The 56,166-nt window shown below is 61.3% G+C and carries 56 protein-coding genes, 2 tRNA genes and 1 riboswitch (1 of these 59 only partly in view); of the genes, 22 read left to right on the plus strand and 36 right to left on the minus strand.

What is annotated here, in order from left to right:
* Positions 1-231: 231 nt before the first annotated feature.
* The 8 genes from BS629_RS08745 to BS629_RS08780 form a co-directional block, all read right to left on the minus strand.
* On the minus strand, positions 232-609 hold the full coding sequence (locus tag BS629_RS08745; protein WP_018244611.1) for a hypothetical protein: 378 nt from the start codon (positions 607-609) through the stop codon (positions 232-234).
* A 267-nt stretch (positions 610-876) separates the two neighbouring features.
* On the minus strand, positions 877-1,896 hold the full coding sequence (locus BS629_RS08750) for a zinc-binding alcohol dehydrogenase family protein (RefSeq protein WP_018244612.1): 1,020 nt from the start codon (positions 1,894-1,896) through the stop codon (positions 877-879).
* Positions 1,897-1,963: 67 nt separating this feature from the next.
* The gene (locus BS629_RS08755) at positions 1,964-2,938 is read right to left on the minus strand and encodes an ABC transporter permease (RefSeq protein WP_018244613.1); all 975 of its coding nucleotides are present in this window, start codon (positions 2,936-2,938) and stop codon (positions 1,964-1,966) included.
* Between the two features lie 27 nt (positions 2,939-2,965).
* Positions 2,966-4,519 (minus strand): sugar ABC transporter ATP-binding protein, encoded by a 1,554-nt coding sequence (locus BS629_RS08760; protein ID WP_018244614.1) that lies wholly within the window; start codon positions 4,517-4,519, stop codon positions 2,966-2,968.
* A gap of 107 nt (positions 4,520-4,626) precedes the next feature.
* Positions 4,627-5,616 carry an ABC transporter substrate-binding protein gene (locus tag BS629_RS08765; protein ID WP_018244615.1) on the minus strand — a complete coding sequence of 330 codons (990 nt, stop codon included), beginning with the start codon at positions 5,614-5,616 and terminating at the stop codon, positions 4,627-4,629.
* Positions 5,617-5,824: 208 nt separating this feature from the next.
* A complete protein-coding gene (locus BS629_RS08770; RefSeq protein WP_018244616.1) occupies positions 5,825-6,271 on the minus strand; it encodes an RbsD/FucU family protein in 447 nt (148 codons plus the stop codon).
* Positions 6,272-6,280: 9 nt separating this feature from the next.
* Positions 6,281-7,300, minus strand: coding sequence for an aldo/keto reductase (locus tag BS629_RS08775; protein WP_018244617.1), 1,020 nt, complete (start codon positions 7,298-7,300; stop codon positions 6,281-6,283).
* Between the two features lie 143 nt (positions 7,301-7,443).
* Entirely contained in the window at positions 7,444-8,946 is a 1,503-nt protein-coding gene (locus tag BS629_RS08780) for a UxaA family hydrolase (protein WP_018244618.1), read from the minus strand.
* Between the two features lie 227 nt (positions 8,947-9,173).
* Here BS629_RS08780 and BS629_RS08785 point away from each other — a divergent pair, with 227 nt between their 5' ends.
* The 3 genes from BS629_RS08785 to BS629_RS08795 all read left to right on the plus strand — a co-directional run bounded on the left by BS629_RS08785 (position 9,174) and on the right by BS629_RS08795 (position 13,543).
* Positions 9,174-10,073, plus strand: a complete 900-nt coding sequence (locus BS629_RS08785) for a GntR family transcriptional regulator (protein WP_018244619.1) — start codon at positions 9,174-9,176, stop codon at positions 10,071-10,073.
* A gap of 229 nt (positions 10,074-10,302) precedes the next feature.
* Positions 10,303-11,427, plus strand: coding sequence for an MFS transporter (locus tag BS629_RS08790; protein WP_018244620.1), 1,125 nt, complete (start codon positions 10,303-10,305; stop codon positions 11,425-11,427).
* A 118-nt stretch (positions 11,428-11,545) separates the two neighbouring features.
* Complete coding sequence (locus BS629_RS08795) at positions 11,546-13,543, plus strand: ABC transporter ATP-binding protein/permease (RefSeq protein ID WP_018244621.1); 1,998 nt, start codon at positions 11,546-11,548, stop codon at positions 13,541-13,543.
* A gap of 25 nt (positions 13,544-13,568) precedes the next feature.
* Here BS629_RS08795 and BS629_RS08800 read toward each other — a convergent pair whose 3' ends face one another.
* Positions 13,569-14,027, minus strand: a complete 459-nt coding sequence (locus BS629_RS08800) for a MarR family winged helix-turn-helix transcriptional regulator (RefSeq protein WP_018244622.1) — start codon at positions 14,025-14,027, stop codon at positions 13,569-13,571.
* 126 nt (positions 14,028-14,153) lie between these two features.
* Between BS629_RS08800 and BS629_RS08805 the strand changes: the two genes are divergently transcribed.
* Complete coding sequence (locus BS629_RS08805; protein ID WP_018244623.1) at positions 14,154-14,531, plus strand: nuclear transport factor 2 family protein; 378 nt, start codon at positions 14,154-14,156, stop codon at positions 14,529-14,531.
* Between the two features lie 139 nt (positions 14,532-14,670).
* Here BS629_RS08805 and BS629_RS08810 read toward each other — a convergent pair whose 3' ends face one another.
* Complete coding sequence (locus BS629_RS08810; RefSeq protein WP_018244624.1) at positions 14,671-14,922, minus strand: hypothetical protein; 252 nt, start codon at positions 14,920-14,922, stop codon at positions 14,671-14,673.
* Positions 14,923-15,199: 277 nt separating this feature from the next.
* Here BS629_RS08810 and BS629_RS08815 point away from each other — a divergent pair, with 277 nt between their 5' ends.
* Positions 15,200-16,045, plus strand: coding sequence for a class I SAM-dependent methyltransferase (locus BS629_RS08815; RefSeq protein WP_018244625.1), 846 nt, complete (start codon positions 15,200-15,202; stop codon positions 16,043-16,045).
* Positions 16,046-16,143: 98 nt separating this feature from the next.
* On the opposite strand, the gene BS629_RS08820 is transcribed toward BS629_RS08815, so the two are convergent.
* From BS629_RS08820 to BS629_RS08890, 15 genes are all read right to left on the minus strand, one after another.
* Complete coding sequence (locus BS629_RS08820) at positions 16,144-16,719, minus strand: AAA family ATPase (RefSeq protein WP_018244626.1); 576 nt, start codon at positions 16,717-16,719, stop codon at positions 16,144-16,146.
* 63 nt (positions 16,720-16,782) lie between these two features.
* Entirely contained in the window at positions 16,783-17,223 is a 441-nt protein-coding gene (locus BS629_RS08825; RefSeq protein WP_018244627.1) for a hypothetical protein, read from the minus strand.
* Between the two features lie 40 nt (positions 17,224-17,263).
* Positions 17,264-18,754, minus strand: a complete 1,491-nt coding sequence (locus tag BS629_RS08830) for an MDR family MFS transporter (protein ID WP_018244628.1) — start codon at positions 18,752-18,754, stop codon at positions 17,264-17,266.
* A gap of 254 nt (positions 18,755-19,008) precedes the next feature.
* Positions 19,009-19,422, minus strand: a complete 414-nt coding sequence (locus BS629_RS08835; RefSeq protein ID WP_018517355.1) for a hypothetical protein — start codon at positions 19,420-19,422, stop codon at positions 19,009-19,011.
* Between the two features lie 118 nt (positions 19,423-19,540).
* Complete coding sequence (locus tag BS629_RS08840; protein ID WP_018244630.1) at positions 19,541-19,852, minus strand: hypothetical protein; 312 nt, start codon at positions 19,850-19,852, stop codon at positions 19,541-19,543.
* Between the two features lie 34 nt (positions 19,853-19,886).
* Positions 19,887-20,045 (minus strand): cbb3-type cytochrome oxidase assembly protein CcoS, encoded by a 159-nt coding sequence (ccoS, locus tag BS629_RS08845; protein WP_018244631.1) that lies wholly within the window; start codon positions 20,043-20,045, stop codon positions 19,887-19,889.
* The gene (locus BS629_RS08850) at positions 20,046-22,313 is read right to left on the minus strand and encodes a heavy metal translocating P-type ATPase (RefSeq protein ID WP_018244632.1); all 2,268 of its coding nucleotides are present in this window, start codon (positions 22,311-22,313) and stop codon (positions 20,046-20,048) included. It lies immediately after the preceding gene.
* Positions 22,314-22,326: 13 nt separating this feature from the next.
* Positions 22,327-23,151 carry a DUF2189 domain-containing protein gene (locus BS629_RS08855; RefSeq protein ID WP_018244633.1) on the minus strand — a complete coding sequence of 275 codons (825 nt, stop codon included), beginning with the start codon at positions 23,149-23,151 and terminating at the stop codon, positions 22,327-22,329.
* Positions 23,152-23,346, minus strand: coding sequence for a hypothetical protein (locus BS629_RS08860; RefSeq protein ID WP_018244634.1), 195 nt, complete (start codon positions 23,344-23,346; stop codon positions 23,152-23,154).
* On the minus strand, positions 23,343-24,221 hold the full coding sequence (ccoP, locus tag BS629_RS08865; protein ID WP_018244635.1) for a cytochrome-c oxidase, cbb3-type subunit III: 879 nt from the start codon (positions 24,219-24,221) through the stop codon (positions 23,343-23,345). Before ccoP ends, BS629_RS08860 begins: the two co-directional genes overlap by 4 nt.
* Positions 24,212-24,382 (minus strand): CcoQ/FixQ family Cbb3-type cytochrome c oxidase assembly chaperone, encoded by a 171-nt coding sequence (locus BS629_RS08870; protein ID WP_003546168.1) that lies wholly within the window; start codon positions 24,380-24,382, stop codon positions 24,212-24,214. Before BS629_RS08870 ends, ccoP begins: the two co-directional genes overlap by 10 nt.
* Before the next feature lie 18 nt (positions 24,383-24,400).
* Positions 24,401-25,153 (minus strand): cytochrome-c oxidase, cbb3-type subunit II, encoded by a 753-nt coding sequence (gene ccoO / locus BS629_RS08875; protein WP_018244636.1) that lies wholly within the window; start codon positions 25,151-25,153, stop codon positions 24,401-24,403.
* Positions 25,154-25,156: 3 nt separating this feature from the next.
* The gene (gene ccoN / locus BS629_RS08880) at positions 25,157-26,800 is read right to left on the minus strand and encodes a cytochrome-c oxidase, cbb3-type subunit I (RefSeq protein WP_018244637.1); all 1,644 of its coding nucleotides are present in this window, start codon (positions 26,798-26,800) and stop codon (positions 25,157-25,159) included.
* Between the two features lie 365 nt (positions 26,801-27,165).
* Positions 27,166-27,241 (minus strand) — tRNA-Thr (locus BS629_RS08885).
* 110 nt (positions 27,242-27,351) lie between these two features.
* On the minus strand, positions 27,352-28,311 hold the full coding sequence (locus BS629_RS08890) for an NAD(P)H-dependent flavin oxidoreductase (protein WP_018244638.1): 960 nt from the start codon (positions 28,309-28,311) through the stop codon (positions 27,352-27,354).
* A 288-nt stretch (positions 28,312-28,599) separates the two neighbouring features.
* Between BS629_RS08890 and BS629_RS08895 the strand changes: the two genes are divergently transcribed.
* Entirely contained in the window at positions 28,600-29,787 is a 1,188-nt protein-coding gene (locus tag BS629_RS08895; RefSeq protein WP_018244639.1) for a hypothetical protein, read from the plus strand.
* 111 nt (positions 29,788-29,898) lie between these two features.
* On the opposite strand, the gene ppk2 is transcribed toward BS629_RS08895, so the two are convergent.
* Positions 29,899-30,780, minus strand: coding sequence for a polyphosphate kinase 2 (gene ppk2 / locus BS629_RS08900; RefSeq protein WP_026188606.1), 882 nt, complete (start codon positions 30,778-30,780; stop codon positions 29,899-29,901).
* Between the two features lie 242 nt (positions 30,781-31,022).
* On the opposite strand from ppk2, the gene phoR reads away from it, so the two are divergent.
* From phoR to phoB, 7 genes are all read left to right on the plus strand, one after another.
* Positions 31,023-32,246 (plus strand): phosphate regulon sensor histidine kinase PhoR, encoded by a 1,224-nt coding sequence (gene phoR, locus BS629_RS08905; RefSeq protein WP_018244641.1) that lies wholly within the window; start codon positions 31,023-31,025, stop codon positions 32,244-32,246.
* 676 nt (positions 32,247-32,922) lie between these two features.
* Positions 32,923-33,957 carry a substrate-binding domain-containing protein gene (locus BS629_RS08910; RefSeq protein ID WP_018244642.1) on the plus strand — a complete coding sequence of 345 codons (1,035 nt, stop codon included), beginning with the start codon at positions 32,923-32,925 and terminating at the stop codon, positions 33,955-33,957.
* Between the two features lie 171 nt (positions 33,958-34,128).
* Entirely contained in the window at positions 34,129-35,610 is a 1,482-nt protein-coding gene (gene pstC / locus BS629_RS08915; protein WP_026188607.1) for a phosphate ABC transporter permease subunit PstC, read from the plus strand.
* The gene (gene pstA, locus BS629_RS08920; RefSeq protein ID WP_018244644.1) at positions 35,607-36,929 is read left to right on the plus strand and encodes a phosphate ABC transporter permease PstA; all 1,323 of its coding nucleotides are present in this window, start codon (positions 35,607-35,609) and stop codon (positions 36,927-36,929) included. Before pstC ends, pstA begins: the two co-directional genes overlap by 4 nt.
* A 15-nt stretch (positions 36,930-36,944) precedes the next feature.
* Complete coding sequence (gene pstB, locus BS629_RS08925; protein ID WP_003556197.1) at positions 36,945-37,760, plus strand: phosphate ABC transporter ATP-binding protein PstB; 816 nt, start codon at positions 36,945-36,947, stop codon at positions 37,758-37,760.
* 44 nt (positions 37,761-37,804) lie between these two features.
* Positions 37,805-38,518, plus strand: coding sequence for a phosphate signaling complex protein PhoU (phoU, locus tag BS629_RS08930; protein WP_018244645.1), 714 nt, complete (start codon positions 37,805-37,807; stop codon positions 38,516-38,518).
* Positions 38,519-38,652: 134 nt separating this feature from the next.
* The gene (gene phoB, locus BS629_RS08935) at positions 38,653-39,336 is read left to right on the plus strand and encodes a phosphate regulon transcriptional regulator PhoB (protein WP_003545181.1); all 684 of its coding nucleotides are present in this window, start codon (positions 38,653-38,655) and stop codon (positions 39,334-39,336) included.
* Between the two features lie 301 nt (positions 39,337-39,637).
* Here the strand turns inward: phoB and BS629_RS08940 are convergent, their stop codons facing one another.
* Positions 39,638-40,171, minus strand: a complete 534-nt coding sequence (locus BS629_RS08940) for a GcrA family cell cycle regulator (protein WP_018244646.1) — start codon at positions 40,169-40,171, stop codon at positions 39,638-39,640.
* Between the two features lie 420 nt (positions 40,172-40,591).
* On the opposite strand from BS629_RS08940, the gene BS629_RS08945 reads away from it, so the two are divergent.
* From BS629_RS08945 to BS629_RS08955, 3 genes are all read left to right on the plus strand, one after another.
* Positions 40,592-41,791: an aspartate aminotransferase family protein gene (locus BS629_RS08945; protein ID WP_026188608.1), complete on the plus strand. Its 1,200-nt coding sequence runs from the start codon at positions 40,592-40,594 to the stop codon at positions 41,789-41,791.
* Positions 41,792-41,833: 42 nt separating this feature from the next.
* Entirely contained in the window at positions 41,834-42,748 is a 915-nt protein-coding gene (gene argF, locus BS629_RS08950) for an ornithine carbamoyltransferase (protein ID WP_018244648.1), read from the plus strand.
* A 90-nt stretch (positions 42,749-42,838) separates the two neighbouring features.
* On the plus strand, positions 42,839-43,831 hold the full coding sequence (locus BS629_RS08955; RefSeq protein WP_018244649.1) for an Hsp33 family molecular chaperone: 993 nt from the start codon (positions 42,839-42,841) through the stop codon (positions 43,829-43,831).
* 28 nt (positions 43,832-43,859) lie between these two features.
* Here the strand turns inward: BS629_RS08955 and apaG are convergent, their stop codons facing one another.
* Complete coding sequence (apaG, locus tag BS629_RS08960; protein ID WP_003556205.1) at positions 43,860-44,252, minus strand: Co2+/Mg2+ efflux protein ApaG; 393 nt, start codon at positions 44,250-44,252, stop codon at positions 43,860-43,862.
* 241 nt (positions 44,253-44,493) lie between these two features.
* The gene (locus BS629_RS08965; RefSeq protein WP_018244651.1) at positions 44,494-45,678 is read right to left on the minus strand and encodes an O-succinylhomoserine sulfhydrylase; all 1,185 of its coding nucleotides are present in this window, start codon (positions 45,676-45,678) and stop codon (positions 44,494-44,496) included.
* 42 nt (positions 45,679-45,720) lie between these two features.
* A riboswitch (SAM riboswitch) is annotated at positions 45,721-45,799 on the minus strand.
* 73 nt (positions 45,800-45,872) lie between these two features.
* Here BS629_RS08965 and BS629_RS08970 point away from each other — a divergent pair.
* Together BS629_RS08970 and BS629_RS08975 are read left to right on the plus strand one after the other, a co-directional pair.
* Positions 45,873-46,967 (plus strand): 2'-deoxycytidine 5'-triphosphate deaminase, encoded by a 1,095-nt coding sequence (locus tag BS629_RS08970; protein WP_018244652.1) that lies wholly within the window; start codon positions 45,873-45,875, stop codon positions 46,965-46,967.
* A 59-nt stretch (positions 46,968-47,026) separates the two neighbouring features.
* Positions 47,027-47,100 (plus strand) — tRNA-Gly (locus BS629_RS08975).
* A gap of 26 nt (positions 47,101-47,126) precedes the next feature.
* Here the strand turns inward: BS629_RS08975 and BS629_RS08980 are convergent.
* On the minus strand, positions 47,127-47,405 hold the full coding sequence (locus BS629_RS08980; protein WP_018244653.1) for a hypothetical protein: 279 nt from the start codon (positions 47,403-47,405) through the stop codon (positions 47,127-47,129).
* A gap of 413 nt (positions 47,406-47,818) precedes the next feature.
* Here BS629_RS08980 and BS629_RS08985 point away from each other — a divergent pair, with 413 nt between their 5' ends.
* Positions 47,819-48,199 carry a VOC family protein gene (locus tag BS629_RS08985; protein WP_018244654.1) on the plus strand — a complete coding sequence of 127 codons (381 nt, stop codon included), beginning with the start codon at positions 47,819-47,821 and terminating at the stop codon, positions 48,197-48,199.
* A gap of 57 nt (positions 48,200-48,256) precedes the next feature.
* Here BS629_RS08985 and BS629_RS08990 read toward each other — a convergent pair whose 3' ends face one another.
* The gene (locus tag BS629_RS08990) at positions 48,257-50,251 is read right to left on the minus strand and encodes a methyl-accepting chemotaxis protein (RefSeq protein WP_018244655.1); all 1,995 of its coding nucleotides are present in this window, start codon (positions 50,249-50,251) and stop codon (positions 48,257-48,259) included.
* A 427-nt stretch (positions 50,252-50,678) separates the two neighbouring features.
* Between BS629_RS08990 and BS629_RS08995 the strand changes: the two genes are divergently transcribed.
* Positions 50,679-51,554, plus strand: coding sequence for a transporter substrate-binding domain-containing protein (locus BS629_RS08995; RefSeq protein WP_018244656.1), 876 nt, complete (start codon positions 50,679-50,681; stop codon positions 51,552-51,554).
* 33 nt (positions 51,555-51,587) lie between these two features.
* Here BS629_RS08995 and BS629_RS09000 read toward each other — a convergent pair whose 3' ends face one another.
* The 5 genes from BS629_RS09000 to BS629_RS09020 all read right to left on the minus strand — a co-directional run bounded on the left by BS629_RS09000 (position 51,588) and on the right by BS629_RS09020 (position 54,742).
* On the minus strand, positions 51,588-52,001 hold the full coding sequence (locus BS629_RS09000) for a tellurite resistance TerB family protein (protein WP_077988118.1): 414 nt from the start codon (positions 51,999-52,001) through the stop codon (positions 51,588-51,590).
* Positions 52,002-52,103: 102 nt separating this feature from the next.
* On the minus strand, positions 52,104-52,814 hold the full coding sequence (locus BS629_RS09005) for a thermonuclease family protein (protein WP_018244657.1): 711 nt from the start codon (positions 52,812-52,814) through the stop codon (positions 52,104-52,106).
* Between the two features lie 11 nt (positions 52,815-52,825).
* A complete protein-coding gene (locus BS629_RS09010) occupies positions 52,826-53,488 on the minus strand; it encodes a S24 family peptidase (protein WP_018244658.1) in 663 nt (220 codons plus the stop codon).
* 116 nt (positions 53,489-53,604) lie between these two features.
* Positions 53,605-54,252, minus strand: coding sequence for a response regulator (locus BS629_RS09015; RefSeq protein WP_003545225.1), 648 nt, complete (start codon positions 54,250-54,252; stop codon positions 53,605-53,607).
* Positions 54,253-54,343: 91 nt separating this feature from the next.
* On the minus strand, positions 54,344-54,742 hold the full coding sequence (locus tag BS629_RS09020) for a hypothetical protein (protein ID WP_018244659.1): 399 nt from the start codon (positions 54,740-54,742) through the stop codon (positions 54,344-54,346).
* 118 nt (positions 54,743-54,860) lie between these two features.
* Between BS629_RS09020 and BS629_RS09025 the strand changes: the two genes are divergently transcribed.
* Positions 54,861-55,214, plus strand: coding sequence for a DUF952 domain-containing protein (locus BS629_RS09025; protein WP_026188609.1), 354 nt, complete (start codon positions 54,861-54,863; stop codon positions 55,212-55,214).
* A protein-coding gene (locus BS629_RS09030; RefSeq protein WP_018244661.1) for a quinone-dependent dihydroorotate dehydrogenase crosses the window boundary here: on the plus strand, positions 55,211-56,166 show its 5' portion. The gene runs 133 nt beyond the window's last position; 956 of the gene's 1,089 nt are visible here — the first part of the coding sequence; its start codon is at positions 55,211-55,213; its stop codon lies off the right edge, out of view. Before BS629_RS09025 ends, BS629_RS09030 begins: the two co-directional genes overlap by 4 nt.

A 56,166-nucleotide genomic window follows, 5' to 3' on the forward strand; every position in this document is an offset into this window, starting at 1 on the left:
ACGCTTGCAACAAATCGCTCATAACCACGGTGAATCATCGACGATCATCACCGTCAAGACTAAGTTAGCGCCTATGGGGTCGAGCCCGAGGATGACGGAGTGTGTGGGAAACTACGCAGCAGATACCGCGAACATGACAAGATAGGCGCCTAACGCCGTAGGACTTTTCCAGCGCTGCCTAGCCGCCAATACTGATGACAGCCTTGATCACCCATTCTTCTCATGCGCTTATCACTCGCGATCATGGACGACGCCCATGATCTCACCCCTGCGGGAGACACTCACGAGGAGATCGTCCCCGTCTCGCCATGCTCTGATCAGATATCGTTCACCCACGTCCCTCACATCTCTGACGCGATAACCACGCCGTTCGAGGAGGCGAACCGCATCGTCTGGCCCGAAATTGTCCCGACCTGGGCGCCATCCGCTTCGCTGGTCGTGGTGGCGATTCCATCGCTGCAGAAAATCCGTTTCCGTCTGGTTGTCGTCAGGATCAGCATAGAATTCCGATCCCTGGCCTTCCTGGATGACCACCTGCGCACGGGCAGGCACCACAAGCGGCATTGTCAGCGCAATAGTCATTGCCAAGGAAGCAATTCGCATTTTCATCGCCCGACCCTTTCCATCACTCAATTGATGAACATCTGCCGAGTATCCGGCGGGCCCTACTTATGGACACTTCCGTTTTCGTCTGTGTGCTTTTTGATTGAGAAATGTTGCGCGAAATCGCGGGCGCCGGTCTGAGTCAGAACCGCGTTGTTTCCGGGCTCACCCATTAGAACGTCTTGTGGAAAGACCAAGGTCCAACGGCTCCCGACGAGATTTGCCGGAAGCGTTCAAGGCAATCGCTATGCGACTTCGTACCTTGGGATTGCCCTAAGCACCAACACTGATCACCGCCTTGATCAGCCCATTCTTCTCATGCGCCCAGCGCGCGAGATCGCGCGGTGCATCGGCAAGCGTCGTGCGGTGGGTGATGAGTTTGTCCACCGGCACCAGCCCTTTGGCGATCGAATCCGCCACATGCTCGAAATCGACGCGGGTGGCGTTGCGGCTGCCGATCACCATCATCTCGCGCTTGTGGAATTCGGGATCGGAGAAGCGGATATCGTCCTTGACGACGCTGACCAGCACCAGCGCGCCGCCATGGGCGACGAAGGAGAAGGCCTTTTCCATCGAAGGGCCGTACCCCGTCGCATCGAAGACCACGTCGAAACCGTCGCCATTGGTCTTTTCCCGTACGGCTTCCGCTGTCGCCTCGTTGGCAACGATGCCGGAAATGAAGCCGAAGCGCTCGGATGCCATCTGCAGCCGCTCGGTGCTGGTATCGAGCAGCGTCACCTCATGGCCGGCAATGCGCGAGAAGATCGCCGCCCCGAGCCCGATCGGCCCGGCGCCGATGACGAGCGCCCGCTTTCCCGCACCGGTCATCGAACGGCGCACCGCATGGGCGCCGATCGCCAGAAACTCGGTGGTCGCCGCCGCCTCGAGGCTTACACCTTTGGCGGCATAGAGGTTCTCGGCCGGAACCGAAATCTCCTCGCAGAAGGCGCCATCCGTATGGACACCGAGCACCTTGATATTGGTGCAGCAATTCGGCTTGTCCTGACGGCAGGCGATACATTGCCCGCAGGAGAGATAGGGATTGACGATGACGGGCGTGCCGACCGCCATGGCAACGCCGTCGCCCGCTTCCAGCACCGTCGCCGAGATCTCATGCCCCATCACCCGGGGATATTCGAGGAAGGGATGTTTGCCCTCGAAGATGTGGTAGTCGGTGCCGCAGATGCCGACATGGCTGACGGCAAGCCGCACCCAGCCGGCGGCGGGAGCCGCTGGCGAAGGACGCTCGACGATATCGAGCACGCCGGGCTCCCGGCAAAGAACTGCTTTCATGACGGGTCTCGCATTCCTGAAATGGAAGAAGCCGGCTGGTTCAGGCCGGCTGTCTCTTGCTCGCCTCTTAATTGCTCTTGCGGCGGCGCAGCTGGTCGAAGAACACGATCACGATGATCAAGAGACCGGTGATGATACGCTGCCAGAAGGAGTTGACGTTCAGAAGGTTCGCGCCGTTGTTGATGGTGGCGAGAATGAAGGCGCCGATCAGCGGGCCGTGCACCGAGCCGACCGCGCCGAACAGGCTGGTGCCGCCGATAACGGAGGAGGCGATCGCCTGCAGTTCCCAGCCGTCGGCCTGTGTCGCATTGCCGATCGCGATGCGCGAGGCCAGCAGCACGCCGACGAAGGCGGCGAAGGAGGCCGAGAGGATATAGGCAAGGTAGATCATGCCCTTGACGTTGACGCCGGAAAGGCGCGCCGCCTCGGCATTCGAACCGACCGCGAAGAGATAGCGGCCCCAGCGGCTCAGATGCAGGAAGATGAAGGAGGGGACCGCCACCAGGATGACCATCCAGAACAGGCTCGGAATACTGAGCAGATCGGCGCGGGCGAAATTGCTGAAGCCCTCATTGGTGATGTTGATCGTCGAACCGTTGGTGATCAGCAGGCCGATGCCGCGCAGCGATGTCAGGGTTGCCAGCGTGATGATGAACGGCGGCAGGCCCATATGCACGATGCCGAAGCCATGGAAGGCGCCGATCGCCACACCCATGAGCAGCGTCAGCGCGATCGCACCCCATACCGGTACGCCGGCCTGCAGCAGCCAGGCGATGATCACCGTGCAGAAGCCGACAATGGCGCCGACCGAAAGGTCGATGCCGGCGGTGATGATGACGAAGGTTTGGCCGAGTGCGAGGATCGCCGTCATAGCGCCCTGACGCAGCAGGTTCGAGATGTTGAGCGGCGTCCAGAAGCTCGGGGTGACAACGGCGAGCACGATCCAGAGGAAGATCAGCAGGCCGATCAGCGTCAGGCCGAACAGGATGTTCATTTTCCGGCGCGGCGGCGGTGCGACGATTTCTGTGGGGGTGGCAGTCATGAATTTTCTCCCTCTTATTCTTTTGGCTCAGACGCCGATCGCTTCGCTGAGCACTTGTTCATGCGTCGCCGCGTGGAAATCATGGCTCGCGACGATTTTGCCGGCGCGGAAGACGTGCAGCCGGTCGGCCAGTTCGTAGACCTCGGGCAGGTAGGAGGAGATCAGGATGATGCCCGCGCCGTCCTTCAGAAGCTTGGCGAACAGCCGGTAGATTTCCGCCTTGGTACCGACGTCGACGCCGACGGTCGGCTCGTCAAAGATGAAGAGCCGGGCGCCGTGGCTCAGCCACTTGCCGATGACGATCTTCTGCTGGTTGCCGCCCGACATGCTGGAGGCCGGAACGCGCCGGCTCGGCGTCTTGATGCTGAGATCGCGGATCTGCTTGTCGGCATTGGCCGATTCGCGTGCGTGATTGATGACAGGACCGTGGCTGAGGCGCCCGAACACCGGCAGGTTGATGTTGAGGCCGATCGGCAGGTTGAGGCAAAGCCCCTGGTCGCGCCGGCTTTCGGGCGCGAGCGCAATGCCGAGTTCCATGGCGGTGCGTTCGTTGCGGATATCGACACGTTTGCCCCTCCAGTGGATTTCGCCGGCGCTGATCGGCTGGCGTCCGTAGAGGCCGAGCGCGAATTCGCTGCGGCCGGCGCCGATCAGCCCGTAGAGGCCGACGATCTGTCCTGCCTTGACGCTGAGCGACACATCTTCGAAGCCCGGGCCGGAGAGGCCCTTGACCTCGACGATCGTCTCGCCGATCGCAATCTCTTCCTTGTGGTAGATCTGCTCGATCGAGCGGTTGATCATCAAAGCGATCAGTTCGGCATCGTTTGTCTCGCCGATCAGCCGCGTGCCGACATGCGTGCCGTCGCGCAGCACCGAGACACGGTCGGCCAGCTCGAACACTTCCTCCATACGGTGGCTGATATAGACGATCGTGACGCCTTCGCCCTGCAGGCGGCGGATCAGCTTGAAGAGCTGCGCCGATTCCTGGCGCGTCAGATAGGCCGTGGGTTCGTCGAAGATCAGGAACTGCGTGCCGCGCATCGCCGCGCGCGCCGTCGCCACCAGCTGCTGCTGGCCGATCGTCAGCGAGCTCAACAGCGCACCGGCCGGCAGGCCGAAGCCGAGATCGTCAAGCACGGCCTGCGCCATCTTCTCCATCTGCTTCTTGCGCATCAGGCCGTAGCGGTTGACCTCGTCGCCGAGGAAAAGATTGGCGGCAACCGTCAGGTGCCGGCACAGCACGACTTCCTGGTGGACGGCGTTGATGCCGCGGGCGATCGCCTCGTTCGGCGTCGACAGCCCCACCGGCTGGCCGCACCACAGCACTTCGCCTGCCGTGCGGGTAATGACGCCGGTCAGCAATTTGATAAGGGTGGATTTGCCGGCGCCGTTTTCCCCGACGATGGCGTGGATTTCACCGGCAAGGAAGGTCAGCGTCGCTGGCTTCAGCGCCTGCACATGACCATAATTCTTCTGCAGGCCCTTGAGTTCGAGGATAGGCGATCCGGCGGGAATTCGATTGGCTTCTTTCAGCGTCGCGCTGTCATCATGGCGATGACTGACCTCTTCCAGTCCGATCATGGACCTCTCCTCCTTGTGTCGCCTCTGCTCTCCATCCCGCACAAAACATACCACGGATGGAAAAGGCCGCGCCGGTTTTTGAAGCCGGCGCGGCCTGTCTGTTTTTGTTACTTGATCTTCGGGTTCAGAAGTGCGTCGATCTTCGGATCGGCCATATTCGCCTTGGTGACGAGATTGGCACCGGTATCGACATTTTCCGGAACCTTCTCGCCCTTGGAGACGGCAAGCGCGGTCTTGATGCCGTCATAGCCCATGCGATAGGGGTCCTGAACGACGAGGCCGGCGATCGCGCCATCCTTGAGGAAGCCCACCGTCTTGTCGTCGCTGTCGAAGCCGATGACCTTGATCTTGTCGCCGAGCTTGTTTTCGGCGATCGCCTGGCCAACGCCCTGCGCCAGGATGAGGTTCGAGGCGAAGACGCCGACGAGGTTCGGGTTGGCCGTGATCAGGTCGGTCATCATGTTGAGGCCGGTCGTCGCCTGGCCGTCGCCATACTTGTCGGCGATGACCTTCAGGCCGGGATGCTTGGTCTTGATCTGATCCAGGAAGCCTTCGCGGCGCTGCTCCAGCGAGCCGACGCCGGGAAGATTGGTGAGGATGACGATATCGCCTTCTTCCTTGCCGGTCATCTCCTTGATGGCGGCGGCAAGACCGTCGGCGGCGATGCGGCCGCCCTGGACGTTGTCGGTCGTCAGGAACGACTTGAACGCCTTGGAGTCGGCGCCTGAGTCGATGCCGATGATCGGAACCGACTTGGCGGCTTCATCGATCGGCTTGCCGAGCGCCTTGAATTCGGTCGGCGAAATGACGACGGCGGCCGGCTTGCCGGCAACGGCGTTCTCCAGAATGCTGATCTGGCCGTTGACGTCGGATTCGGCCTGTGCGCCGAGTTCCGGCACGTTGACGCCGAGATCCTTGCCGGCCTTGCGGGCGCCGGCCAGAACGATCTGCCAGTAGAAGGACGTCGTGTCCTTGACGATGATCGGGATCGTCACGTCGGCGGCAAACGACGTTGCCGGCATCGCCGTGGCGATGACTGCGGCACCTGCAAGCGCGGTAAAGGCGCGGCGGGACAGAAGGGATTTCACGATACTCATAAGGGTTCTCCTCTCAGGGTGCGTTCTCCTCCAAATAAATCGGCCGCTGAACGCAGGCGGACGATTTTTATCGATAAAAAACATTTGCCGGGTGAAGCTAGCCGAGGCGCAATCAAATTGCAAGAGCGCCAAACCGGCTTTTTTTCTTTGGCAAACTCCCGCCAAGCAACTGATTTTATTCCAATACCACGATACCCTAAAATAGGGATCAGGCCATGTCGACCTCATCAGGATGGACTACGCCTTTTTTCAAAATCAGGTTGCCGTACAGCCGGAATTCCGTCGTCGCGACGATGTAGGTGGCCTTGCGAGCCATCGCGTAGAAAGCAAAACGCTCTACCGGCACGATGCGGAAATCGCCGGCGTGCTTGGAAACGATCTGCTGGAATTCGGTGCAGACCTCCGGCATCGCATCGGGATCGCCGACCACCTCCATCCGCCACGCCGCTTCCGGCACGAACGTGTCGAGCGGCATATGCGTCAGGATGGCCTCGGCCATCGCAGTGGCGCTGACGCCGTCGGCGCGGATGACCGGCGGACCCATCGAGCCCGAGGGAAAATTGGCGTCTGATATGACGATGTCGTCGCCATGCCCCATGGTCTTCAGCGCATGAAGCAGGTCGGGTCCAAGCAGCGGATGAATACCCTTGAGCATAGTCTCTCCTCAGACTCGGACGGCTTCGGCGCCGAGCGGCGGCGCGACCAGCGTATAGGGTTCGAATTCGGCATAGATCTCGTCGGCAAGCCGCGGCTCGACGATCTCCATATTGCGCGTCAGGCTCGACGGCTTGGCTGTGCCGATCAGCACCGAGGCGACGATCGCCTCGCGTAGCGGAAACTGCAGGGCGGGCGCTGCCAGCGGCACTCCGTGGCTTTTGGCGATCGCTTCCATCGCGCCGACCTTGGCAAGCACATCGTCATCAGCAGGCATATAGTCGAAATGCGAACCCGGCACCGGGCCGGTGGCGAGGATGCCGGAGTTGAAGACGCCGCCGACGACGAGCGACGTACCCTTCTGCCGGCAGAGCGGCAGCAGTTCGGCGACGGCCGAGCGGTCGAGCAGCGTGTAGCGGCCGGCAAGCAGGATGCAGTCGAGATCGGAATGGCGCATGACGTCGAGGCAGACGGGCACTTCGTTGACGCCGAGGCCGAAGGCGGAGATCGCGCCAGACGACTTGAGTTCCTCCAGCGCCTTCACGCCGGAATCGAGAAACTGCTTCTGGTGGACCGCGTTTTTCGCCGCGCCATGTGTGTAGACGCCGAGATCGTGCACATAGAGAATATCGATGCGGTTGAGGCCGAGGCGCGCATAGCTGAATTCGACCGAGCGCATGATGCCGTCATAGGAATAGTCGTAATCGGCGTCGAAGGAGAGCGGGTCGACATAGCTGTAATCAGGCACGGTGCCGGTCGGCACCGGCCGAAGCAGCCGGCCGACCTTGGTGGAAAGCACGTAACTGCCATCCGGCTGGTCGCGCAGGAAGTCGCCGACCCGCCGTTCGGCGAGGCCGAGCCCATACCAGGGCGCCACGTCGAAATAGCGGATGCCGCTGTCCCAGGCCGCCTGCAGCGTATCCATCGCCTGCTCGCGCGGGCAGGCGCGGTAGAGACCGCCGAGAGCGGCGGCACCGAAACTGATTTCGGTCACCTCCAGCTTGGTCTTGCCGATCCGTCTCTTCTTCATCATGCCTCCTCGCGAAGAACTTGAGCTTGGTCTATGGAGCAATCCCAGGAAAAGTGTGAAGCGGTTTTCCGTCCGGGATTGCGTACTTCAAATCAATCGGAAAAGTGTGAAGCGGTTTTCCTGGGATTGCGTCAAAGCAAAGGCTAGAGCGTCGCGCCCAGATGCCAGGGCACGAATTCATTGTCGCCATAGCCGAAGAGCTCGCTCTTGGTCTTCTTGCCTGATGCCGTATCGACGATGAGATCGAAAATTTCGCGGCCCTTGCCGCTGATCGTCGCATCGCCGGTGGCGATCGTGCCGCAATCGATGTCCATGTCCTCTTCCATCGAGGCATAAAGCGCCGAATTGCTGGAAAGCTTCAGCGACGGCGCCGGCCGGCAACCGAAGCAGCTGCCGCGGCCTGTCGTAAAGGCGATCATGTTTGCCCCACCGGCCACCTGGCCGGTCGCCGAGACCGGGTCGTAGCCGGGCGTGTCCATGAAGACGAGGCCGGGGGCCGTGACCCGCTCGGCATAACCATAGACCGCCGTCAGCGGCGAACGCCCGCCCTTGGCGACCGCGCCGAGCGATTTTTCAAGGATGGTCGTCAGCCCGCCGCGCTTGTTGCCGGGCGACGGATTGTTGTCGAGCGAGGCGCCGTGCAGCGCGACGTAATCTTCCCACCAGGCGATCTTGTCATCGAGCTTCTTTGCCACCTCGTCGCTGACGGCGCGGCTGCGCAAAAGGTGCTCCGCACCGTAGATTTCCGAAGTCTCCGACAGGATCGCCGTGCCGCCGGCCGCCGCCAGCAGGTCGGCCGCGACGCCGAGCGCCGGATTGGCGGTGATGCCGGAAAAGCCGTCCGAGCCGCCGCATTGCAGGCCGATGATGATCTCACCGATCGACATCGCCACGCGCCTTTCCTTGCCGACATCGGCGGCTATCTCGCGCAGCATGCCCATGGCGCGCTCGACAGCGCGGCGCGAACCGCCGGCATCCTGGATGTTGAAATGCCGCTTCGAGGCGCCGGCGCCGCTCTGGCCGTACAGCGTCAGCTGGTTGACCTCGCAGCCGAGGCCGATCATCAGCACGCCGCCGAAATTCACATGTCTGGTGTAGCCGGCGAGCGTCCTATGCAGCACGTTCATGCCGTCGCCGGTCGAGCTCATGCCGCAGCCCTGGTCGTGGACGATCGGCACGAAACCGTCGATGCCCTCGTAATGCGGCAGTATCGTCCGGTTCGCCTCGTCGGCGATCGCCCGGCAGACCGTGGTGGAACAGTTCACGCTGGCGATGATGCCGATATAGTTGCGCGTCGCCGCCCGCCCGTCGGCGCGGCGATAGCCCATGAAGGTGCGCGCCTTGTCATCGGTGGTCGCCGTTTCCGGCGCCGAATTGGCGGTCGCCGCCAGCCGGTCGTTTTCGAAATGCAGGTTGTGGCTGTGCACATGGTCGCCGGCCTTGACCTCGGCCGTCGTGCGGCCGATCGCCTGTCCGTATTTGACCACGGGTGATCCGAGCGGAATATCCGCAATCGCCACCTTGTGGCCGGGGTCGATCTTCTCACGGGTCTGAATGCCGGCAACCGTCGAACCCGGCGCAATTGCCGCCGTTGCGACCGCGACATTGTCGCCGGCCGAAAGGATGATCCAAGGCAGTTTGTCCAAGTCTATATCTCCCTGGGAAAGGCTCGCTACATCGGCGAAAGCGCATTGATTTTGTTTTTTATCTACAATAAACATTTTCAAGTCAACGGGAATATTGATCCTGTGGACGAGGGAGGCAATGAGCCGCAGGCGACCGGAATTAAGCTAAAGGTCGTTTGAACAAGCCCCGGTCCGCTCCGTCCTGCTTTGAAGCGGGCGACGGTCACGAGGGCGGAAAGCGGGGTCTGGTGGCAAGGCAGAATACGGTCTTCAAGGAAGCCTACAACAGGTATGCCGCAGCCCTGCGCACGGATACGGCGCTGCCCTCGGAACCGGAGATCGCCGCCCAGCTCGGCGTCAGCCGCTCGACGGCGCGCGCCATCCTGACGCGGCTGAGCGAAGAAGGCATCATCCGCTGGAACAAACGCCAGAAGATCGTGCTGCGCCAGCCGACTGACCACGACCTCTTTCCCTCCGAAGAAACCGATTCCCTGCACGATATTATCGAGCGCAGCTTCATGCAGCGCATCCTTGCCGATGATGCCGCGCCCGGCATGCAGATCAACGAATTGGAGCTTGCCCGCGAGATCGGCACCGGCACGACCAGCGTACGCGAATTCCTGATCCGTTTCTCCCGCTTCGGCCTCATCGAGAAACGCCCGAACAGCCACTGGACGCTCAAAGGGTTCACCCGCGAATTCGCGCTTGAGCTTGCCGATGTGCGCGAGATGTTCGAGCTGCATTCCGCCGCCGAATTCGGCCGGCTTTCCAGGGATAATCAGAGTTGGGCCGATCTTGCCGCCATCCGCGACGAACATCACGCCATGCTTGCCGACATCAACCAGCGCTTCAAGGATTTCTCCGTCCTCGATGAGCGCTTCCATTTGCTGATCCACCGTGCCTCGAAGAACCGCTTCATCGCCGATTTTTACGACGCGATCGCCATCGTCTTCCACTATCACTACCAGTGGAACAAGACCGCCGCCCGCCAGCGCAACGAGCGCGCCATCCACGAGCATCTGGATTATATCGCAGCGCTGGAATCCCGCGACCAGGCGGCAATCGAAACCGCCTGCCGCGCGCATCTGCACTCCGCCCGCCAGACCCTCCTGCAATCCCTGCCGCAGATCGCCACCGAAACCGCCTGAGGTGGCGGGGGCAACGCCAGGAAAGCGTTGTCTTACGGAGCGGATGCCAGCCCTGGCACGTTTCGGCGCGACGGGGACATTTATAAATCCGTCACGATATGTCGGCAAAACCTCTGGGCTGGTCCGGATGCCGCGTCAAAGCTATTGAAATAACCTCCTCGATGCGCATGGTCGACGCATCCACCGTTTGCGATGCGCGATGATCATGAATGGAGAGCAAGTTTCACCGATGGAAAACACCTTTGCCCCTTCCAGCAACATCGAATGGACGCTGGCTGATTTCCTGAGCACCTATCGCTATTGGGCTCTGTTTTTTTCCTCGCTTCTTTTGGCAATCGGCGGACAAGGTTTCAGCACGGTCCTTCCCTTGATCTCGCAAATGACCGGCAGCAGCGCTCAGACGATCGGGATCTTCTATTTCGGCTCCACTCTTGGCTGGGTTGCCGGCGCCTTCCTGGCGTTTATCGTCGCGAGCCGCCATGGTCGGTCGGCTTTGATTTCGCCCATTCTCGTCTGTGCCATTGTCGCCATCAGTTTTCTGCCGGCGCCTGCATTGTGGGGATCGCCGGCGTTTCTGTTTTTGTTTGGTGTGGTGTTCGGCACGGTTCGGGCCGTTTTCCCTCTCGCGATCGCGATATTTCTGGTGGGCGGGCAACCGGGCAAAATCGACTTCGGCTGCGCCCTCACTCTCTTGTCGACGACGATCCTGATCTCAGCCTTTGCTCCGATCGGCGCGTCGTGGTTATACGGCCTCGATCTAGGCGCCGTGCCTGTCGTTTCGGCTTTCCTGGCCTGCCTGCTTCTTGCTGTCATATTGCTGGTGCCGGCCGGAAACCTGGCCTTCGATGAAGCTCCGCGTCCGCGACACACGCCGCTTGCGCCGCGCCGGCGATCCCCTCTCCTGGTCGCTGTCATCCTGTTCACGCCGCCGATCCTGATTCTTCTGATGGCGTTCGGCGTCCATCTGTTTCAAGCGAATGATGCCGACGTCACCTCTTCCCCCGTCACGCTGCTTTTAGCACTTCTGGTCTTCGGCATTGCTGTGGCCGCCTTTATCTATCTGGCCTATTGGGTTTATCGCACCCATGGGGAACTGGCGGGCGCCGCACGGTCGCAGCGCCTGCTGACGCCGCTTGCTGGCATGCTGATCGCCATCCTCGTGCCGCTCGGATTGCCGGTTCTTGTCATGACCCTTGGTGATCTCCTCAATGATCGCGCACGCGACAGAGGCCATGGAAGTTTGATTTCGATTGCCTGGCTCGGGATCTGGAGCTTCATCTTGCCGCCGGTCGCGATCGGAATGATCCAGAACGCGGCAAACGAAAGCTATGGCATGGGCTCAGACGCGGCGTAATAGCGACAGCACGGTCGCGGTCTTCCGGTGATTGCCTGATTTTCTCGACAAGCCCTCTGATGCGATGTTCGCCACCGGCATCATGAAACATTTCGATGTGTAAGCCGTTATCGCGCTTATGGCCGACGCTAAACTCAAACCGAAATCGGTCGATGGCACCGAACCGCACGGTGCCGAGAAGTCGCGCCAGGAGACGGCATCGACTGCAGAAGTCGCGCTGCCGCCAGATGCCATCGACCCCGATCCGGAGTTGACGCCTGAGGAGGCCGAGCAGGCGCGCAGGCGGTATTTGCTGAAGCGTTTCTGGATCAGCGCGCGCCGCTATTGGGGCCGTGGCGGTGACAAGCTCGCCTGGCCATGCACCATCGGGCTATTGACCCTGATCGGCATGAATGTCGGCTTCCAGTACGGAATCAATCTCTGGAACCGCGCGATTTTTGACGCCCTGGAGCAACATAATGCCCGCACCGTGTATTTCCTGAGCGTCGTATTCCTGCCACTGGCGCTCGGAACTGCAGCCCTTGTCACCACACAAGTCGCCCTTCGCATGATGATCCAGCGCCGCTGGCGTTCCTGGCTGACGACCGCAGTCATCGCGCGCTGGCTCGCAAGCGGTCGTTACTATCAGTTGAACCTCATCGGCGGCGACCACAAGAACCCCGAAGCGCGCATCGCGGAGGATTTACGGATTGCCACCGAAGCGCCTGTCGATTTCATCTCTGGCGTCATTGCCGCCTTTCTGTCGGCCTCGACCTTCATCGTGGTGCTCTGGACGATCGGCGGGGCCCTCACTGTGACGATCGCCGGTTGGACCGTCACCATTCCCGGCTTTCTCGTCGTCACTGCGGTCCTCTACGCCGCGATCACCTCCAGTTCGATGACGGTCATCGGCCGCCATTTCGTCCGCGTCTCCGAGGCGAAAAACCAAGCGGAAGCCGAATTTCGCTACACGCTGACGCATGTGAGGGAAAACGGCGAGAGCATCGCCTTGCTCGGCGGCGAGGAGGAGGAGCGGAACGACCTCGGCAAGACCTTCGCCAACGTGCTCAGGCAATGGGCGCTCCTTGCACGCCAGCACATGCGCACAGCCCTTGTGTCGCAGGGATCGAGCCTGTTTGCGCCGGTCGTCCCGGTTCTGCTGTGCGCTCCAAAATTTCTCGAAGGCAGCATGACGCTTGGGCAGGTCATGCAGGCTGCCTCTGCCTTCGCCATCGTTCAGAGCGCGTTCGGATGGCTGGTCGACAATTACCCTCGTCTCGCCGATTGGAACGCCTGTGCCCGGCGTATTGCTTCGCTGATGATGTCGCTCGACGGGCTCGAGCGCGCCGAACAGAGCAACGCGCTCGGACGCATCAAGCGCGGTGAAACGGAAGGCGATGCGATGCTCAGCCTGAACGATCTCTCCGTGTCGCTTGACGATGGCACCGCCGTGGTCAAGGAAACCCAGGTCGTGATCGAACCAGGCGAGCGGGTGCTCGTCGCCGGCGAATCCGGTTCGGGCAAGAGCACGCTGGTGCGCGCCATCGCAGGTCTTTGGCCGTGGGGTGAGGGCAGCGTCAATTTCCACGCCGACAGACGATTGTTCATGCTGCCGCAACGGCCCTATATTCCGTCCGGGACGCTTCGCCGTGCCGTCGCCTATCCCGGTGCCGCCGATAGCTGGACGCCGGATGAGATCAAGGCGGCGCTCGACAAGGTGGGGCTCGACTATCTGAACGACAAGATCGAGGAAGACGCGCCCTGGGACCAGACATTGTCCGGCGGTGAAAAGCAGCGGCTCGCTTTTGCGCGTCTGCTGCTCCACCATCCCGATATCATCGTACTGGATGAAGCAACCTCAGCACTCGATGAGAAGAGCCAGGATAAGATGATGCAAATGGTGATCGATGAATTGCCTGAAGTCACTATCGTCAGCGTCGCGCATCGGGCTGAGCTCGAAGCCTTCCATAGCCGCAAGATCACGCTGGAGCGGCGCGAGGGCGGCGCAAAACTTGTCAGCGACATCGATCTCGTCCCGCGCAAGAGAAAACGGAACTTGCTGTCACGCGTTTTGAAGAACCCCTCCTTGCCGAAAAACAGCACGACCTCGAATAAAGACAGCGCAGTCCCCGAATAGAATTGTCCGTTTGGCCACAAAACCATCAATCGCCTGACGAAGCCTCTGCGTTCGCAATCTGATCCAGATTTTCGATCAGCCGCTTGAGCAGATCGACCAATTGTCCCGCTTCCGCACCCGTGAACCCGGTCAATGCCTCACGATTCCCTTGGAATAGGGTCGTAATTGCCTCCGGCATGCGTTCCTGTGCGGTTCTTGTCAGCACGATGCGGCTGCTGCGACCATCAGCCGGGTCGCGTGTCCGCTCAATCAAGCCATCCCTCTCCATGCGTGCGAGCATCTGCGCCATCGGCGGTTGCTCGATCCTGGCAAAGCGGGCGAGGTCGCGCTGTGTGCTTGCCTTGCCATTTTGCAGCGCGACGAGGACAGGCAACTGACCGACACCGAAGCCGAGCGGTTTAAGCCGTGACTCGCTGAGGCGGGCAAACCCCCGCGCCGCAAGACTGATGAGATGGCCAGGCGTAGAAAGCACGTCTTCATTCATTCGCTCACCTCTTGCCTGCGCTTGACCGCGAGATATATATGTACGTATGTATCTTGACGCGCGGCAGGAGGCAATGCCGTTTCGATGCCGCCCAGAGAAAGTTTCAATCTCCACTGAGGAAACGAAATGTCCAACAATGACGTCGAAATGATCAAGCGCATCTATGCCAGCTTCAACGCCAGAGACATCGACGCTGTCCTGGCCGTCCTTTCCGATGACGTCGCCTGGGCCAATGGCATGGACGGCGGCCACATCAATGGTCGTGAGGCCGTGCGCGACTATTGGGGACGTCAGTGGGCTATGATCAGTCCACACGTCGAGCCGGTCGCATTTGAGGAAACCGAAGAGGGCGCTGTCGCTGTCGAGGTCATCCAATCGGTGTTTGACCTCGATGGCCGGCCGCTGGAGGGGCAGGCCCATGGCCTGAAGGACAAGACCGTGACGCATATTTTCCGCATGGAAGGCGATAAGATCGTTCGCTTCGATATCCAGGATGCCCTGTAAGCCCAGCGTGCTCTGTAAGCTGGTACTCGCTATTCACGGATGACCGCTCCTGTTGCAAAGCGCCATTGTCAGACCCGCCTTTCGCCCGTCGGGCCGCTTGGCTTGTGCGTTCAGTTCGCGCTTAGCCGGCGGTATCGGTTCAGAGCCTGCGAGCTTCCAGACGCCGCTTGTCGCGCTCGACATAGTCGGAGCCCAGCTCTGTCAGACGAAATTGCCGTTTCTGGAATTCCCCGCGGATCAAGATGAAACCTTGCTCTTCGGCTTCGCTCAATGTCTTCAGGCTGGTGCCTTTAGGGGGAGACTGCCAAGCCATGCCATCGGCGCTGTGCAGTAAGACCATGATCTTTATAATTTTGTTTCTCCATGGCTGATGCATGCAGCCGGGCTGCATCGCATCAGCAATCCGCTGGTTCCGTATTCTTGATTTGGCACCATCCAGGAGAAGCCCATTGATTTAAAAGGATTATTTTTGGCTAGTCCGGAGTTTCGCAAAAGCTATCGTATAAAAGCTCCAATAGGCTTGGTCAATTCAATCACTCCGTCCCAACGGGTTTGGTCGCGCCTGGCGATTGGCCCGATGGCGTTTATTTCCATTGAATCCCGACATCAGCGGCGCATAGTGCCGACGTTCCCGGCTTTGCCGGTTGAACGGATGGGGGAGCCGGTGCATGTCAGCAAATCTCGACGATATCCGTAACCAGCAACGTGAGACATGGGACAAGTTTTCGGCCGGCTGGAAGAAATGGGACAGCTTGGTTCTCGGTTGGCTCGCCCCGTTTGGTGACGCCATGCTTCGGCGCGCCAATCTCTCCAACGGCTTTAGCGTGCTTGACATAGCCGCCGGCACTGGCGAACCCGGCCTGACGGCGGCGGCGGCAATCCCCGAGGGTCAGGTTGTCGTCACCGATCTCTCGGAAAATATGCTGACTGCTGCCGCCGAAAATGCGGCCAGACGTGGCCTCAAAAACTTCGAAACTCGCCTATGCGATGCGGGAGCGTTGCCTTTTGCCGATGCCAGTTTCGACGCCGTCCTATGCCGGTTCGGGTTTATGTTCTTCCCGGATATCGCTGCCGCCGCCAGGGAGATGGCGCGCGTCGCAAAGCCCGGGGCGCGGGTCTGTGCCGCAGTCTGGAGCGCGCCTGCCAAAAATCCATGGGCGACCACGATCATGGGCACGATCGCCCGCCACGTGGACATGCCCCCGCCGCCCTCCGGTTCTCCGGGCCTGTTCCGCTGCGCGGGGGAAGGCATGATGGTCGAGACCTTCAAAGAGGCGGGCCTTCTCGACGTCGCCGTGGAAGAGGTGTCGGCGATGATGGTGCACGATGCCCCGGCGAGCTATTGGGACTTCATGACCGAGATCGCCGCGCCTGTTGTCGCCGGACTATCCAGGGCCGACGCGGCAACACGGGAGAAGATCTGTCGTGAGGTCCTGGAGCTCGCTCTCCAATCCGTCAGCGACGGCAAGGTTCACCTTCTCTCAACAGCAACTGTGATCACAGGCACGCGATAGCCTCAAAATCTCGTCGACAACGACGGCGAGCGGGAGCGTGGCGTCGATGACGACACCACACTTCGGAATATCCTCTTTCATTGCATGCAATCGCACAATTAGCTCCCGTTCGGCAGGCAGGTCACAACATGATCCCGTATTGCCGCAGCACTTTCCAAAGGCGACGTGAACGTCACATCTAGGGTTAGCGCGTGCTGGTGCGGGATATCAAGAACCACGGCCTGTTGGCTTCGGTTTCTTGAAGTCTCGACGTCGGTCGTTTTCAAATAGTCGCGCCTTGCGGGGGAGGAAACGCGACGCGCCAATTCTTCTTCGGCACAAAGCAATCTCACCGGAACGAAGACCGCGGCGCGCTGTCTGGCGGCGTCAACAAACTGTTGGTACGTCCGCGTGCTCCGCTCATCGCCTTCGACGCCGGCATGGGTGAAGATGAAATTCGCCGACGGGCCGCTATAGGTGGCGATTGCATCCAGGACGGCCTGCCGGACCCTGCCGGTGTACTCCCAGACACCCTTAGGCAGCGGAGCGGTCTGATCCTCGTCGAGGAGGCGCAAGATCGGGTTGTTGAACCAGTGATTGTCAATGATCTTTGCTGATAGAAGCGAGCCGAGTTCTTTGGCGATTGTCAGCTTCCCGACGCCCGGAAACCCCAAGAGCAAAACGAAAACACCCATCGTCCGACAACTCTCCCAATACAATCCACCGGCAACAACGCAGTGCAGAACATTGTCTGGAATCTACCAGAATTTCCACCATGGACGCTTTGGATCGGGAGGCATCGAAGGCTCGGGCGCGAGTATGGCTTTCATCACGATCATCTCGCCATCATGGTCATAATATTCTCCCTCTTCCCCCTGGACTTTGGCTTCGAGAGATTGGGCGATAAGCCACATTTTCCGACGGATTTCTTGATCAGGATTTTTGACAACGATGTTGTCTCCGCTCCACCAAAGCCATGCGGCGTTTTTTCGATTTTCGCCGCGGGAGTATCCTTTCCACACGCATATGCCCGCCTGTTCCACCCGTAAAACACCCCCGTCGGCGGCGGGAGTTTCGGCAAAACCGTCATGCTGAATTTCGGGATCACTGGCAACGTACTCGAGCCATTCGTCGAGAGCGATCGATGGAGAGGCATCGAACCAATTTGCCTTACGGGTAATGTGAAGATCGTAACCCATCAGAGCCTATTACCTAAGTCGCGCCGAACGGCTGAGCCGCCTAATGCGAAGCCGCCTCGCTTGCGACGGCCGCCCCCTCACGCTTCTGACTATGCCCGACCGGGATCAGCCAGGTGGTGAAGAAGGTCAGCACCGCAACAACGACCACGCCCCAGAAGCTCCAGTGCAGCGCCGCATTGAAGACGGCGCGGATCGCCGGATCGGCGGCGAGCGCCGAGAGCCCGGTCGGCTGGTTCAGTGCGTCATGCAGTCCTGCCGCCGCTTCGCCGCTCGCATAGTGATTGATGCCGGCATTGAGGATGGCGCCGAGCACGGTGGCGCCGAGCGTATTGCCGAGGCTGCGGGCAAAGATGATCGAGGCGGTGGCACTGCCGCGCATCGACCATTCGACGCTGTCCTGCACCAGCACGATGCTGGTGAGGCTGATGAGACCCATGCCGAAGCCCATGAAGAAGGAGCCGGCGCCGGCAACGACCGGCGAACTCTCAGGCGTCAGGAACAGAAGAAAACAGGCGCCGAAGGGAAACAGCAGGCTGCCGACGCGCAGCGTGCGGCGAATGCCGAAGGCCTTGTAGAAGCGGCTGGAAAGCATCACCGCCAAAGGCCAGCCGACGACGAGCATGGTGAGCGTGAAGCCGGCAACAACAGGCGAACGGCCGAGAACGCCCTGCACATAGATCGGCAGGATTGTCGAAAGCCCGATCAGCGCCATGCCGGCAAGCAGTGTTGCCGCATTGCTGGTCGCAATCAGCCGGCGGCTCCAGAGCGGGATTGAAATGATCGGCTCCGGCGCCCGCTTCTCCTGGGCGAGGAAGAGGATGCCCGCGACCACGAAGACGGCAAAAAGCGAAAGCAGGATCCAGGCGCTGGCATCGGTTTCCGTCAACATGACGAGCAGTGCCACGATCGAGATCGAAAACAGCACCGAGCCGAGGTAATCAATCTTTGCCTGCTTGTGCGCCACGTCCTCCTTTAGGAAGATCATGAAGGCGATGATCGAGATGATGCCGATCGGCAGGTTGATCCAGAAGATCCAGGCCCAGGAGATGTTGTCGACGATGATGCCGCCGGCAAGCGGCCCGACGACGGCCGAGGTCGCCCAGACGGTCGCCATCGCACCCTGCACGCGGCCGCGTTCTTCGAGCTTGAAGAGATCGCCGATAACAGTCATCGTCACCGGCTGGATGGCGCCGGCGCCCAGCCCCTGCAGCAGCCGGAACAGCACCAGCGACATCATCGACCAGGCAAGCCCGCAGAGCAAAGAGCCGACGAGGAAGATCAGGATGCCGCCGATCAGCACCGGCTTGCGCCCAAAAATGTCGGAAAGCTTGCCGTAGATAACAGTGGTCGTCGACTGCGCCAGCAGGAAGGCCGAAAACACCCAGCTGTAATAGGAAAAGCCGCCGAGCTGCCCGACGATGCGCGGCATCGCGGTCGCCACGATCGTCGCCTCGATCGCCACCATGAAGGTCGCGAGCATGATGGTGGCGACGATAAGCACGCGGTTCGAGCGTTGCGCTACATTCGACATGACGATCCTCTTCGGGTGCTCCGCAGATGCCGGAAATATCGGCAGGCTGGCTTTGGTGTGGGGCGATGCGCCGCTTGCGGAGTGATACCGTCCTTTTACGTCCTCAAGCCCGGCCGGTAAAGCAGGCCGCGCCCGGTTTCTCATGATGGCATTTGTTTTCGCGTCGAGGGAAGGTGGGTCGAAAACGGAGGCCCCGCGCCATTCCGCCCGGGCCTCCGTTCCATCAGGGGGGAAGGCAACTAATCACCTTATCCTCATTGCGGGCATGCCTCAGTGAGCGAGCCGCTGTCCGCGCTTCCCCCGGTGCAACCCCGCGTCTGCTGCAGGTTGGGATTGACCCCGCCGGGATTGATCGTGCTGCGGCCGCTGTTGAGGTCGACGCCGCCATTGCCGGTCGTGCTGCCGGTGGTGCCGGGATCGATTCCGACAGAACCGGTTCCCGCCGAGCCTGTGCCGACAGACCCGGTGCCCGCTGCACCGCCGCTGACAGACCCAGTGCCAGCCGACCCGGCCCCGGCGGAACCGGCTGCGCCCGAACTCCCTGATCCGCCGATGATCGGCGCCACCGATAGCCGCCCATTGGCATCCGCGCCACCGGCCGTCTGGGCCAGCGCCGAGCCGGCGAGACCGACCGAAAGCAGCGATATCGCGATGAACTTGCAGGACATGATTTTCTCCATGCTGGTTGTCTCAGGGAGAAAACCAGCTGGTCGGCGGCATTGTTCCGGGATGGATTGGGCTGGTTGGCCCTATTGCGCCGGAGGCGGTGACCTCGGCCTGGCCTCTTCAGCCCTGACGATCACTGCGGGCGGGTACCGTTATTCCCCTGGTTACCGCGAAAATCGCTCCAAACATTCCGCCAACGACGATCCCTGCAGAGCCGCCCGCCAACGCTGCAATGAGGCAGTAGACGATCCAGGAGCCAACACTGGATGCATCGGCCTGGAACAAGGTGGATACGACGCCGATTGCTCCGCCAAGGATACCCAAGACAATGGCAACCCCCGTCACAGCCTCCGATGGATCAATGGTAGGGATGCGTGACGCTTGGGCGGCATCATGTTCAACCGGCGGAGACTGGCTATCCGTGTCTTCCATTCGACCCTCCTTCAAAGCATTTACAATCGATCCTTCAGCCGCTGAGAGGCTTGTCGTTCTTTTCGGACAATATCCTTTCTGCTGCGCCATCCAGATCTTCGTACTGACCGGTGCGCAGGGACCAAAGGAAGGCGCCAAGCCCGGCGATGCCCATGAACAGAGCTATGGGTATCAGAAACGACAATGCGCTCATTTATCCCACTCCCGCCAACTTTTTTATCCGCCGCATTTCCCGCTCTGGCGGCGTTCCGTCAATCTCAAGCCTCATCGCATTCGCGACGACCAATATCGACGACGTCGACATCGCTATCGCGGCGATGAGCGGGTTGGCATAACCCAACAGCGCGAGAGGAATGCTGCACGCATTGTAGACGATAGCCAATGCGAAATTTTGGCGGATCAGCACGGCCGCACGACCCGCCGTCGTCAGCGCGACCTTTATTCCGTCCATGTCTCCATTGAGCAGGATGAAATCGGCGGCGCTGCGACCGATGTCGCTTCCTGACGCCGGAACCATGGAAACATGCGCGGTCTTCAGCGCGACCGCGTCGTTTATTCCGTCACCAATCATCATCACCTTGCGTCCGAGACCACGCAACGCATCGATCGCCTCGGCCTTGTCCTTGGGGAGGGCGGCTGCTTTTACGGAGTCGATTCCGACTTCCCGTGCCACTGCAAGAGCCGCTTCGGGGACATCGCCCGTCAGCATTTCGACAGCGATGCCGCGGCTCTTCAAGAACTGCACCGCCATCGCCGACCCGGCTCGAACCTTCTCTCCAAAAACGAAAGAGGCGAGGATTTCTCCCTGTCGCGTCAGGACGATAGTAGAAGCTGCAGCAGTCCGGTCGTCTGCATCGCCGCTCACCGCCCATGCCGCTCGCCCAAGTCGATAAACTTCCCCTCGGAAAGACGCCTCGAGACCGTTGCCTTGTATCTCCCTGACGTCATCGAGCGCGAGAGCCTCCCACTCACGCCGTGAGGCGTAATCCGCGATCGCTCTCGACATCGGATGGCTCGAAAACCGCGACAGTGACACAGCCAGTGAAAATTCCCGTGGTCCGGTCCAGTTCCCGGTCAACAGCGTCGGCTCGTATTGCGTCAGCGTACCGGTCTTGTCGAAAACGACGGTGTCGATTTCCGCCAAACGTTCCAATGCCGATCCGTCCCGTGCCACGATGCCGTGGGTGAACAATCTGCGTGCTGCAACGACCTGAACCATCGGAACCGCCAGTCCCAGCGCACAAGGGCAGGCAATGATCAGGACCGAGATCGAAATTGTCAGGGAGAGGTGGATGTCCTGTGTCACCGCAAACCACGAAAGGAATGTCAGCACCGACAGTCCGTGGATAACCGGAGCATAGAGACGCGCGGCCCTGTCGGCGAGTATCTGGTATTGAGACCGGCCGTCCTCGACGGCTTCCAGCATCCTATGCAGCTCGGCGAGTGTCGAATCTCCTGGTGCGGCGGTGGCTTCGACAGTCAGGGGATGGCCGACGTTCAAATCTCCCGCGCGAACCTGTCCGCCTGGTCCAACCGCTTCCCAGCGGCTCTCTCCCGTCAGCAATGAACGGTCAAGTTCCGACTGGCCGGAGAGAATCGTCCCGTCAGCTGGAATTCTATCGCCGGCTGCAATCAGGGTGCGGGTGCCGGAAACGATGTCGCTCAGTGGAACATATTCGATCCGTCCATCCGCGCGGATCACATTAGCGCCTTTCGGCATCATGTCGGCCAGAGACGCCGCCGCCGATCGCGCCCGCCGTCGCATCAGATGGTCCAGCGTGCGTCCGACGAGCAAAATGAAGATCAATGAGGTACTGGCCTCGAAGTAAGCTTGCCGTCCTTCGGCGAACGTGTCGTATACGCTGAGACCGAACGAGAGCAGGACGCCGATGCTGACCGGCACATCCATGTTTGCCCGACCGTGCACGAGCGCCCGCCACGCCGACCGGTAGAATGTCGCCCCGGAGTAGATCACGGCCGGTAGTGCGAGCGCGGCCGACATCAGGTGGAGCGTCTGACGTGTTGCCGGGTCTGCGCCCGCCCAGACCGATACGGACAGCACCATGATGTTCATCGAGCAAAAGCCGGCAACTGCCAGCGCGCGCAGCAGCCCTGATATCTCACCGTCCGGTTGATCGCGGCCTTCCATCGGCAAGACGGCCGTGTACCCGATCGTTCCGATCAGGGCGGCAAAATCGGGCGGCGAACCATTTTCCGCGTGCCAATGGATGGTCACACGCTTCGCCGTCAGATTGGCGCGCGCCATGTGAACTTCGGGGTGCTTGCCAAGCGTCGATTCCAAAAGCGCCATGCATGCGCCACATCGCATGTCCGGGACGGACAGGGTGATCTGCCTGAGACCACTGCCCAAATCCTTGCTTGCCAACGCAACCTCGTCCACGCCCGGCCTTCTTGGTCCGGGCTCGGGGAGCGACGACGCAATTGACGCGCAGCAGGTCATTGTCCCTTCCTCGCTACCTCATTGCCTTGTAGGCATGCCATGTGGCGTGGCCGAGCAAAGGAAAAACGACGATGAGTCCGACAAGTCCCGTCAGCAGGCTGGCGAGGAAGAGGGCGAGCACGATCGCACCCCAGACCATTGACGGTCCCATGTTGTTCCAGACCATGACAACGCTGACGCCCATCGCTGTGAAGGCGTCTATGCGCTTATCCAGAAGCATCGGAATTGAGAACACCCCGATTGCAAAAGCGAATCCAGCGAACAATGCGCCGACACACAAGCCGACGATCAGCATGCCCCAGCCCGAGGGGGTGGTGACCAATAGCCTTGCTACGCCACCAAGGCCGGGGAACGGATTAACGCCGAAAAAGAGCGCGTAGATAATGACCGCGGCCCTCATCCAGAGCAGCATCACCATGCACAGCAGCATCCCCGTGAAGAACACCTGCCCTCCAGCTCTCGGCCGGACGAATAACATCTGACGAAGCGAGATGCGCTCGCCGTTCGCCAAACTCCTGCTCTTGACATAGAGCCCTGCGGCAAAGAGCGGGGCGACGATCAATATGCCCGCCAATGCAGGAAAGAGAAGATAGTCGCGCTCGAGCCGAAACAGCATCACGGTGGCCGCCAACGCAAGTAAGAACACCACGAACCCGTAGGCCAGACTTGGCCAGGGTTGCCGGATCAAGTCCTGCCAGCCTTGGCCAAGCCAACCGAGAGGAGCGCCGAGGGGCAGATGCCGCTGCCACTTGGGATTCATCGTCTCCTGTATCCCTGATACCTCGCTCCGATATCGGCCGGAAGTGTCGTCCTGCGGCATCTGATCCTCCTCGCGCATTCAGCAAGCTGAAGCGGCGGCCCTGAATTGGTTGGGTTGCTGGCCTTTTTCCTTGATATGCTCGATGCAGGCGGGCTGAGTGGTGATCGCCATGTAAACAAAATGGGCGTTGGCGCCGACAAAGATCGCGCCGGTCAGTCCGATCAGCAGCCACTTGAAAACGCGGGGTATGGGGCTCTTCGCTTCGGGCGTCACGGCTGACCCCCACCCAGCTTGTTCACATAAAGCGCGAGTATCTTTATCTCAGCTGGACTTAGGCGTTCGTCCCAGGTGGGCATATGTCCCTGCCGTCCGCCATGGATCGACTGGACGATCCGTTCGATACCCCCGCCGTAAATCCAGCGGCCGTCGGTCAGGTTCGGCGCACCGACATCCTGTTTGCCTTTGGCATCTTCGCCGTGGCATGCCACACAGCTAGCCATGAACACTTGGCGGCCAGCAGCGATCTGGCTGGCGTCTACGGATTCGGTGGACGTATTGCTCAACGAATAGACATAGGCGGCGACGTCGCTCACCTGTTTTCGGTTGAGCATTTCATCTGTTCCGAACGCAGGCATCTGCGACACGCGGCTTTGCGAGTGCGTCGTATTGACGCCCACCGTCATGGTCTGGACGATTTTTTCTGGTCCTCCACCCCAAAGCCAGTCGTCATCGGTAAGATCGGGGAAGTCTCGTCCGCCCTTGCCGTCCCTTCCATGACAGGCGGCGCAGTTGTCTCCGAACAACTGGTGGCCGCTGGAGGCCACCTTCTCCATCAGCTTTTCGTCGGCACGGATTTCATCAAAGGAACTGGTCTCGATCTTCTCGATCCAGGGCGCGCGCGAAGCATCGGCTTCTATGATCTTTCGCTCTACCGCCTGTTTTTGACTCGTGCCGATCAGGCCCCTCGTATATGTGCTTCCAAGCGGCCAGGTCGGATACAGTATCCACCAGAGAGCGGCGAACAGGTGGGTGATGATCAGGAAGAGCAGAACCCCGCGCGGTACAGGAGTATCGAGCTCCTTGATGCCGTTCCAGATGTGTCCCGTCGTCTTCCTGCCTGTTACGGGATCGACTTCCTCTATCGCCATGGGGTGTCGTCCTTATCGAATATGTCCGTTTCCGCCCGATCGAAGCGCGCCTTGTTGGAAGGCCAGAAGGTGTAGATGATCACCCCGATCGAAAACAAAATGAGATAGAACAGGCCCCAAACCTTGGACAGTTCCAACATGGTTTCGTGGGTAAGATCCATTTCAAATCCCCTGAGGAATCAATTGTTGGGGTTCGGCATCTGCTCCGGTGCCGCAGTGTTCTGGTAGGCAGCCTTTGTGAGCCGGCCAAGCACCTGCAGATAGGCGACCATGGCGTCCATTTCCGTCACGCTGGTTTTTACGCCGTCAAACGCAGAGACCTGCGTGTCTTGCCCATAACGTTCCGTGACGCCTGAGGACTGTTCGCTATCTGGATTGGCTTGGCCGAAGGCATCGGCAGACGCGTTTGCGACCATGTCATCCGTATAAGGCACTCCCACGCTTCTCAGGGCCGCCAGTTGGTCACGCAGATCGCCCAGATCGAGCGGGGTTGTCGCCAGCCATTGATAGGACGGCATATTGGATTCCGGGACGACCTCGCGAGGGTTGATCAAATGGGCCACGTGCCAGAGATCGGAATACTTCCCGCCGATGCGCGCCAGATCGGGACCCGTGCGCTTTGATCCCCACAACATGGGATGGTCGTACTTGGATTCGACCGCAAGAGAATAAGGACCGTACCGCTCGACCTCGTCCCGCAGCGTTCTGATCATCTGGCTGTGGCAGGCGTAACAGCCTTCGCGAACATAGATGTTCCGGCCCGCCGCCTCGAGGGGTGTGTACACTCTCATGTCGGGGGCGTCCTCGACCGTCTCGTGGATCGTGAACAGCGGGGCGATCTCGACGAGCCCGCCGACGCTTCCCGCTACAACGATAGCCAGCATAAACCCGACGGCCGTACGTTCCAGTCTTCCGTGCAGACGTTCGCTCATCTCTCACTCCGCCGGTGCGTTTTCGAGAATGCCCGAAGTCAGGGGCGCATCGTGAACTGCTCCCGCGGCGGGAGCTGTTCGTACGGTCATCCAGATATTGAAGCTCGCCACGATCGCCCCAAGGAGGAAAAGCAGCCCTCCGAAAGCGCGTGCGATGTAGTAGGGATACATCGCCAGCAGACTGTCGACGAATGAATAGACCAAACTGTTGTCGGCGGAATAAGTGCGCCACATCAAGCCTTGGATAATGCCGGAATTCCACATGGCGAAAACGTAGATGAGCGTGCCAGCAAGCGCCAACCAGAAGTGGACTTCGACCAGGGCTGCAGAATACATCCTTTCGCGTTTCCAGATCGATGGAACGAGTGTGTAGAACGCGCCGAACGTTATCATGGCAACCCAGCCCAGCGCACCGGCATGAACGTGGCCGACCGTCCAATCGGTATAATGAGACAGTGAGTTGACGGGTCTGATTGCCATGAAAGACCCTTCGAATGTCGACAGCCCATAGAAGAACGCCGCCATCATGATGAAGCGAAGAGTGGCGTCGTCACGCACGCGATGCCAAGCCCCGTTCAACGTGAGCAACGCGTTCCCGGCCGACGCCCACGACGGAACGAGCAGCATGACCGAGAACGTCATTCCAAGGTTTTGCACCCAGATAGGCAGCGCGGTGTAATGGAGATGGTGGGACCCCGCCCACATGTAGAAGAAGGTGATCCCCCAGAAGCTGAGAATGGACAATCGATAGGAAAAAATCGGCCGCTCGGCGCGGATCGGCAGATAATAGTAGAGCATCCCCAGGAAGCCCGACGTCAGAAAAAACGCCACGGCGTTGTGCCCGTACCACCACTGGACCATCGCATCCTGTACACCGGACCAGACCGTGTAGCTTTTGGCGTGTCCGAACGATACCGGCACTGCCAGGTTGTTGACGATGTGGAGGATCGCCACCACGATGATGAAGGCGAGATAATACCAGTTGGCCACGTAGATGTGGGGTTCCTTGCGCCGCGCCAAGGTGCGTACGAAGAGCGCGAAATAGGCGATCCAAACGATCACGAGCCAGAGGTCGGCATACCATTCCGCTTCCGCGTATTCCTTGGACTGGGTAACGCCCATGAAATACCCGCTGACCGCGATCAGACAGAAAAGGTTGAAGCCGAAGATCACGAACCAGGGCGAGAGTTGATCGGCCAACCTTGCGCGCGATGTTCGCTGAACGACATGGAATGATGTCGCGATCAACGCGTTTCCGCCGAAGCCGAAGATCACCCCTGTCGTATGGGCGGGCCGTATACGGCCGAAGCTCGACCACGCCGTATCGAAATTCAGGCTCGGCCAGGCAAGCTGTGCAGCTGCCCAGACGCCGATGAACATGCCAAAGATCGCCCACGCCAATGTGAAGGCCACGCCGACCTTGATCGGATCGTCATAGTAGCTGGAAAAGCGCGAAGCATCCGGTTCTTCGTCGAAAGCCGAAGTCAGGATGTAGCAGAACAACGCGCCGCAATACACAAGGACGATAGCGCCGTGAATGCCGATGGGATCGAAGCGGCCAGCGGCCGCCATCGCGACACCGACAACCATCAAAGCGATAAGTATAGCTGCCGCGAACCCCCGTTCGCCGGTCGTGAGTTGTCCCATTGTTCCCCATCCCCCCGGCTATGTCGATGATGGTGCGCCACAAAGCGTTGAAAGGCAATCAGTTCTGCGAGCCTGCACACGCGAAGATAGACATAGATCGTCCATCACAATCGCCGTTGGACCGATTTGTGCCTGAAACAGAAGACCGTGTTATTCGCTCATGGAGCGAACGTTCCCGTTGTCATTTGAACGCGGGATGCGCTTCACCACTGGCCAAGGCGCCGCGCGTCTTTTCAGACGCGCCAAGGACGCTGTAACACTTTGAATTGCCGAATAATTTTATCCTTAAATCGATGCCGATTTAAGGAATTATGCAGTGGGATGAAAGCAGGAAAACTGAAGCCTACCTAAGCGCCGAAAGAAAATGGTGCCGCTTGCAGGACTCGAACCTGCGACCCCATCATTACGAATGATGTGCTCTACCACCTGAGCTAAAGCGGCCCCTCGCGGCCGAAGCATGCGGCCCGCGATTTGCATGGCGCTGATACAGCCATTGTTGGAAGATTTCAAGCGCCCTGTCATGGCTTTGGCAAAAAAGAGGGGAGGGCGCCTCAGAGCGCCAGCCGGGCGCGTGCCGCCCTGTATTCGTCCTCCAGCCGGTCGACGAGTTTGGCCACCGGCTCGACCGCCTTGATCGCGCTAATGCCCTGGCCGCTGCCCCATATGTCCTTCCAGGCCTTGGCGCCGCCGACAGCCTGCTCGAAATCCATCTTCGAAACATCGGCAAGCGGCAGGTTGTCCGGGTCCATGCCGGCAGCCAAGATTGAGGGCTTGAGGTAGTTGCCGTGCACGCCGGTGAAATAGTTGGAATAGACGATATCGCTGGCAGCGCCTGCGACGATCGCCTGCTTGTAGGCGTCCGCGGCGCGGGCTTCCTCGGTGGCGATGAAGGGCGAGCCGATATAGGCCATGTCGGCGCCCATCGCTTCTGCGGCAAGGATGGCGCCGCCGGTGGCGATCGCGCCGGCCAGCAGCAGCGGCCCGTCGAACCATTCGCGGATTTCCTGGACGAGCGCAAAAGGCGAAAGCGTGCCGGCATGGCCGCCGGCGCCGGCCGCCACCGCGATCAGCCCGTCAGCCCCCTTGCGGATTGCCGAATGGGCGTGGCGGTTGTTGATGATGTCATGCAGCACGATGCCGCCATAGGAATGCACGGCGGCGTTGACCTCCGGCACGGCGCCGAGCGAGGAGATGACGATCGGCACCTTGTATTTGACGCAGAGCGACAGGTCGTGCTCCAGCCGCTTGTTCGACATGTGGACGATCTGGTTGACGGCAAAGGGGGCGGCCGGCCACTCCGGATGGGCGGCGTCGTGGCGGGCAAGCTCCTCGGTAATCTCCGCCAGCCATTCGTCGAGTTGGCTTTCCGGCCGGGCGTTCAGCGCCGGAAACGCCCCGACGATGCCGGCCTTGCATTGCGCCAGCGTCAGCGTCGGATGCGAGATGATGAACAGCGGCGAGCCGATGACCGGCAGTCTCAATCTGTCCTTGAGGATCGGGGGCAGGGCCATGGTTCGTCGCTTCCATTGACGTTTACGAAAACGTCAATCTCATAACAGAGATGAAAAGGCGATAAAAGAGCGGCTGCCATGCCTTCGTCGATTTCAGCCCGAATATATACGTCCGAGAAAGCTAATAGAATAAGGCCCGCAAGCGGTGAAACCTGCCGATTATCCCCGCCGATCAACGGCGGCCCGCCCTCGCAAGGCTTGCGGTTTGCCGCACTTGACGCTACCGAATTTTGATGGAGAACGGCGGGGATTGCAGTCCGATGCCGAATTCAAGGTGAAGGACTGAATGTGAGCGGATTAGAAACGGCCATCAGAACTGCGCTCGAGAATTCCGATCGCGATAATCCGGAGGTTCGAGCGAGGATCTATCAGTCCGCCCGCCAGGCGCTGGAAGCTGGCCTGCGCAAGCAGGATATCACCGACACCGAGGTCGTCGCCCATCACCGCCATCGCCTGGAAAGCACCATCCACGCCATCGAGGGCGAGGAGCGCGACCGCCTTCACCCACGCCAGAGGCCGCCTGAAGTGCCCGTGCCGCCCGTGGTGGAAATGCCGGCGCCGCCGGTTCACCAAGCCGAAATCGATCAGTTTGACGGTCCCATGGTCTCAGGCGAGACCCGTGCGCCCGACGTGGCCCCAAGCCGCGGCGACGAGTCCAGCCTCGACGACGTGCATGCCGGGAGTGCCGATCATCTGGCTGCCGCCCCCGTCGGCGAGGAACGCCTTACCCGCGGTCAGCGCGCCACCAATATGGATTTCCGTCCGGAGCGGGCGGCAGGCCGCCGCAAGCCGCGAAAATTCTTTTCGAGACTGCTCGTCTGGTGCGTCCTGCTGGCCTTCATCGGCATCGGCGCCTGGTGGGCGCATACATCAGGTCTGCTGATGTCGGCGGCAGAGCGCGACACCAGCGTTGCCAACCCGCCGGCAAGCACCCAGCCCGAGGATTTCACCGGCAATGACGATGGCGACGGCAATGCCGCCTCCCACACTGATCAGCCGGTGACCATCGATCCGCAGAACAGCTTCTCGGCCGATTGGATCCCGCTGTTCAAGCCTGAAGACGCCGACAAGATCCAAAGCGGCCCGCGGGCGCGCACTGAAAAAATCGCCGAGAATGACGGCCCTGCCGTGCGGTTGATTTCCGAGAGCGGTACGGCCGATGGCAACATCTCGATCAGCGTACCCCCCTCGGTGCTGCAGCAGCTTGCCGGCAAATCCTCGACGATCGCGCTGACACTGCAATCCACCACCGACGAGCCGACCCAGATCACCGTCGAATGCAATTTCCAGACGCTCGGCAATTGCGCCCGCCATCGCTTCAACGTCACCCGGGAAAAATCGGATGCGCTGCTGCAGGTGAAGTTCGACCGCTCGCTGGCGCCGAATTCGCCGGGCACGCTGACGATCAACAGCGATCTCGACGGCAAGGCACGCGGCATCAATCTCTTCGCCATCCGCATCCTGCCGGGGCAATGATCTCAGCCCCGGCGGAGCCGGTGGCTCAGCCCCGGCGGAGCCGGTGGCTCAGTCCCGGCGGAGCCGGTGACCCCGGTCCCGATGCAATCGGTGGCCTTATTTCAGAAAGCCCTATTTCAGGAAGCCTGGGCCTGAGCCGATGATCTCTGCGTCGACCGTTCCCAGCGCCTTTTTGTCCTTGCCGTCATAATCCATCTTGTTCAGCATGTGGCGGATCAGCTCGAGGCGCGCCCGCCGCTTGTCATTGGCGCGGATCACCGTCCAAGGCGCGAAATCCGTATGGGTTTCCTTCAGCATCCGGTTGCGCTTGTCGCTGTAATCGCTCCATTTCGTCAGCGCCGCGATGTCCATCGACGACAGTTTCCAGACTTTCAGCGGATCGTGCCTACGGTCATGGAAGCGCTTCAGCTGCATCTCGCGGCCGATATCGAGATAGAATTTGAAGAAGAAGATGCCCTCATGGGCGATGATCTTTTCGAGCTGCGGCGTCTGCTTGAGGAAGTCTTCATATTGCTGCGGCGTGCAGAAACCCATGACCGGCTCGACGCCGGCGCGGTTGTACCAGGAGCGATCGAACAGCACGAATTCGCCGGCCGTTGGAAACTGCGCGACATAACGCTGGAAATACCATTGCCCCTGCTCGCGCTCGGTCGGCTTGGTCAGCGCCACGACGCGCGCAAGGCGAGGGTTCATATGCGCGGAGGAGGCGGAGATCGCGCCGCCCTTGCCGGCAGCGTCCCGTCCCTCAAACAGCGCCATCACCCGCTTGCCGGTCGCCTGCAGCCAGAACTGCACCTTGACGAGTTCGATCTGCAGCTTTTCCAGCTCCTCCAGATAGTCCTCTTCCTTGAGCTTCTTCTTGTAGGGAAAATCGCCGGATTCCAGCGCATGTTCGTCCACCCAGTCCGGCAGAATGGGATCGTCGACATCAAAGGTGCGTTTCTTTCCGCGGATCTCCAACTCCACGGCCCTGTTTTCGACGTCCTCGTCCATATGCTCCTCCTCGGCCTGATCGTTTCTCTCGTGCAGGCGAACATAGTTACCGTTGAAAATCAAATCTTTCGCGGCCGGCCGGTCATTTTTCTTAAGCTTCGGCTGCGGCCTTTCCCATCTCAGAGGGCCAGCCGAAAACTTCTGTCATGAATTGCCGCTATCAGGCAGAGTTCAATATAAAGAAAAACGAATCGACGCCGCGAGGGCACTTGCCAGACGACACTCCATGGAGAAAAAGCCTGTTGGCGCGCATAAGGCGCGAGCGGCCGGTGCTGCTTGCGGCGATCCTCAGCGCGCTCGCCGCGCTTGCCGCCGGCATGAACAAGTGGGTGGTGCTTGTCCTGCTGCTTGTGATGATCCTCGCCGCGCTTTTCAACGAGGCGCCCGTCATCGCGACCGAACCCGCCCCGCCGGTGGAGATCAAGCCGGAGGCGCCGCCAAGCCGCCTGCCGGAGGTTTCCGCCACGCTCTCCGGCCTCGATTTTCCTGTCATGCTGCTGTCGGACGATGCCTCGGTGCTCTTCCAGAACCGCGCTGCCGAAAAGGCCTTCGGCGAGGTGGCGCTCGGCGCCCATATATCGGCCCGCCTGCGCTCGCCGGGTGTGCTCGACATGGTGCGCGAAACCATCGCCACCAACGCGCCGAACCAGATCGAGCATTCCGAGCGGCTGCCCTCCGAGCGCGTCTATATCGTGCGCAGCGCGCCCATTGAATTCGCGGCCGATGACGGCCCGCATGAGCGCTATTTCATCCTCTCCTTCCGTGATATTTCAGAGGTCCGCCGCATCGACCGCATGCGCTCGGATTTCGTCGCCAATGCCAGCCACGAGCTGCGCACGCCGCTTGCCTCGCTGCGCGGCTTCATCGAGACCATCCAGGGGCCGGCAAAGAACGATCTGAAGGCGCAGGCGCGTTTCCTCAATATCATGCTCGATCAGGCGACGCGCATGAGCAGGCTGGTCGACGACCTTTTGTCGCTCTCTCGCCTGGAGCTGAAATCGCACATCGCGCCGGATGAGAAGATCGACCTGGTGCCGTTGCTCGGCCATGTCAGGGATTCACTGGTGCCGCTTGCAAAGGATGTCGGCGTCGACATCAACCTGCATCTGCCCGACGGCAAGGTCGAGGTGTTGGGAGACCGCGACGAGCTTGTCCAGGTGTTCGAAAACCTGATGGAAAATGCCTGCAAATACGGCCAGGAGGGCGAGATCGTCGATGTCTGGCTGAAGAACGGCACCGGCCAGCCGGTCGAGGTCAGCATCGTCGACAAAGGCCCGGGCATTCCCGCCGAGCATGTGCCGCGCCTGACCGAGCGCTTCTATCGCGTCAGCATCGAGGACAGCCGCTCGAAGAAGGGCACCGGCCTCGGCCTTGCCATCGTCAAGCACATCCTCACCCGCCACCGGGCGCGGCTGATCGTCAAGTCGGAGGTCGGCAAGGGCACCGACTTTACCGTCCGTTTCTGACAGATATGTCGCGTGAGGAACGGAGAGGCTGCCGCAAATATCTTTTCTCCTCGGGGAGAAGGTGCCGGCAGGCGGATGAGGGGGCCACACGGCACACCCTCACGTAAAACCTATTCCGCGACACCGTGCCCAGGGCCTTGACGATGGTCGAGACGACGCCTGCACGGGAAAGACCGGCTTCGCTGGGCCCCCCCATCCGCCCTACGGGCACCTTCTCCCCGAGGGGAGAAGAGGGAGTCGAGACGCTGCGGCATGTCCCTTCGCCCCGTCTACGAGGGTCCGAAGGGCGGTGACGGCAGCCGGATGCAAATGAAGCGGAACGACCTTGATGAAAGAGCGCAAGCCGGAAAGCCGCNATGCAAATGAAGCGGAACGACCTTGATGAAAGAGCGCAAGCCGGAAAGCCGCCACTTCGCTATTCGCCACCGATATGCAGCCGATTTTTGCAACGCAAGGTGGATTGACCACCGAACTTTGCTGGCCGCCCGACATGATCGATCGGCCTATTTAAAATATATTATTATAAATCAATTGCTTAACATGTCACAAATGTTTCACGCCTTTGACATAAAAGGACGGTGCTTACAGCGCTAAGAGAGTCTCGCCGATGAAAAAAGGCACTGCGAGGGCCTCTCTAAAGGCCGCACTCACACAAGCCCAATGCCGGGAGATTTACATGAACACCTTCAAGCTCACCGTTGCCGCGCTCGCTGCAACCGCCGCTTTCGCTGGCGCTGCCGTCGCCCGCGACCAGATTCAGGTTGCTGGTTCGTCCACCGTCCTGCCTTACGCAAAGATCGTTGCCGAGTCCTTCGGCGAAACCTTCACCAACTTCAAGACCCCGGTCGTTGAATCCGGCGGCACGGGCGCTGGTCTGAAGGAATTCTGCAAGGGCGTTGGCGAAGACACCATCGACATTGCGAACGCCTCGCGTCCGATCAACAAGAACGAAGCCGAAGCCTGCAAGGCTGCCGGTGTAACCGACATCCAGGAAGTCAAGATCGGCTACGACGGCATCGTCTTCGCAACCGACGCTTCCAATCCTGACGTCGCCTACGTTCCTGCCGACATCTACAAGGCCCTCGCAGCCCAGGTCGTCGTCGACGGCAAGCTCGTCGCCAACCCCTACAAGAAGTGGTCGGAAGTCAACCCGAAGCTTCCGGCTGTTGATATCGCTGCCTACATCCCGGGCGAAAAGCACGGCACCCGCGAAGTCTTCGAACAGAACGTTCTCGCCGCCGGCTGCAAGGCCTCTGGCGCAACCGACGTCATCGCCAAGGAAATCGCCGACAAGGCTGCCCAGGGCAAGGCCTGCGTCGCAGTCCGCAAGGACGGCGCTGCCGTTGACATCGACGGCGACTATCCGGAAACCCTCGCACGCATCGCCGCCAACAAGACCGGCGTCGGCGTATTCGGCCTTTCCTTCTACGAAAACAACGCCGACAAGCTCAAGGTTGCGAGCATGAGCGGTATCGTTCCGTCCACGGAAACGATCGCTAACGGCACCTACCCGGTTTCCCGCCCGCTGTTCTTCTACGTCAAGAAGGCACATCTCGGCGCCGTTCCGGGTCTGAAGGAATACGTCAACTTCTTCGTATCCGACCAGATGATCGGCCCCGACAGCCCGCTCGTCGAATACGGCCTGGTTGCCGCTCCGGATGCCGAACGCGACGCGATCCGCAAGGACGTCGAAGCCGGCAAGTCCATGTAATGACTTTGCCGGCGCGGCGCCTTTCAGCCCGCGCCGGCATTGCCTTATGTCCCTGCGCGCCGGCGGTTCTGGAGCTGCAGGGTTGGAATTCCTTCTCCATGATTGGAAGCTGAAGGCAGGCTGATGAAGCTGCCGGGCTTTTTGGGGGCTATGGGCCTGGGGACGTAACGAATGAGCACATCCATCATACTTTTGTGCCTTGTGGTGATCGGAGCCGCCGCCTATCTGGTCGCGCGCAGCCGGGCCACGGCGCTTGCCGGAGGCCGATCCTCCGCATTGCATTCACGGCCGGCCTATTACGGCGCCTATGCGGCGATCTGGGCGGTTCTTCCTGCCCTCATCGTCCTCTGCCTCTGGCTTTCCATCAGCCCCGGCATCATCCAGTCCTCGGTTCGCGGCGCTGTCCCCGACGACATCAAGGCGCAAGCCTCGGTCGAGCAGGATCTTGGTTATTCGATGGTGGCGACGGTCGCCCGCGGCCTGACAATGCTGACCGCGGATGAAGCTGCGGCGGTCTCCAGCGATCCGGCAGCCCTGCAGGCCAAGCTCCTCGAAAAGGGTGTGCCGCTTGCCGGCCAGCCGCTGCCTTACATGCTCGACGCCGCCAAAAAGCTCAACACCATGAGCATGACGAGCCGCATCGCCATGACGGCTGTTGTCTTCGCTCTCGCCATTGCCGGCGCCTTCTATGCGCTGCGCTCCATCGCTCCGCGCTTCCGCGCCCGCAACCGGGTCGAGCGCGTCATGCTCTGGGGCCTACTGCTCGCCTCCTCGATCGCCATTCTGACGACGATCGGCATCGTGCTCTCCATGCTGTCGGAAGCTGCGCGCTTCTTTGCGGCCGTTCCCGCCATGGACTTCTTCTTCGGCACCGTCTGGGATCCGCGCTTTGCCGGCGCCGGCAGCTCGTCCTTCGGCCAGTTCGGCCTCATCCCGTTGCTGCTCGGCACGATTTATATCGGCCTGGTGGCGATGCTGGTCGCCGTGCCGGTCGGCCTCTTCGCCGCCATCTACATGGCCGAATACGCTTCGCCGAAGGTGCGCGGGGTCGCCAAGCCGCTCCTCGAAGTGCTCGCCGGCATTCCGACGATCGTCTACGGCTTCTTCGCGCTCGTCACCGTCGGCCCGTTCCTGCGCGATTTCTCCGCCCAAATCAGCGGTCTTCTCAGCGGCAACTATAGCAACTTCATCCAGGCGCAGAGCGTTCTGACGGCCGGCATCGTCATGGGCATCATGCTGATCCCCTACGTGTCCTCGCTGTCGGACGACATCATCACCGCCGTGCCGCGTGCCCTGCGTGACGGTTCGCTCGGTCTTGGGGCCACACGCTCCGAAACCATCAAGAAAGTGGTTCTCCCCGCCGCTCTTCCCGGCATCGTCGGCGCATTGCTGATGACGGCTTCGCGCGCCATCGGCGAAACCATGATCGTCGTGCTGGCCGCCGGTGTCGCCGCCCGCATCCAGATCAACCCCTTCGAGCCGATGACGACGGTGACCGTCAAGATCGTCAACCAGCTGACTGGTGACCTTGAGTTCACCTCGCCGCAGACGCTGGTTGCCTTTGCCCTTGGCATCACGCTGTTCTGCATCACGCTTTGCCTCAATATCTACGCGCTCTACATCGTGCGCAAATACCGGGAGCAGTACGAATGACGGATATTGTTTCTCCCACTTCAGGCGTCACCGTTTCCAAGGCGCCAGTGCGCCGCGATATCGGCATCAAGCGCCGCTACGCCGCCGAGCGCCGGTTCCAGGCCTATGGCATCGCCGCCATCACCTTCGGTCTCGTCTTCCTCTTCATCCTGCTGTGGACGGTGATCGGCAAAGGCTACACCGCCTTCCAGCAGACGGCGATTACCCTGCCGATCGAATTCTCCGAGAAGACGATCGACCCGAACAATAAGCGTGCGACCGACCCTTCGGTGCTGATCGCCGCCAACTACCCGGTTCTCCTGCGCGACGCGATCGTCAAGCAGCTGAACGTCAATGCCGCAAGCCGTCCCGATGTGCGCGATGCATCCGCGATGCTCTCCAAGGGGGCGCCGGTTCAGCTGCGCGACATGGTCGTCGCCGATCCGTCGATCATCGGCAAGACGGTCAATGTCACGGTGCTCGCCGACGCCAATGTCGACAGCGCCAACAAGGGCCAGATCGACCTGTCGGTCGACGAGAAGAACCGCAAGGTCAACGACAAGCAGGTTGCCTGGATGAACGAACTGAAGGCGAGCGGCGCTCTCCACAAGCAGTTCAACACCGGCCTCTTCGTCAACGGCAATTCCAGCCGTCCGGAGGCCGCAGGCCTTGGCGTCGCGCTGATCGGCTCGCTCTACCTGATGCTGATCGTGCTCGTGCTCGCCCTGCCGATCGGCGTCGCCGCCTCGATCTATCTCGAGGAGTTCGCGCCGAAGAACAAGCTGACGGATCTGATCGAGGTCAACATCAACAACCTCGCCGCGGTTCCTTCGATCGTCTACGGCCTGCTCGGTCTTTCCGTCTTCATCAACTTCGTCGGCCTGCCGCGCTCGGCTTCGCTGGTCGGTGGCCTGGTGCTGACGCTGATGACCCTGCCGACGATCATCATCGCGACACGTGCGGCTCTGCGCGCCGTGCCGCCGTCGATCCGCGCCGCAGCGCTCGGCCTCGGCGCTTCGAAGATGCAGATGGTGTTCCACCATGTTCTGCCGCTCGCCATGCCCGGCATCCTCACCGGCACGATCATCGGCCTGGCGCATGCGCTCGGCGAAACCGCGCCGCTGCTCTTGATCGGCATGGTCGCCTTCGTCGCCAACGCGCCGACGACACCGCTCGATCCCTCGACGGCTCTGCCCGTGCAGGTCTATATGTGGGCCAACGAGGCCGAACGTGCCTTCGTTGAGCGTACTTCGGGTGCCATCATCGTCCTGCTCCTGTTCCTGATCGTCATGAACATGGGCGCCATCCTCTTGCGTCGTCGCTTCGAGCGCCGCTGGTAAACGGAGTTAAACATCATGAATATGTTGACGGAAGCTGCAGTTGAAAAGGCGCTGGATCACAAGATGAGCAACGTCCCGTATAAGATGATCGGAAAGGATGTCTCGGTTTACTACGGCGAAAAGCGCGCGCTTTTCGATGTGAACCTGAACATCCGCGAAAACACCGTAACCGCCCTGATCGGCCCGTCTGGCTGTGGCAAGTCGACCTTCCTGCGCAGCCTCAACCGCATGAACGACACGATCGACGGCTGCCGCGTCACCGGCAAGATCACCCTCGACACCGACGATATCTATGATCCCGATATCGACGTCGTCGAACTTCGCGCCCGCGTCGGCATGGTCTTTCAGAAGCCGAACCCGTTCCCGAAGACGATCTATGAAAACGTCTCCTACGGCCCGCGCATCCATGGCCTTGCCAAGTCGAAGGCCGATCTCGACCAGATCGTCGAGACCAGCCTGCAGCGCGCCGGTCTCTGGAACGAAGTCAAGGACCGCGTGCACGAATCCGGCACCGGCCTGTCGGGCGGTCAGCAGCAGCGCCTCTGCATTGCCCGTGCCGTTGCCGTCAGCCCTGAAGTCATCCTGATGGACGAGCCCTGCTCGGCGCTCGACCCGATCGCCACCGCCAAGGTCGAGGAGCTGATCCACGAGCTGCGCGAGAACTACACGATCGTCATCGTCACCCACTCCATGCAGCAGGCCGCGCGCGTTTCGCAGCGCACCGCCATGTTCCACCTCGGCAATCTCGTCGAGGAGAACGACACCGACAAGATGTTCACCAATCCCGACGATCCGCGCACCCAGGACTACATCATGGGTCGCTTCGGCTGATTTTGGCGACACCAAGCCTTCCCGTTATTCGAGGATAAAGCCCCATGGCATCGACACATATTTTTTCTGCTTATGATGATGATTTGAAGTTCCTGTCCAGGCGGATTTCCGAAATGGGCGGCCTGGCCGAGCAGATGGTCAGCGAAGCCGTGCGCGCCCTCGTCAATGGCGATACCGCGCTGGCGCAGAAGGTCATCTCCGACGACGTGATCCTCGATCACGCCGAACGCGAAATCGGCGACAAGGCGATTGTCACCATCGCCCGCCGTCAGCCGATGGCTTCGGACCTGCGCGAAATCATGGGTTCGATCCGCATCGCCGCCGATCTCGAACGTGTCGGCGACCTCGGCAAGAACACCGCCAAGCGCGTCATCGCCGTCCAGAGCACCGGCGTTCCCCGCAAGCTCGCTCGCGGCCTCGAGCATCTGTCCGAGTTGGCGCTCGTTCAGCTCAAGGAAGTGCTCGACGTCTACACCAATCGTTCCGCCGACAAGGCGAATGCGATCCGCGAACGCGACAACGAGATCGACGCGATGTACACCTCGCTGTTCCGCGAGCTCCTGACCTACATGATGGAAGATCCGCGCAACATCACCAGCTGCACGCATCTTCTCTTCTGCGCCAAGAACATCGAGCGCATCGGCGACCACGCCACCAACATCGCCGAGACGATCTATTACATGACGACAGGCGCGCAGCCGGAAGGCGACCGTCCGAAGGACGACAGCGCCAACACCGTCGGCGCGGTCACCGAATAACCGCCCACACCCCGCCACTTGCGTGCGCGCCCGTCCGGGCGCGCAAGAGGTCGCAGCCAATTTCTGAATTTGCGCAGGATGCATTGCTTAAATCACCCCCGGTTTAAGGATCATGCGCGAGGAGACCGACACGCATGATCCCGAGAGTTGCAGTTGTTGAAGACGAGGAAGCCCTCAGCGTGCTTCTTCGCTACAATCTCGAAGCGGAAGGCTTCGAGGTCGATACCATCCTTCGTGGCGACGAAGCCGAAATGCGGCTTCAGGAGCGCACGCCCGATCTGCTCATCCTCGATTGGATGCTGCCTGGCGTCTCCGGCATCGAGCTCTGCCGGCGCCTGCGCATGCGGCCGGAAACCGAGCGCCTGCCGATCATCATGCTGACGGCGCGCGGCGAAGAGAGCGAGCGTGTTCGCGGATTGTCGACGGGCGCCGACGATTATGTCGTCAAGCCCTTCTCGACCCCCGAGCTCGTTGCCCGCGTCAAGGCGATGCTGCGCCGCGCCCGTCCCGAGGTGCTGTCGACGGTGCTGAAATGCGGCGATATCGAACTCGACCGCGAGACCCATCGCGTCCATCGCAAGACCCGCGAAGTCCGCCTCGGCCCCACCGAATTCCGCCTGCTGGAATTCCTGATGTCGTCGCCGGGCCGGGTCTTCTCCCGCTCGCAGCTTCTCGACGGCGTCTGGGGCCACGATATCTATGTCGACGAGCGCACCGTCGACGTCCATGTCGGCCGCCTGCGCAAGGCGCTGAATTTTTCCAACATGCAGGACGTCATCCGCACCGTCCGCGGCGCCGGTTATTCGATGGAAGCCTGAGGGCTTCCGTTCTGGTTGCTGACAAAGTCGCTCGTCCTGACGTCTGCCCCTCACCCTCACCCTCTCCCCGTAAACGGGGCGAGGGGACGTGCCCCGCGAGAGTCTGGTGGGGAACCGAGAAGGGGTGCGGCATATCCCCTTCGCCCCGCGGGCGGGGGTCCGAAGGACGGGTCGAGACCCATGGCGCTCGACCCCGGTGGTGCCGGCAGCCGGATGAGGGGCAGCCATCGGCACGAACCAAAATTGCATAAAAAAACGGGCCACTCGGCCCGTTTCTGCATTCTAACGATGGTCAGACCGCTCAGCTGGCCCGCGCTGCCGCCCGGCGCCGTTCGTTGACCGGCTGGTAGGCAAGCTTCTGGTGATAGCTGCAATAGGGCGAATTGTCGGGGGATTCGCAGCCGCAGAAATGGAAGTCGTCCTTCAGCGGATCGCCGACCGGCCACTTGCAGGTGCGTTCGGTCAGTTCCGTCAGGCCGAGGCGTCGGGAAATCGGCACGACCACGTTGCCTCTCGGCACGTATTCCATTTCCTCGATCGTTTCGATCTCGATCTCTTCCTTCAGCATGGTCGCGCCCTGCTGGCGGGTAACGGTGCGCGTGGCGACCCGTGAGGTGTAGTTCGGTGCGCGCGGCGCCGATGTATTGCGCTTCGGCGTTCGTGCGGCGGTGTTGGTGCCGCCGGCCTTGGCACGGCCTGGAAGGCTCAGCCGGTGCACTTTGCCGATGACCGCATTTCTGCTGACTCCGCCAAGCTGCGCAGCGATCTGGCTGGCGCTTAGTCCTTCGGCCCAAAGTTTCTTGAGTTTCTCGACCCGCTCGTCTGTCCAGTTCATGCCCTGTCTCCACCTTTTGCGTTGGTGATGGCAGAATCCCTCACCGTTGTCCCGGGAGCTCCGAAACAAGAAACGCTTGATCAATTTTGGTGACTAGTTCCGCCGCATGCAGTCTAGTAATTGATCTTTAACCTAGTGTGAGGCTGACTCCGTGACAAGAGTCGCATGAATCCGGATGAATCGAATTCGTAGTTTTCCCCAACTTGCTGCCTCTGCGTGGCATTTCTGCAATAATGCCTGTTGAAGACTGAAAATGCCGCTGTACACCCTTGCTGCATACGCTAAGGGCGCAGTTTTGTTGACATTGCAGCGCGAAAAGGAAATAGTGCCCCTCGCCGCCGCAAGGCGGCATTTTTGATTTTTCGGGCCTGGTTTCCTTAGCCGGAGTCATTGCCCGGCAACTTTGATGGAGATCGCGCCATGGCTGAAGCCGCGCCGCTTTATGACACCTATTCTCGTGCCCCGCTGCGGTTCGAGCGAGGCGAGGGCGTGTGGCTGATCACCGAAAGCGGCGAGCGATATCTCGATTTCGGCGCTGGCGTTGCCGTCACCTCAGTCGGCCACAGCAATCCGCATGTTGTGGGCGCACTGAAGGAGCAGGCCGACAAGGTCTGGCACCTGTCGAACATCTATGAGATCCCCGGTCAGGAACGTCTGGCAAAACGGCTGACGGACGCCACCTTCGCCGACAAGGTGTTCTTCACCAATTCGGGTGCCGAGGCGCTCGAATGCGCGATCAAGACGGCGCGCCGCTATCAGTTTTCCAAGGGCCGTCCCGAGCGCTTCCATATCATCACCTTCGAAGGCGCCTTCCACGGACGGACGCTGGCGACGATCGCCGCCGGTGGCCAGGAGAAATATCTCGAAGGCTTCGGCCCCAAGGCGCCGGGTTTCGATCAGGTGGCTTTCGGCGACATCGAAGCGGTCCGCGCCGCTATCACCGATGCCACGGCTGGGATTCTCATCGAGCCGGTGCAGGGCGAGGGCGGCGTCCGTCCTGCCACCACCGAATTCATGAAGGCGCTCCGCCAGCTCTGCGACGACAACGGCCTGCTGTTGATCCTCGACGAGGTCCAGACCGGCGTCGGCCGCACCGGCAAGCTCTTCGCCCATGAATGGGCGGGCGTCACCCCCGACATCATGGCTGTCGCCAAGGGCATCGGCGGCGGTTTCCCGCTCGGCGCCTGCCTTGCCACTTCAGAGGCCGCCTCCGGCATGAAGGCCGGCACGCATGGCTCGACCTATGGCGGCAATCCGCTCGCCATGGCCGTCGGCAGTGCCGTGCTCGACATCATCCTTGCCGATGGCTTCCTCCAGCATGTGCGCGACGTCGCACTGGTCTTCCGCCAGGGCCTCGCCTCGCTGAAGGATCGTTATCCCGATGTGATCGAAGATATCAGAGGCGAGGGGCTGTTGCTCGGCATCAAGGCTGCCGTTCCCTCCGCCGAACTGCTGCAGGCGATCCGCGCCGCCCATCTGCTCGGTGTGCCCGCCGGCGACAACGTCATCCGCCTTCTTCCGCCCCTCGTGGTCACCGCCGAGGAAGCCCGCGAGGGCCTTGCCCGCATCGAGCGCGCCGCCGAAAGCATTCGCGCCTCCAAGGTCAAGAAGACGGCTTGAAGAGATTGCCGCCTTCGGGCGCAGCACAGGTAAGAAGACGATATGAGCCCTAAACATTTCCTCGATCTTTCGGCGGTCACATCAGCCGATCTCAGAACCATCATGAACGATGCGCTCGCCCGCAAGCAGGCCTTCAAGGCCGGCAAGGGCGACAAGCCGCTCGCCGGCAAGATGCTGGCGATGATCTTCGAGAAGCCGTCGACGCGCACCCGCGTCTCCTTCGACGTCGGCATGCGCCAGCTCGGCGGCGAAACGCTGTTCCTGTCCGGCACCGAGATGCAGCTCGGCCGCGCCGAGACGATCGGCGACACCGCCAAGGTGCTGTCGCGCTATGTCGATGCGATCATGATCCGCACCACCGAACATTCGCGGCTGGTCGAGCTTGCCGAGCATGCGACCGTGCCTGTGATCAATGCGCTGACGGATGACACCCATCCCTGCCAGATCATGGCCGACATCATGACCTTCGAAGAGCACCGCGGCCCGATCAAGGGCAAGACCATCGCCTGGACCGGCGACGGCAACAATGTGCTGCATTCGCTGGTCGAGGGTGCCGCGCGTTTCGGCTACCGCATGAACATGGCCGTACCCCTTGGCTCCGAGCCCAAGGATCACTATCTGAACTGGGCCCGCAATGAGGGCGCCGAAATCATGCTCTGCCATGATGCCGACCGTGCGGTCGCCGGCGTCGATTGTGTGGTGACCGATACCTGGGTCTCCATGAATCAGGAACATCGGGCCCGGGGTCACAATGTCTTCCAGCCTTATCAGGTCAACGCGGCCTTGATGGCCAAAGCCGGCAATGATGCATTGTTCATGCATTGCCTGCCCGCCCATCGCGGTGAGGAAGTGACGGACGAAGTGATCGACGGTCCGCAATCCGTGGTCTTCGATGAGGCGGAAAACCGTCTTCATGCGCAGAAGTCGATTCTTGCTTGGTGCCTGGGCGCGATCTGAACCATAATCGGATGTCGCGAGTCACAGACTCGCGACCGCGTGAGCGAAGGGCACGCTGGCCCATCGCTCTGAAAACTAGGAGTGAAAGCCATGGCAGAAGCTGCAGCCGCCCTCGGCCAGTTTGATTTCGCCGGCGATGACCATGTCGTCCCCTTCCAGGTGGAGGGGCTGGATGTGCGCGGTCGCGCCGTCCAGCTCGGCCCGATGCTCGATGCGATCCTCGAGCGCCATCATTATCCCGCACCCGTTGCCCGGCTGCTTGCCGAAGTCGTCGTGCTGACGGTGCTGCTCGGCACCTCGCTGAAGTTCGACGGCAAGTTCACGGTGCAGACCAAGGGCGATGGCCCGGTCGATCTCCTCGTCGCCGATTTCTCGACGCCGGAAAACGTCCGCGCCTATGCCCGTTTCGATCAGGCGCTGCTCAACAAGGCCATCGAGTCTGGTGAAACCGAGCCGGAGCAACTGCTTGGCAAGGGCGTGCTCGCCTTCACCATCGACCAGGGCAAGTTCAGCCAGCCTTACCAGGGCATCGTCGCGCTCGACGGCACCACGCTCGAGGAAATTGCCGGCGTCTATTTCCGCCAGTCGGAGCAGATCCCGACGCGCGTCCGCCTTGCCGCCGCTGAACTCTTCGATCGTGACGATGCCGGCAAGCCGCGCCATCGCTGGCGGGCAGGCGGCCTCGTCGCCCAGTTCCTGCCGGAAGCGCCGGAGCGCATGCGCCAGCCGGATCTCCACGGCGGCGACGGCGACACCGGCAACCGCCCGCATGGCGAGGACGATGCCTGGGTCGAAGCCCGTTCGCTGGTCGAGACCATCGACGCCGATGAACTCACCGACCCGCTTGTCGGCACCGAACGGCTGCTGTTTCGCCTGTTCCACGAGCGCGGCGTGCGCGTCTATGAACCGCGCGCCGTCTTTGATCGCTGCAGCTGCTCGCGCGACAAGATCAAGGGTGTGCTGAAGGGCTTTTCGGCCGAAGAGATCGAAGCCAGCCAGGAAAACGGCGAAATCGCCGTCACCTGCGAATTCTGCTCGACCACCTACCGCTTCGAGCCGGCCGAGCTTCAGCCGGCCGAATAGTTCTGAAAAGAGGCGGTGCGCTATCGCCTCAGTTAAGCACGCGCAGCAGCCCCGGGGAATCCAGCGAGAAGGCGGGGATGTCGACATCGAACATCTCGCCTTCGTCCGTTTCCATCTGGTAATGGCCGAACATCAGCCCTGAGGGCGTGTCGAGCGGGCAGCCGGAGGAATATTCGTAGGTGTCGCCGGGGCTGAGCCGCGGCTGCTCGCCGACGACGCCGGGACCGGTGACCTCGTCCACCTGTCCGTTCTGGTCGGTGATGTTCCAGTAACGGTTGACCAGCCGAACGGCGATGCCGGAATTGTTGCTGATGACAATCCGGTAACCCCAGACATAACGATCGTCGTCCGGATCGGATTGCTCCTCCAGATAGAACGGTTCGACTACAACTTCGATGTCTCTTGTGAGGGCGCGATACATGCCTTGCACCTTAGTCAAGATATGTTACCCGTATCTTATAAGAGGCCCTGTCCGTCAAGAAACGGAACAATTATCATCGCTGAAACGGCTGTGATCCGAAGGGTTTCGATCGTTAAGCCTAATTGTCAGTGTTAATTCCGTTTCGGAACGCCGCGGCGGGCAATCTTGTTCCCCCGGCCTCACCTTGGTGAGGTCCGGCACGGCCGAACCCCAAATGAGGTCCGGCCGCCTTTATCCTAGATCAGGCCGAAACCTTGGCAAGCGCCCGCGCGAAATCCTCGATCAGGTCGTCGGTATCCTCGATGCCGGCCGAAAGGCGGACCGTACCAGGCGAGATGCCGAGTTCGGCGCGCGCCTCTTCCGTCAGGTTCTTGTGCGTCGTCGTCGCCGGATGGGTGATCAGGCTCTTGCTGTCGCCAAGATTGTTGGAGATCTTGACGATCTCAAGCGCGTTCTGCAGCGCGAAGGCCGCATCCTTGCCGCCCTTCAGCTCGAAGGCGACCAGCGTCGAGCCGCCGGTCATCTGCTTGGCGATGATATCGGCCTGCGGATGGTCCTTGCGGCCGGGATAGATCACCTTGGCGATCTTACCTTGCTCGGCCAGGAAATCGGCGATCTTCGCCGCATTCTCGGTCTGCTGGCGCACGCGCAGCGGCAGCGTCTCGATGCCCTTCAGCAAAGTCCAGGCGTTGAACGGCGACATGGCCGGGCCGGTATGGCGGAAATAGTCGTGCAGGTTCTCGTCGATCCATTCCTTGTCGGAAAGGACGACGCCGCCGAGGCAGCGGCCCTGGCCGTCAATATGCTTGGTGGCGGAATAGACGACGATATGGGCGCCGAGCTCCAAGGGCTTCTGGAAGAGCGGTGTCGCAAAGACGTTGTCGACGACGACCTTGGCGCCGATCTGGTTGGCGAGCTTGGCGACGCCTGCGATATCGATCACTTCGAGCGTCGGGTTGGTCGGGCTTTCCAGGAAGAACACCTTGGTCTTCGCCGTGATCGCCTTTTCCCAGTTCGCAAGATCCCGGCCGTCGATCAGCGTGCAATCGATGCCGTATTTCGGCGCCAGCGTCTCGACGACCCAGCGGCAGGAGCCGAAGAGGGCACGTGCCGCGACGATATGATCGCCGGCCTTCAGCTGGCAAAGGATCGCCGCGGTGACGGCGGCCATGCCGGAAGCGGTGGCGCGGGCGTCTTCGGCGCCTTCGAGCATGCACATGCGCTTTTCGAACATGTCATTGGTCGGGCTGCCGTAGCGGGCGTAAATGAAGCCCTCCGTCTCGCCCTTGAAGCGGGCTTCGGCTGCCTCCGACGTCTCGTAGACGAACCCTTGCGTGAGATAGATTGCCTCGGACGTCTCGCCATATTGCGAACGCAGCGTGCCGCCGTGGACGAGTTGGGTTGCCGGGCGCCAGGTCTTGCTCATGCCATCACCTTCACATAACAAAAAAACCGGTCGCAAAAGCAGACCGGTTTCAACCCGGTCTTTTTAGCCACTTGTTTAACGTGGCTGCAAGCCGACCGGCCAAATCACCACGGGATAATTCTGCAATACTGCTGTTAGCTGCTTGCGTCAATTCCCCGAGTTTGGTTTTGTCGGCGGCAAATGATGGATGAGGCATGATGGCTCGTGAAACGGGAATTCTGGCGGATCGCGCGATCTCCGCGCTGTTCGAAACGGAGCGTCTGATCTCCGAACGGGAGCTGGACCGTGACCAGATCCAGCCGGCAAGTCTCGACCTGCGCTTGGGCGCCAAGGCGTTTCGCGTGCGCGCCAGCTTCATGCCCGGCCCCTCGCATCTGGTGTCCGACAAGCTCGACCGGCTGAGCCTGCATGTGATCGATCTCTCCGAGGGGGCGGTGCTCGAAACCGGCTGCGTCTATATCGTGCCGCTGATGGAGAGCCTGGCGCTGCCGGCCGACATGTCGGCCTCGGCCAATCCGAAGAGCTCGACGGGGCGCCTCGATATCTTCACCCGCGTCATCACCGATTACGCCCAGGAGTTCGACAAGATTCCATCAGGCTATGCCGGCCCGCTCTATCTCGAAATCAGCCCACGCACCTTCCCGATCGTCGTGCGCCGCGGCTCGCGCCTGTCGCAGATCCGTTTTCGCGTCGGCCAGGCTCTGCTCGGCGAGCCGGAACTGTTGAAGCTGCATGAAAGCGAGACGCTGGTCGCCAGTAAGCTGCCCAACGTTTCCGGCGGCGGCATCGCGCTGTCGATCGACCTCGCCGGAGACAAGGAAGGCCTGATCGGCTATCGCGGCAAACATCACACCGCCGTCGTCGATGTCGACAAGAAGGCCCAGCACGACATCTATGATTTCTGGGAGCCGCTCTACAGCCGTGGCCGCAACGAACTGATCCTCGATCCGGACGAGTTCTATATCCTCGTCTCGCGCGAGGCCGTGCACGTGCCGCCGGATTATGCAGCCGAGATGACCCCCTTCGATCCGCTGGTCGGCGAATTCCGCGTCCATTATGCCGGCTTCTTCGATCCTGGCTTCGGCCATGCTCCGGCCGGCGGCCGCGGCAGCCGCGCCGTGCTCGAAGTGCGCAGCCACGAGGTGCCCTTCATCCTCGAAGACGGCCAGATCGTCGGCCGCCTCGTCTACGAGCACATGCAGGAAAAGCCCGCAAGCCTCTATGGCTCGGGTCTCGGCTCGAACTACCAGGCCCAGGGCCTCAAGCTCTCGAAGCACTTCCGCATCTGAGCCTTCCCGGCGGCCGCGACTTGACAGCGGCCCCCATCTGTTGGAAATCTCGCATCAACGCGGGTGTAGCTCAATGGTAGAGCAGCAGCTTCCCAAGCTGAATACGAGGGTTCGATTCCCTTCACCCGCTCCAGCTCCCGCAAACTATACCTGATGCGCCTAATCCCCGAAAAACCGGATCGGCTTGTACCGACGATGCGCGATCATCAGGCTTCTGTCGGGCTGGATGATGTAGGTTTCCTCCACCTGCTGGCCGTACTGGTCGATGAAATCATGCGGAAAGGCGGAACCAACTGGTGATTTGGTGAGCTTGGTGCGCGGTTGGCCACTATAGGTGATGCTTCCCGGTATGGGTTCGAGGCCGGGGCCGCCATAGGTGACGGTGCTGCATCCAGCGAGAACGAGCGTGCCGATGAGGCCGATGATTGCAGGTTTCATGTCCATCCCTCCCAATGCCGTGAATAGTATCACTCTACGCCTTGCCGGAGAGAGTTCACGACACGAATGCCCATGCCGCTCTTCAACCCTTCGGGAAGCGTCGCCGGGGACGCTGTGATCGAGTGGCCGACGGCCTATTGATATTAGGGTGACAATCCCGTTCCACCAGTGGTGCACCGACGCATCCATTGCCGAAACCGGTGCCGTCTGCTAGATCGGCACCGTCGAAAAAGGCAGGATCGGTTGAGGTAAGCCCGGTCCCTTCCGCTGGAGCGTTAAGCGCTCTGGGGAAGCTCTGCTCCGTGCCATGGCACGAGAACCCGCGACGTGATCCGCATGAAGATGCGGGATCCCGGCGGCGTGCGGAGACGGCAAAAAGGCAGTCCCGGGATTTTTTTCGAACGGAGACTGTCATGCGCCTGAACCATCTCGATTTCCACGTTCCCGATATTGCTGCCACGGCGGATTTCTTGATCCGTCATTTCGGCCTGAGACTTAAGGATATGCGCGGCCAGTACGGCCTCGCGATCCTGGAAGACGATGCCGGCCTCGAAATTGTCCTCAGCCACGCCATCGCCAAGTTCGGCACCGCCGATCAGGTGGAGATCGGGCGCCAGACCTATCATATCGGCTTCATTTTGCCCGAAAGGGCGGATGTCGATGCGGTCCATGCCGGGCTTGCGGCTGCCGGTGCTGCGCTGTCCGGCCCGCCGGCCGCCATGCGCGGCGGCTGGCTTTTTTATTGCACGGCGCCCGGAAACATCCTGGTCGAGATCGGCTGGCGACAGGGTTAGGTCCCCAAATAGCAAGGGCGGCCGCAGCCGCCCTTGCCAATGCCTGTTTTGACCGGCTCAGAATTCCGTCCAGTCGGGATCCTGGCTCGGCGACGTGCTGCCGCCGGCGCCGAAGGCGTTGGCGATCTTCTGGCCGAGCGCACGGGCCGGCGAGGCGGCCGGGCGGGCGGTGCCTTCCCTAGCGACGCGGATCGGGGCTGCCCTTGCTGCCGGGCGGGCGGGCGCGCGTGGTGCTGCTGTGGCGATAGGCGCGCTGGCGGTGAAGCCGCCGGTGCCGGTCAGCCTGAATTGGCCAAGCAGATTGTTGAGCGCTGCCGCTTCGGTGGCGAGGTTGTGGCTGGCGGCAGTGGATTCCTCGACCATCGCCGCATTCTGCTGTGTGCCCTGGTCCATGGAATTGACGGCGGTGTTGATCTCCTGCAGGCCGATCGACTGTTCGCGGGAGGCCTCGGCGATCGCGTGGACGTGCTGGTTGATCTCCTGCACCTCGGCGACGATCGCGTCGAGCGCTTTGCCGGTTTCGCCGACCAGCGAGACGCCGGTCTGCACATGCGTGCCAGAGGTGCTGATCAGCGCCTTGATCTCCTTGGCCGCCTTGGCCGAGCGCTGGGCGAGCTCGCGCACTTCCTGGGCGACGACGGCAAAACCCTTGCCGGCTTCGCCGGCACGCGCCGCTTCGACGCCGGCGTTCAGAGCCAAAAGGTTGGTCTGAAAGGCGATGTCGTCGATGACACCGATAATGTTGGAGATTTCGCCCGAAGATTTCTCGATCTGCTGCATGGCGGAGACCGCCTTGCGGACGATCTCGCCCGATTTTTCAGCGCCGAGGCGGGTACGGGCGACGAGCTGGCTCGCTTCCTCGGTCCTCTTGGCGGCGTCGCGCACCGTCGTCGTGATCTCCTCCAGCGCCGCTGCCGTTTCTTCGACGGAGGCAGATTGCTGTTCCGTCCGCTGCGAAAGCTGGTCTGCGGAAGAGCGGATTTCATTGGCGCCGGCGCCGATCGCCCGGGCATTGGCGCCGACCGTATGCAGGGTTTCGTTGAGCTTCTCGACCGAGTTGTTGAAATCCGTACGCAGCGCATCGAGATGCGCGACGAAGGGTTCGTCGATATGCGAGGCGAGATCGCCGGCGGCAAGGCGGCGCAGGCCGTCGCCGAGTGCGGTGACGGCGCGTTCCAGTTCGGATGCTTCGCGGACCTTCTGCGCTTCGCGTTCGCGGCGCTCGCTGTCGCTGACGTTGCGGTCGGCTTCGGCGCGTGCCTCGATTTGGGCCCGCTCGATCGCATTGTCACGGAAGACCAAAACGGCCTTTGCCATCTGTCCGACTTCGTCGCCGCGGTCGAGGCCGCTGACATCGCTTGTTGTGTCACCCTCGGCAAGCCGCGTCATGCGCTGGCGCAGCTGTGCCATCGGGCCGGCGATGCCTATCTGGGCGACGAAAACGCTGAAGCCGACGGCGGCGAGAACGGCGATGCCGATCAGCACGAAACAGAAGACGATCCGCCCGTTGACGGAAGCCGAGAGCGCGTCGCCGCCATCGTTGAGCATCGCCATCATCGCATCATTGTTGGCGATCATCTTCGGCGTCAGCGCATTGAGCTTGGCATTGATCAGGGCAACATTCGAAAGCGCGCCGGCGCTGTCCTTGGCTTTGCTCTGTTCGGTGATCTTGTTCGCCAGGGTTTCGATCTCATCGATTCCGGCCTGGATTTCATCGATCGCCGGTTTGCGGCTCGGCACCAGCGCCAGAGCCTGCTTCATGCGGTCACGCGCCTGCGGCAGCTTGCTCGGTGTGGCGAGCGCCGTCTGGAATGCCGGCGTATCGGGCTTCATGTCGGCAAGCAGGGTGACCTGCAACACCGAGGCCACCGCCGATGCGCTGGCGCGCGCGCTCAGCATCGAGGCCTGCGCCTCATGATCGATGAAGGCGCTATAGGCGGCGTCCGCACGGCGGAACTCGGAGATGACATAGATCAGCCCGGCCATGGTGATCAGCCCGAGCAGCGCCACGACCGATATGATTTTTGTGCGGATTTTCAGATGTTTCAGCATGGAAATGTCACCCGATTGACGGGGCGTGTCGCGCGCCCGGTGCTTTTGAAATCAATTGTTGCAGAAAAAACGCTGCTTCAATATCGCGGTTTAGGATTACGTTTGGGCTGACGCTTGCATCATGCGATCGGCTGGCGGGGTCCGATGTCGTCGCGACAAATAAAAGGCGATATTCTTTAATTCCGCGCTAACACCGGGCGGCGGATGACTGTGATTTTTAGGGGCTGAATTGTCGTCTCAGGTGCGTTGCCACGGCTGTCGGTCCACGCCGGCTGCCCTCACCCTAACTCTCTCCCCAAACGGAGCGAGGGGACGTGCCCTCAGCACGATCCGGCTCACCTCCACGCATATTCCCCACCACGCATGACTCTGATACATCTCGCCGACGCCGTAATGCTTCGCGCTTAACCCAGAGACCAAGATCACGATGATGCAATCCAAGCTGGCATCCCTGACTCTGAAGGGTTTTCTCGCGTTCGGCCTGTTTCTGGGCGTGCTTCTTTCGAGTTTGGCCGCAGCCGCCCAGCAGGCGTCCCCCTCGCTGCCGCTGCTCTTCGATGCACGCGAACGTCTTGCCAGGCCCGATCTCTCCTCGTTGGTGCGCTTGCGCTTCCTGACCTCGGTCGACTTCCCGCCCTTCAATTTCACCGATCAGAACGGCAAGCTCTCCGGCTTCAATGTCGACCTCGCCCGCGAAATCTGCAGCGAGTTGGAGATTTCAGACAAGTGCCAGATCCAGGCACTCCCCTTCGCCGACCTCAGGGACGCGCTCGCCGCCTCGCAGGGCGATGCCGTCATCGCCGGTTTTGCCGTGACCCCGGAGTTGCGCCGGCAATTCGTCTTCTCCAGACCTTATCTGATGCTGCCGGCGCGCTTCGTGCGCAATCTCGCCGTGCCGCTCGACGGAAAGACCGCTGCCGCCCTGTCGAAACATCCGGTCGGTGTGGTCAGGGGTACGGTGCACGAGGCAATGCTGGCAGCCTTCTTTCCGGCGATCAAAGCCGAGCCATTCGACACAAAGGACGCCCTGCTGGCGGCGCTCAAGGATCGCAAGGTCGATGCCGCCTTTGCCGATGCGCTGCAGCTTTCCTTCTGGGTTTCTTCGCCGGCCTCGGCAAAATGCTGCGCGCTGTTCGACGGCCCCTATCTCTCCGAGCAATTTCTCGGCGAGGGCATGACGATCATGCTGCGGCAGAAGGACAGTGTGCTGACATCCGCCATCGACCACGCGCTCGCCACGCTGTCGCGCAACGGCCGCCTCCAGGAAATCTATCTGCGCTACTTTCCCTACGGGCTCTATTGAAGCCGCTAAAAGACGCGAGACGCGCTTTAGCCCCTAGCCCTTGCGGAACCGGGCAATCGCACTGCGCTCGATTGCCGCGCAGGTGAGCTTGTCGAGGCCGAGCCGGTCACGCAGCAGGCTGAGCAGCCGCAACTCCTCCGCCTTGACCGAGAGATCGGCCGATGCCACCTCGACGGCCAGCGCATAGGCCGTGTCGTAAAGTTTTGCGGGCAGGGTGTCGCGCACGGTTTCGAGCACGACGTCGAGGCCCTCCGGCCCGGCGAGCAGAGAGGCGCAGTCGCGCGCCACCGCAATCAGCTTGTCGTCATCGAAATCCCGGAAAACAGGCATGAATCCGATCAGTTGGCCGATCCTTTCCAGTTCCCTGTCGTTCATCGTGCTGTCGACGGCGGATGCCATCACCATCACGTAGATCAGCGCATCATGGGCGGAAAGCGGCTTATTCATCTCTGATTCCTTTTTCGATCAGCCCAGATTAGGAATTGGCGACAGCCATTACAAGGGATCGGCCCGATCCGGGCCGTCCGATCGCTTGCAATGGCTGCCGGTTCATTTGCGGCGCGGATCGTCGCCGTAAATGCCTTTTCTTGCCTGCCTGGCCGTCTCGGCGATCTCCGCAAGCGGCGAACCCGCCGCTGCTTCCGCCCAGCCGTTTTCGGCAAGCCATGAGCCGAGATCCTGTGTGCCGAGCCGGCAGGCAGTTGTCGCCGTTTCCTTCCATTCCGCACTGTCGAGATCGCAGGTGACGCTGCGGTTGCGCAAAAGCAGGCGCAGCGCCGTCTTCGCCATCATGCCGCAGGGCCATTGCCGGTCTGCCGGCCCGCAAATCCTGTCGACCGGCGTCGGCACGATGCCGGCAAGCTGAAGCCTGCGCTCGCCAAAGGAAAGGATGCCGGCATTGTCGACGGCCGGCCGCGCCAGCTCCATCGCCTTTTTCGTCGTCGGACCTCCCGTTTTCCCGGCTGCCGTCTCCGCTTGTTGCTGCAGATCGGCCGGTTTGGATGTCACCCCGTCGCCCGGGTCTGGAGCGGGTGGGGCCACCGGTTCTACCGAGCGAGCAATCATTTCGGCACGGTCGTCCGACATCGTCGCGGGTTCGCCGGCCTCGGGGGCCGCATCCGCTGGTGCTGTCGCCGTCTCCCCTGCGGACGCCGTCTCTTCGCCGGCCGTGCCGCCGCCAAGCCTTGCTTCGCCCGCCATCAGCAGGCCGACCACCACTACCATCCCCGTGATACCTGTAATGAAGGCGGCAGGGCGCATGGAATATCTTCCTATTGGCTGGCCCAGATGATGCGGGCGATCCAGGCGACGTCGGAAAGCTCGAGGATGCGGTTGGGATGTTCGGGATTGAGCGACATCAGCTCGATCGATCGCGGGCTCTGGCGCAGCAGCACCTTGGCCATCACCTCGCCCTCGTTTGTGCGCACGACGACGCGGTCATTGCGGCGCACCTGCGCCCCCGGCTCGACGATCAACACATCGCCGTCGCGGTAGAGCGGCATCATGCTCTCGCCCTGCACCTCCAGCGCATAGACACCTGATTTCTGTGCCGGGGCCGCCGGAAATTCCACCACGTCCCAGCCCTGGCCGGCCGGAAAACCGCCATCGTCGAAGAAGCCGCCCGCGCCCGCCTGCGCGAAGCCGAGCAGCGGAATGGAGCCGCCTCGCTGAGGAAATGCGCCTTCCTGCTGTCCCGAGCCGGCATCCGGCCGCATGAAGGCCATAAACTGCTCCATGCTCGCGCCTGTGGCGTCGAGCACCTTGGCGATCGATTCCGTCGAGGGCCAGCGCAGGCGCCCATCGGCGGAAAGCCGTTTCGATTTGTTGAAGGAGGTCGGGTCGAGGCCGGCGCGGCGCGCAAGTCCGGATGGCGTCAGCTCGTGCCGTTCGGCAAGCCTGTCGAGCGCTTCCCAGATCTGGTCGTGTGACAGCATGCGCGATTCCGTCGCGGCTCATTCAACGCCGCGCTCCAACCCGCCGGAATATTAACCGACCGCGCCGCCTGAGTAAAGATAGAAGAGGAATAAAATCCTGTTATCGCATGCAGCGCTCAGGCGACCATCGCCATGTTGATCTTGCCGAGCTGGATCACCGCCTGCGTCCGGCTGTCGACATCGAGTTTCAACAGGATCGCCGAGACATGCGCCTTGATCGTTGCCTCGGAGACGCCGAGTTCGTAGGCAATCTGCTTGTTCAGCAGCCCCTCGCCAAGCATGGTCAGCACCCGGCTCTGCTGCGGCGTCAGCGTATGCAGGCGGTGGATCAGGTCGGCGACATCGGGATCCTGCTCCTGGCCGTCGCGATAGCTTTCCGGCGTGGCGATGTCGCCGGCAAGCACCGTCTGGATGCTGCGGCGAATATCCTCGATGCCGGAGGATTTCGAAATGAAGCCGGAAGCGCCGAGTTCCAGCGCCCGGCGTATCGTCGTCGCGTCATCGGTTGCCGACACAATGACGATTGGCAGGCTGGCAAATTCTGAGCGCAGCGCCATCAAGCCGGAAAAGCCGCTGACCCCGGGCATGGCGAGGTCGAGCAGCATCAAGTCGGCGTCCGCATGGGCGCCGGCGGCCCGGCGTGCGGCAGCGAAATCGCCGGCCTCGACGATCGACTGCCGGCCTTCCATGCCGATCACTGCCTGGCGCAGCGCGTCGCGGAAAAGCGGATGATCGTCCGCAATGATGATGGTCTGTTCCTGCATCGAAAACTCCCTCCCAAGAGCCCGATCATGCCTTGCATGCGACGCCATCCCTCCGCGTTGCATGCCGGCTTGCTGACATGACTATATCAGATCAGGTCTTCTGCGGAAGGGGATTGGTGTTTTCCTCAGCCTGGAACTCCCTCACCATCCCCATGAAACTCTTCATCATCCGCTCCATGATGCTGATCGAACGGTCGACCTCGGCGTCGCTCGGCAGCGCGCGCTGGGCGACATTGCCCTGTTCGAGCGCCGTCACCCGCTTTGCCAGCCGGTCGAGTTCGTCCTCATAGGCCGCCCGCTCGTCGGCTGCCATCCGGCAGACGAGGGCGCCGTCCTTGTCCTGGCAGATCGACATGGCCCCGGTCTGCCGGTCGAGCCGGACGAAATGATCGCCGCTCTTCTCCAGCTGGAAGCGGCCGGCATCGGCTTCGGCCGCCGCGGCCGCCAACGGCATGAGAAAAACGCCAAGCGTCAGAATCAAAACCTTCATCGTCTCATCCTCCGGATTTTGCTTGTGGCGGTCCCGTTTTTCGCGCCGGGGCGTGGACATCGCCGCCTCTTTCCGGCAAAGCCCTCGTGACCAAGGAACAGCCCATCGTGAGGCCATGATGACCCTGACACCGACCCTTTACAAGATCGTGACGGAAACGCTCTGGCAGCAAGCCAGACAAACCGGCATTTTTCATGGCGCTGGCATCGATCTCCAAGATGGCTTCATCCATTTCTCGACGGCGGACCAGGTGAAGCAGACCGCTGCCCTGCACTTTGCCGGCCAGTCCGGCCTGCTGCTGATTGCCGTCGATGGCCGCGGCTTTGGCGACAAGCTGGTCTTTGAGCCCTCGCGCGGCGGCGATCTCTTCCCACATCTCTACGCCGATCTGCCGCTTGCGGCCGTGCTCTGGGAGGCGCCGCTGCCGCTCGACGAAGTCAGCGCCCATATTTTCCCGGAGCTGCAGCCATGATCGATCCCTTCAAGCGTCTCGCCCGCAAGGGTCTCTTCCTGTTCGATCCGGAAACGGCGCACGGCATGTCGATCGCCGCCTTGAAATCCGGCCTCGTGCCCGCCTGCCAGCTCACGCCCGATCCCCGCCTGCGCCAGACCGTTGCCGGCCTTACCTTCGAAAATCCGCTCGGCATGGCCGCAGGCTACGACAAGAATGCCGAGGTGCCGGAGGCGCTGCTGAAGCTCGGCTTCGGCTTTACCGAGATCGGCACGGTGACGCCGAAGCCGCAATCCGGCAATCCGCGCCCGCGCATCTTCCGCCTAGTGGAGGATGAAGGCGTCATCAACCGTCTCGGCTTCAACAATGAAGGCCATGATGCCGCCTTCGGGCGCCTCGCCGCGCTAAGCGGCGGTGGCATGATCGGCGTCAATATCGGCGCCAACAAGGACAGCGAGGATCGCATCGCCGACTATGTCGCCGGCATCCGCCGCTTTTATTCCGTCGCGCGCTATTTCACCGCCAACATCTCCTCGCCGAACACCCCCGGCCTACGCGACCTGCAGGGGCGCGAAAGCCTTGCGGTACTGCTGTCCGCAGTGCTTGCGGCGCGCGACGAGATGACGGCGACATCCGGTCGGAAGATCCCGGTCTTTCTGAAGATCGCGCCTGATCTGACCGAGGAAGGCATGGACGATATCGCCGCGGAAGTGCTCTCGCATGCGCTTGATGGTCTGATCGTCTCCAACACCACGCTGTCGCGCGATGGCCTTAGGGATCAGCGGCAGGCGAAGGAGGCGGGCGGCCTTTCCGGCGTGCCGCTATTCGAAAAGTCGACGGCCGTGCTCGCCAGGATGCGCAAGCGCGTCGGCCCTGATCTGCCGATCATCGGCGTCGGTGGCGTCTCGTCGGCCGAGACGGCGCTGGAGAAGATCAGGGCGGGTGCCGATCTGGTCCAGCTCTATTCCTGTAT

It is taken from the genome of Rhizobium leguminosarum bv. viciae USDA 2370 (assembly GCF_002008365.1).
Taxonomy (GTDB): domain Bacteria; phylum Pseudomonadota; class Alphaproteobacteria; order Rhizobiales; family Rhizobiaceae; genus Rhizobium; species Rhizobium leguminosarum.

What these genes read in the sequence shown, in the direction of transcription:
- BS629_RS08745 (WP_018244611.1), bottom strand. Translation starts at nt 609, where the DNA reads ATGAAAATGCGAATTGCTTCCTTGGCAATGACTATTGCGCTGACAATG.
- BS629_RS08750 (WP_018244612.1), bottom strand. Translation starts at nt 1,896, where the DNA reads ATGAAAGCAGTTCTTTGCCGGGAGCCCGGCGTGCTCGATATCGTCGAG.
- BS629_RS08755 (WP_018244613.1), bottom strand. Translation starts at nt 2,938, where the DNA reads ATGACTGCCACCCCCACAGAAATCGTCGCACCGCCGCCGCGCCGGAAA.
- BS629_RS08760 (WP_018244614.1), bottom strand. Translation starts at nt 4,519, where the DNA reads ATGATCGGACTGGAAGAGGTCAGTCATCGCCATGATGACAGCGCGACG.
- BS629_RS08765 (WP_018244615.1), bottom strand. Translation starts at nt 5,616, where the DNA reads ATGAGTATCGTGAAATCCCTTCTGTCCCGCCGCGCCTTTACCGCGCTT.
- BS629_RS08770 (WP_018244616.1), bottom strand. Translation starts at nt 6,271, where the DNA reads ATGCTCAAGGGTATTCATCCGCTGCTTGGACCCGACCTGCTTCATGCG.
- BS629_RS08775 (WP_018244617.1), bottom strand. Translation starts at nt 7,300, where the DNA reads ATGAAGAAGAGACGGATCGGCAAGACCAAGCTGGAGGTGACCGAAATC.
- BS629_RS08790 (WP_018244620.1), top strand. Translation starts at nt 10,303, where the DNA reads ATGGAAAACACCTTTGCCCCTTCCAGCAACATCGAATGGACGCTGGCT.
- BS629_RS08795 (WP_018244621.1), top strand. Translation starts at nt 11,546, where the DNA reads ATGGCCGACGCTAAACTCAAACCGAAATCGGTCGATGGCACCGAACCG.
- BS629_RS08800 (WP_018244622.1), bottom strand. Translation starts at nt 14,027, where the DNA reads ATGAATGAAGACGTGCTTTCTACGCCTGGCCATCTCATCAGTCTTGCG.
- BS629_RS08805 (WP_018244623.1), top strand. Translation starts at nt 14,154, where the DNA reads ATGTCCAACAATGACGTCGAAATGATCAAGCGCATCTATGCCAGCTTC.
- BS629_RS08810 (WP_018244624.1), bottom strand. Translation starts at nt 14,922, where the DNA reads ATGCAGCCCGGCTGCATGCATCAGCCATGGAGAAACAAAATTATAAAG.
- BS629_RS08815 (WP_018244625.1), top strand. Translation starts at nt 15,200, where the DNA reads ATGTCAGCAAATCTCGACGATATCCGTAACCAGCAACGTGAGACATGG.
- BS629_RS08820 (WP_018244626.1), bottom strand. Translation starts at nt 16,719, where the DNA reads ATGGGTGTTTTCGTTTTGCTCTTGGGGTTTCCGGGCGTCGGGAAGCTG.
- BS629_RS08825 (WP_018244627.1), bottom strand. Translation starts at nt 17,223, where the DNA reads ATGGGTTACGATCTTCACATTACCCGTAAGGCAAATTGGTTCGATGCC.
- BS629_RS08830 (WP_018244628.1), bottom strand. Translation starts at nt 18,754, where the DNA reads ATGTCGAATGTAGCGCAACGCTCGAACCGCGTGCTTATCGTCGCCACC.
- BS629_RS08835 (WP_018517355.1), bottom strand. Translation starts at nt 19,422, where the DNA reads ATGTCCTGCAAGTTCATCGCGATATCGCTGCTTTCGGTCGGTCTCGCC.
- BS629_RS08840 (WP_018244630.1), bottom strand. Translation starts at nt 19,852, where the DNA reads ATGGAAGACACGGATAGCCAGTCTCCGCCGGTTGAACATGATGCCGCC.
- ccoS (WP_018244631.1), bottom strand. Translation starts at nt 20,045, where the DNA reads ATGAGCGCATTGTCGTTTCTGATACCCATAGCTCTGTTCATGGGCATC.
- BS629_RS08850 (WP_018244632.1), bottom strand. Translation starts at nt 22,313, where the DNA reads ATGACCTGCTGCGCGTCAATTGCGTCGTCGCTCCCCGAGCCCGGACCA.
- BS629_RS08855 (WP_018244633.1), bottom strand. Translation starts at nt 23,151, where the DNA reads ATGCGCGAGGAGGATCAGATGCCGCAGGACGACACTTCCGGCCGATAT.
- ccoP (WP_018244635.1), bottom strand. Translation starts at nt 24,221, where the DNA reads ATGGCGATAGAGGAAGTCGATCCCGTAACAGGCAGGAAGACGACGGGA.
- BS629_RS08870 (WP_003546168.1), bottom strand. Translation starts at nt 24,382, where the DNA reads ATGGATCTTACCCACGAAACCATGTTGGAACTGTCCAAGGTTTGGGGC.
- ccoO (WP_018244636.1), bottom strand. Translation starts at nt 25,153, where the DNA reads ATGAGCGAACGTCTGCACGGAAGACTGGAACGTACGGCCGTCGGGTTT.
- ccoN (WP_018244637.1), bottom strand. Translation starts at nt 26,800, where the DNA reads ATGGGACAACTCACGACCGGCGAACGGGGGTTCGCGGCAGCTATACTT.
- BS629_RS08890 (WP_018244638.1), bottom strand. Translation starts at nt 28,311, where the DNA reads ATGGCCCTGCCCCCGATCCTCAAGGACAGATTGAGACTGCCGGTCATC.
- ppk2 (WP_026188606.1), bottom strand. Translation starts at nt 30,780, where the DNA reads ATGGACGAGGACGTCGAAAACAGGGCCGTGGAGTTGGAGATCCGCGGA.
- BS629_RS08910 (WP_018244642.1), top strand. Translation starts at nt 32,923, where the DNA reads ATGAACACCTTCAAGCTCACCGTTGCCGCGCTCGCTGCAACCGCCGCT.
- pstC (WP_026188607.1), top strand. Translation starts at nt 34,129, where the DNA reads ATGAGCACATCCATCATACTTTTGTGCCTTGTGGTGATCGGAGCCGCC.
- pstA (WP_018244644.1), top strand. Translation starts at nt 35,607, where the DNA reads ATGACGGATATTGTTTCTCCCACTTCAGGCGTCACCGTTTCCAAGGCG.
- pstB (WP_003556197.1), top strand. Translation starts at nt 36,945, where the DNA reads ATGAATATGTTGACGGAAGCTGCAGTTGAAAAGGCGCTGGATCACAAG.
- phoU (WP_018244645.1), top strand. Translation starts at nt 37,805, where the DNA reads ATGGCATCGACACATATTTTTTCTGCTTATGATGATGATTTGAAGTTC.
- phoB (WP_003545181.1), top strand. Translation starts at nt 38,653, where the DNA reads ATGATCCCGAGAGTTGCAGTTGTTGAAGACGAGGAAGCCCTCAGCGTG.
- BS629_RS08940 (WP_018244646.1), bottom strand. Translation starts at nt 40,171, where the DNA reads ATGAACTGGACAGACGAGCGGGTCGAGAAACTCAAGAAACTTTGGGCC.
- BS629_RS08945 (WP_026188608.1), top strand. Translation starts at nt 40,592, where the DNA reads ATGGCTGAAGCCGCGCCGCTTTATGACACCTATTCTCGTGCCCCGCTG.
- argF (WP_018244648.1), top strand. Translation starts at nt 41,834, where the DNA reads ATGAGCCCTAAACATTTCCTCGATCTTTCGGCGGTCACATCAGCCGAT.
- BS629_RS08955 (WP_018244649.1), top strand. Translation starts at nt 42,839, where the DNA reads ATGGCAGAAGCTGCAGCCGCCCTCGGCCAGTTTGATTTCGCCGGCGAT.
- apaG (WP_003556205.1), bottom strand. Translation starts at nt 44,252, where the DNA reads ATGTATCGCGCCCTCACAAGAGACATCGAAGTTGTAGTCGAACCGTTC.
- BS629_RS08965 (WP_018244651.1), bottom strand. Translation starts at nt 45,678, where the DNA reads ATGAGCAAGACCTGGCGCCCGGCAACCCAACTCGTCCACGGCGGCACG.
- BS629_RS08970 (WP_018244652.1), top strand. Translation starts at nt 45,873, where the DNA reads ATGATGGCTCGTGAAACGGGAATTCTGGCGGATCGCGCGATCTCCGCG.
- BS629_RS08980 (WP_018244653.1), bottom strand. Translation starts at nt 47,405, where the DNA reads ATGAAACCTGCAATCATCGGCCTCATCGGCACGCTCGTTCTCGCTGGA.
- BS629_RS08985 (WP_018244654.1), top strand. Translation starts at nt 47,819, where the DNA reads ATGCGCCTGAACCATCTCGATTTCCACGTTCCCGATATTGCTGCCACG.
- BS629_RS08990 (WP_018244655.1), bottom strand. Translation starts at nt 50,251, where the DNA reads ATGCTGAAACATCTGAAAATCCGCACAAAAATCATATCGGTCGTGGCG.
- BS629_RS08995 (WP_018244656.1), top strand. Translation starts at nt 50,679, where the DNA reads ATGATGCAATCCAAGCTGGCATCCCTGACTCTGAAGGGTTTTCTCGCG.
- BS629_RS09000 (WP_077988118.1), bottom strand. Translation starts at nt 52,001, where the DNA reads ATGAATAAGCCGCTTTCCGCCCATGATGCGCTGATCTACGTGATGGTG.
- BS629_RS09005 (WP_018244657.1), bottom strand. Translation starts at nt 52,814, where the DNA reads ATGCGCCCTGCCGCCTTCATTACAGGTATCACGGGGATGGTAGTGGTG.
- BS629_RS09010 (WP_018244658.1), bottom strand. Translation starts at nt 53,488, where the DNA reads ATGCTGTCACACGACCAGATCTGGGAAGCGCTCGACAGGCTTGCCGAA.
- BS629_RS09015 (WP_003545225.1), bottom strand. Translation starts at nt 54,252, where the DNA reads ATGCAGGAACAGACCATCATCATTGCGGACGATCATCCGCTTTTCCGC.
- BS629_RS09020 (WP_018244659.1), bottom strand. Translation starts at nt 54,742, where the DNA reads ATGAAGGTTTTGATTCTGACGCTTGGCGTTTTTCTCATGCCGTTGGCG.
- BS629_RS09025 (WP_026188609.1), top strand. Translation starts at nt 54,861, where the DNA reads ATGACCCTGACACCGACCCTTTACAAGATCGTGACGGAAACGCTCTGG.